General features: G+C 64.6%; 48 protein-coding genes, 1 other RNA gene and 1 pseudogene (1 of these 50 running past the window's edge). 32 read left to right on the top strand and 18 right to left on the bottom strand.

The features are described 5' to 3' along the window. Positions 1–809: the 5' portion of a COG3014 family protein gene (locus P5705_RS19850; RefSeq protein WP_277462644.1), read on the bottom strand. 583 nt of this gene lie to the left of the window's left edge; only the first 809 of its 1,392 coding nucleotides appear in the window; it begins with the start codon at positions 807–809; its stop codon lies off the left edge, out of view. Between the two features lie 278 nt (positions 810–1,087). Between P5705_RS19850 and P5705_RS19845 the strand changes: the two genes are divergently transcribed. Both P5705_RS19845 and P5705_RS19840 read left to right on the top strand, forming a co-directional pair. Then, positions 1,088–3,019, top strand: coding sequence for a cytochrome c/FTR1 family iron permease (locus tag P5705_RS19845; protein WP_277462643.1), 1,932 nt, complete (start codon positions 1,088–1,090; stop codon positions 3,017–3,019). Positions 3,020–3,157: 138 nt separating this feature from the next. Then, complete coding sequence (locus P5705_RS19840) at positions 3,158–3,610, top strand: YaiI/YqxD family protein (protein WP_277462642.1); 453 nt, start codon at positions 3,158–3,160, stop codon at positions 3,608–3,610. An 80-nt stretch (positions 3,611–3,690) separates the two neighbouring features. Here P5705_RS19840 and elbB read toward each other — a convergent pair whose 3' ends face one another. Next, positions 3,691–4,359, bottom strand: a complete 669-nt coding sequence (elbB, locus tag P5705_RS19835; protein ID WP_277462641.1) for an isoprenoid biosynthesis glyoxalase ElbB — start codon at positions 4,357–4,359, stop codon at positions 3,691–3,693. A gap of 113 nt (positions 4,360–4,472) precedes the next feature. On the opposite strand from elbB, the pseudogene P5705_RS19830 reads away from it, so the two are divergent. Then, positions 4,473–5,099 (top strand): annotated as a pseudogene (locus P5705_RS19830) (sterol desaturase family protein); the annotation flags it as partial. Between the two features lie 501 nt (positions 5,100–5,600). Here P5705_RS19830 and P5705_RS19825 read toward each other — a convergent pair. Continuing rightward, positions 5,601–6,245, bottom strand: coding sequence for a DedA family protein (locus tag P5705_RS19825; RefSeq protein ID WP_011536313.1), 645 nt, complete (start codon positions 6,243–6,245; stop codon positions 5,601–5,603). Between the two features lie 208 nt (positions 6,246–6,453). Between P5705_RS19825 and hemB the strand changes: the two genes are divergently transcribed. Further along, on the top strand, positions 6,454–7,464 hold the full coding sequence (gene hemB / locus P5705_RS19820; RefSeq protein WP_011536312.1) for a porphobilinogen synthase: 1,011 nt from the start codon (positions 6,454–6,456) through the stop codon (positions 7,462–7,464). Between the two features lie 19 nt (positions 7,465–7,483). Beyond that, a complete protein-coding gene (gene ppk1, locus P5705_RS19815) occupies positions 7,484–9,715 on the top strand; it encodes a polyphosphate kinase 1 (RefSeq protein WP_277462640.1) in 2,232 nt (743 codons plus the stop codon). 83 nt (positions 9,716–9,798) lie between these two features. On the opposite strand, the gene ppx is transcribed toward ppk1, so the two are convergent. Continuing rightward, positions 9,799–11,301: an exopolyphosphatase gene (gene ppx, locus P5705_RS19810; RefSeq protein ID WP_277462675.1), complete on the bottom strand. Its 1,503-nt coding sequence runs from the start codon at positions 11,299–11,301 to the stop codon at positions 9,799–9,801. A gap of 245 nt (positions 11,302–11,546) precedes the next feature. On the opposite strand from ppx, the gene trxA reads away from it, so the two are divergent. The 5 genes from trxA to P5705_RS19785 all read left to right on the top strand — a co-directional run bounded on the left by trxA (position 11,547) and on the right by P5705_RS19785 (position 17,086). Then, positions 11,547–11,873: a thioredoxin TrxA gene (gene trxA, locus P5705_RS19805; protein WP_011536309.1), complete on the top strand. Its 327-nt coding sequence runs from the start codon at positions 11,547–11,549 to the stop codon at positions 11,871–11,873. A gap of 310 nt (positions 11,874–12,183) precedes the next feature. Continuing rightward, positions 12,184–13,443 carry a transcription termination factor Rho gene (rho, locus tag P5705_RS19800; protein WP_011536308.1) on the top strand — a complete coding sequence of 420 codons (1,260 nt, stop codon included), beginning with the start codon at positions 12,184–12,186 and terminating at the stop codon, positions 13,441–13,443. A gap of 212 nt (positions 13,444–13,655) precedes the next feature. Next, positions 13,656–15,122, top strand: coding sequence for a 4-hydroxy-3-polyprenylbenzoate decarboxylase (ubiD, locus tag P5705_RS19795; RefSeq protein ID WP_011536307.1), 1,467 nt, complete (start codon positions 13,656–13,658; stop codon positions 15,120–15,122). Then, complete coding sequence (locus P5705_RS19790; protein WP_011536306.1) at positions 15,122–16,090, top strand: CDP-6-deoxy-delta-3,4-glucoseen reductase; 969 nt, start codon at positions 15,122–15,124, stop codon at positions 16,088–16,090. Before ubiD ends, P5705_RS19790 begins: the two co-directional genes overlap by 1 nt. 345 nt (positions 16,091–16,435) lie before the next feature. Beyond that, a complete protein-coding gene (locus P5705_RS19785) occupies positions 16,436–17,086 on the top strand; it encodes a gamma-glutamylcyclotransferase (protein ID WP_277462639.1) in 651 nt (216 codons plus the stop codon). A gap of 55 nt (positions 17,087–17,141) precedes the next feature. Here P5705_RS19785 and P5705_RS19780 read toward each other — a convergent pair whose 3' ends face one another. Beyond that, entirely contained in the window at positions 17,142–18,119 is a 978-nt protein-coding gene (locus tag P5705_RS19780; protein ID WP_277462638.1) for an NADPH:quinone oxidoreductase family protein, read from the bottom strand. Between the two features lie 157 nt (positions 18,120–18,276). On the opposite strand from P5705_RS19780, the gene P5705_RS19775 reads away from it, so the two are divergent. Beyond that, entirely contained in the window at positions 18,277–18,681 is a 405-nt protein-coding gene (locus P5705_RS19775; RefSeq protein WP_213658824.1) for a flagellar basal body-associated protein FliL, read from the top strand. Here P5705_RS19775 and P5705_RS19770 read toward each other — a convergent pair whose 3' ends face one another. The 4 genes from P5705_RS19770 to P5705_RS19755 form a co-directional block, all read right to left on the bottom strand. After that, complete coding sequence (locus P5705_RS19770; protein ID WP_277462637.1) at positions 18,682–19,791, bottom strand: ABC transporter permease; 1,110 nt, start codon at positions 19,789–19,791, stop codon at positions 18,682–18,684. A gap of 1 nt (position 19,792) precedes the next feature. Next, positions 19,793–22,516, bottom strand: a complete 2,724-nt coding sequence (gene rbbA / locus P5705_RS19765; RefSeq protein WP_277462636.1) for a ribosome-associated ATPase/putative transporter RbbA — start codon at positions 22,514–22,516, stop codon at positions 19,793–19,795. After that, the gene (locus P5705_RS19760) at positions 22,513–23,472 is read right to left on the bottom strand and encodes an HlyD family secretion protein (protein ID WP_277462635.1); all 960 of its coding nucleotides are present in this window, start codon (positions 23,470–23,472) and stop codon (positions 22,513–22,515) included. The genes rbbA and P5705_RS19760 overlap by 4 nt, the downstream gene beginning before the upstream one ends. 94 nt (positions 23,473–23,566) lie before the next feature. Further along, entirely contained in the window at positions 23,567–24,016 is a 450-nt protein-coding gene (locus P5705_RS19755; RefSeq protein WP_277462634.1) for an EVE domain-containing protein, read from the bottom strand. A 175-nt stretch (positions 24,017–24,191) separates the two neighbouring features. Between P5705_RS19755 and P5705_RS19750 the strand changes: the two genes are divergently transcribed. Beyond that, a complete protein-coding gene (locus P5705_RS19750; protein ID WP_011536298.1) occupies positions 24,192–24,347 on the top strand; it encodes a hypothetical protein in 156 nt (51 codons plus the stop codon). Positions 24,348–24,366: 19 nt separating this feature from the next. On the opposite strand, the gene P5705_RS19745 is transcribed toward P5705_RS19750, so the two are convergent. The 4 genes from P5705_RS19745 to P5705_RS19730 form a co-directional block, all read right to left on the bottom strand. Beyond that, positions 24,367–24,975 carry a 5-formyltetrahydrofolate cyclo-ligase gene (locus P5705_RS19745; protein ID WP_277462633.1) on the bottom strand — a complete coding sequence of 203 codons (609 nt, stop codon included), beginning with the start codon at positions 24,973–24,975 and terminating at the stop codon, positions 24,367–24,369. Positions 24,976–25,046: 71 nt separating this feature from the next. After that, positions 25,047–25,226, bottom strand: a non-coding RNA gene (gene ssrS, locus P5705_RS19740) — 6S RNA. A 17-nt stretch (positions 25,227–25,243) separates the two neighbouring features. After that, on the bottom strand, positions 25,244–25,561 hold the full coding sequence (locus tag P5705_RS19735; protein ID WP_277462632.1) for a cell division protein ZapA: 318 nt from the start codon (positions 25,559–25,561) through the stop codon (positions 25,244–25,246). Then, on the bottom strand, positions 25,558–25,767 hold the full coding sequence (locus P5705_RS19730) for a TIGR02449 family protein (protein WP_011536295.1): 210 nt from the start codon (positions 25,765–25,767) through the stop codon (positions 25,558–25,560). Before P5705_RS19730 ends, P5705_RS19735 begins: the two co-directional genes overlap by 4 nt. Before the next feature lie 146 nt (positions 25,768–25,913). Between P5705_RS19730 and P5705_RS19725 the strand changes: the two genes are divergently transcribed. The 10 genes from P5705_RS19725 to gcvP all read left to right on the top strand — a co-directional run bounded on the left by P5705_RS19725 (position 25,914) and on the right by gcvP (position 38,378). Continuing rightward, positions 25,914–26,468 (top strand): YecA family protein, encoded by a 555-nt coding sequence (locus P5705_RS19725; RefSeq protein ID WP_011536294.1) that lies wholly within the window; start codon positions 25,914–25,916, stop codon positions 26,466–26,468. 22 nt (positions 26,469–26,490) lie between these two features. After that, positions 26,491–27,825 carry a Xaa-Pro aminopeptidase gene (pepP, locus tag P5705_RS19720; RefSeq protein WP_277462631.1) on the top strand — a complete coding sequence of 445 codons (1,335 nt, stop codon included), beginning with the start codon at positions 26,491–26,493 and terminating at the stop codon, positions 27,823–27,825. Then, positions 27,822–29,021 carry a 2-octaprenyl-6-methoxyphenyl hydroxylase gene (gene ubiH / locus P5705_RS19715; protein ID WP_277462630.1) on the top strand — a complete coding sequence of 400 codons (1,200 nt, stop codon included), beginning with the start codon at positions 27,822–27,824 and terminating at the stop codon, positions 29,019–29,021. Before pepP ends, ubiH begins: the two co-directional genes overlap by 4 nt. Then, entirely contained in the window at positions 29,018–29,500 is a 483-nt protein-coding gene (locus P5705_RS19710; RefSeq protein WP_213658816.1) for a DUF4442 domain-containing protein, read from the top strand. The genes ubiH and P5705_RS19710 overlap by 4 nt, the downstream gene beginning before the upstream one ends. 9 nt (positions 29,501–29,509) lie before the next feature. Continuing rightward, on the top strand, positions 29,510–30,727 hold the full coding sequence (locus P5705_RS19705) for a 2-octaprenyl-3-methyl-6-methoxy-1,4-benzoquinol hydroxylase (RefSeq protein WP_277462674.1): 1,218 nt from the start codon (positions 29,510–29,512) through the stop codon (positions 30,725–30,727). A 200-nt stretch (positions 30,728–30,927) separates the two neighbouring features. After that, on the top strand, positions 30,928–31,929 hold the full coding sequence (locus P5705_RS19700; RefSeq protein WP_277462629.1) for an extracellular solute-binding protein: 1,002 nt from the start codon (positions 30,928–30,930) through the stop codon (positions 31,927–31,929). 151 nt (positions 31,930–32,080) lie between these two features. Further along, positions 32,081–33,703 carry an ABC transporter permease gene (locus tag P5705_RS19695; RefSeq protein ID WP_277462628.1) on the top strand — a complete coding sequence of 541 codons (1,623 nt, stop codon included), beginning with the start codon at positions 32,081–32,083 and terminating at the stop codon, positions 33,701–33,703. Between the two features lie 125 nt (positions 33,704–33,828). Beyond that, positions 33,829–34,911: a glycine cleavage system aminomethyltransferase GcvT gene (gcvT, locus tag P5705_RS19690; RefSeq protein ID WP_277462627.1), complete on the top strand. Its 1,083-nt coding sequence runs from the start codon at positions 33,829–33,831 to the stop codon at positions 34,909–34,911. Between the two features lie 47 nt (positions 34,912–34,958). Beyond that, the gene (gcvH, locus tag P5705_RS19685; RefSeq protein ID WP_277462626.1) at positions 34,959–35,342 is read left to right on the top strand and encodes a glycine cleavage system protein GcvH; all 384 of its coding nucleotides are present in this window, start codon (positions 34,959–34,961) and stop codon (positions 35,340–35,342) included. A gap of 162 nt (positions 35,343–35,504) precedes the next feature. Then, positions 35,505–38,378 carry an aminomethyl-transferring glycine dehydrogenase gene (gene gcvP, locus P5705_RS19680; RefSeq protein WP_277462625.1) on the top strand — a complete coding sequence of 958 codons (2,874 nt, stop codon included), beginning with the start codon at positions 35,505–35,507 and terminating at the stop codon, positions 38,376–38,378. A gap of 113 nt (positions 38,379–38,491) precedes the next feature. On the opposite strand, the gene P5705_RS19675 is transcribed toward gcvP, so the two are convergent. From P5705_RS19675 to P5705_RS19665, 3 genes are all read right to left on the bottom strand, one after another. After that, the gene (locus P5705_RS19675) at positions 38,492–38,806 is read right to left on the bottom strand and encodes a DUF2388 domain-containing protein (protein WP_011536284.1); all 315 of its coding nucleotides are present in this window, start codon (positions 38,804–38,806) and stop codon (positions 38,492–38,494) included. 92 nt (positions 38,807–38,898) lie between these two features. Further along, on the bottom strand, positions 38,899–40,575 hold the full coding sequence (locus P5705_RS19670) for a GspE/PulE family protein (protein ID WP_277462624.1): 1,677 nt from the start codon (positions 40,573–40,575) through the stop codon (positions 38,899–38,901). 98 nt (positions 40,576–40,673) lie between these two features. Then, positions 40,674–41,000: a hypothetical protein gene (locus tag P5705_RS19665; protein WP_277462623.1), complete on the bottom strand. Its 327-nt coding sequence runs from the start codon at positions 40,998–41,000 to the stop codon at positions 40,674–40,676. A gap of 126 nt (positions 41,001–41,126) precedes the next feature. On the opposite strand from P5705_RS19665, the gene P5705_RS19660 reads away from it, so the two are divergent. Then, the gene (locus P5705_RS19660; RefSeq protein WP_011536281.1) at positions 41,127–41,597 is read left to right on the top strand and encodes an Lrp/AsnC family transcriptional regulator; all 471 of its coding nucleotides are present in this window, start codon (positions 41,127–41,129) and stop codon (positions 41,595–41,597) included. Positions 41,598–41,702: 105 nt separating this feature from the next. Here the strand turns inward: P5705_RS19660 and P5705_RS19655 are convergent, their stop codons facing one another. Further along, positions 41,703–43,082, bottom strand: a complete 1,380-nt coding sequence (locus tag P5705_RS19655) for an inorganic triphosphatase (RefSeq protein WP_277462622.1) — start codon at positions 43,080–43,082, stop codon at positions 41,703–41,705. A 197-nt stretch (positions 43,083–43,279) separates the two neighbouring features. On the opposite strand from P5705_RS19655, the gene argE reads away from it, so the two are divergent. Together argE and argA are read left to right on the top strand one after the other, a co-directional pair. Then, positions 43,280–44,422, top strand: a complete 1,143-nt coding sequence (gene argE / locus P5705_RS19650; RefSeq protein WP_277462621.1) for an acetylornithine deacetylase — start codon at positions 43,280–43,282, stop codon at positions 44,420–44,422. Between the two features lie 125 nt (positions 44,423–44,547). Next, positions 44,548–45,846, top strand: a complete 1,299-nt coding sequence (argA, locus tag P5705_RS19645) for an amino-acid N-acetyltransferase (RefSeq protein WP_277462620.1) — start codon at positions 44,548–44,550, stop codon at positions 45,844–45,846. 203 nt (positions 45,847–46,049) lie between these two features. Here argA and P5705_RS19640 read toward each other — a convergent pair whose 3' ends face one another. Further along, a complete protein-coding gene (locus P5705_RS19640; RefSeq protein WP_217867911.1) occupies positions 46,050–47,426 on the bottom strand; it encodes a glutamine synthetase family protein in 1,377 nt (458 codons plus the stop codon). 667 nt (positions 47,427–48,093) lie between these two features. Here P5705_RS19640 and P5705_RS19635 point away from each other — a divergent pair. The 7 genes from P5705_RS19635 (at position 48,094) to P5705_RS19605 (ending at position 56,392) form a co-directional block, all read left to right on the top strand. After that, positions 48,094–49,452 carry a glutamine synthetase family protein gene (locus tag P5705_RS19635; RefSeq protein ID WP_277462619.1) on the top strand — a complete coding sequence of 453 codons (1,359 nt, stop codon included), beginning with the start codon at positions 48,094–48,096 and terminating at the stop codon, positions 49,450–49,452. A gap of 48 nt (positions 49,453–49,500) precedes the next feature. Then, positions 49,501–50,862: an aspartate aminotransferase family protein gene (locus P5705_RS19630; protein WP_277462618.1), complete on the top strand. Its 1,362-nt coding sequence runs from the start codon at positions 49,501–49,503 to the stop codon at positions 50,860–50,862. Positions 50,863–51,031: 169 nt separating this feature from the next. Next, entirely contained in the window at positions 51,032–52,129 is a 1,098-nt protein-coding gene (locus P5705_RS19625) for a polyamine ABC transporter substrate-binding protein (RefSeq protein ID WP_084941111.1), read from the top strand. Between the two features lie 161 nt (positions 52,130–52,290). Then, on the top strand, positions 52,291–53,385 hold the full coding sequence (locus P5705_RS19620) for a polyamine ABC transporter substrate-binding protein (protein WP_277462617.1): 1,095 nt from the start codon (positions 52,291–52,293) through the stop codon (positions 53,383–53,385). Positions 53,386–53,442: 57 nt separating this feature from the next. Then, complete coding sequence (locus P5705_RS19615; protein ID WP_240065479.1) at positions 53,443–54,585, top strand: ABC transporter ATP-binding protein; 1,143 nt, start codon at positions 53,443–53,445, stop codon at positions 54,583–54,585. A 35-nt stretch (positions 54,586–54,620) separates the two neighbouring features. Then, complete coding sequence (locus tag P5705_RS19610; protein WP_277462673.1) at positions 54,621–55,502, top strand: ABC transporter permease subunit; 882 nt, start codon at positions 54,621–54,623, stop codon at positions 55,500–55,502. Beyond that, the gene (locus tag P5705_RS19605; RefSeq protein WP_028688537.1) at positions 55,499–56,392 is read left to right on the top strand and encodes an ABC transporter permease subunit; all 894 of its coding nucleotides are present in this window, start codon (positions 55,499–55,501) and stop codon (positions 56,390–56,392) included. The genes P5705_RS19610 and P5705_RS19605 overlap by 4 nt, the downstream gene beginning before the upstream one ends. Positions 56,393–56,420 lie beyond the last annotated feature (28 nt).

The raw sequence follows: 56,420 nt of genomic DNA, 5'->3' as shown, positions 1-56,420 counted from the left end.
ACCACGATCAGCACATCGCTCTCGCCGGGCTTGGCGCTGTTCTTGTCGAGGTCGAGCAGGGCCTGCTCCAGCAGCGGGGTCTTCGGCCGCAGTTCGGCGGCCTTGCGGTAACCCGGCGCGGCCAGGCCTTTCTCGCCCAGGGCTTCATAGACGAAACCGGACAGGTAGTGGCTGAAGGCGCTCTGGTAGCTGTTCTTCAGGCCGACCACGTCAGGGGCGTCGAGGCTGGCGACCGGGTAGCCCTGCAGGTCCTTGTACTCGGTCTTGATGCCCTCTTTCTCGGCCTCTTCCTCGCGCTTGAGGTATTCCTTGTCGCGCAGCTCGGCGATGACCGCCTCGCGCTCGTGGGTCTTCTTGATTTCGGTGCGGGCACCGTCGAAGTCGTTCTGGGCCAGCAGGTTCAGGGCCATCTGCGTGGTCAGCATGACTTTTTCGTAGTCGTAGCCTTCGTAGCGGCGGACCTTGTCGTTGACCAGATAGCTGCCGAACTGGCTCAGGTACTTGTCGGTGTCGAGCTTGACCGACTCTTCCCACTGGAACACCACGCTGTCGGCCGCGCGCCAGGCGTCCTGGCTGCCCTTGAGGTCGCCCTTGGAGCGCAGCAGCTCACCTTTCTCGAAGTAATAGAGCAGGTCTTTCTGCTCGCCCTTGTTGTGGCTTTCCAGCAAGGCCAGGGCGGCATCGACGTTGCCGGCGGCCAGTTGCTGGTTGGTTTCCTGCAGTTCGCTGTCGTAGCTGCGGAATACCGAGCAGCCGGCGAGCTGCACGGCGGCGACCAGGGTCGCCAGAGTTAGAGCGCGGGATACCATCGGACTTCTTCTTTCCCTGAAACAGTTGAGCCGCTCAGGCGGGGGGCGGCAGATCCCTCTGTTCATCGCCAGAGCCTCTGGATGGAGGCGCCTTGATTGCAAATGGCTATTAATGCGGCGCGGGATTATACCCAAAGTGATAGTTAAGTGATGGCCAAATGATTCTTATTTTTTGCGTCATGTCGTCATACGGATAGCAAGCTGCCAAATTCGGATGTTGCAAGATTTTTCATGAAATCCGCCGCTGAGCCTTGAGCGATGGAGAGTGGAAGTGAACAATGTTCTCTTTCGTATTTCCGTCGAGATTGGCCATGATTTCCCGTTCCCGTCTTCTCGCCTTGCTGTTGTGGCCGCTACTGGCCCTGGGCAGTACCCTGGCACTGGCCGAGGCCCCGGCCGATGCGGCCAAGGCCCTGCATTTGCTGGACTACATCGGTGCCGACTATCCGCCGACGGTGCGTGACGGCAAGGTGGTGGACACGGGGGAATACCATGAGCAGCAGGAGTTCAGCGCGCTGCTGGCCGAGCTGGTCAGGGGGTTGCCGGCCAATGCCGAGCGCGCCGGGCTGGAGCAGGGCGTGCAGGTGCTGCGCCAGGCCATCGAGCAACGTCAGGACGGCAGCGCGGTTGCCCACCAGGCTCGCCAGTTGGGTGCGCGCCTGGCGGTGGCCTATGAAGTCAGCCAGGCCCCGGTGATCACCCCGGACGCGGCCCGTGGCGCGGCGCTGTATGCGCAGAACTGCTCGATCTGCCACGGCGACACCGGGCTGGGCGATGGTCCGGCAGGGGTCGGCCTGGAACCCGCGCCGGCCAACCTGCGCAACGCCGAGCGCCTGGACCAGCTCAGCCTGTTCGACCTCTACAACACCCTCGGCCTGGGCATCGACGGTACCGAAATGCCATCGTTCGCCGACCAGCTCGACGAGCGCCAGCGCTGGGACGTGGCCGCCTACATCGCCAGCTTCACCGCCGATCCGCAGGCGGCCAAGGGCGACAAGACCTGGAACATTGCCGACCTGGCCCGCCAGACCCCTGCCGAAATCGCCGCCAAGGAAGGCGCCGACGCCGTGCCGGCATTCCGTGCCCAGCGTGCCCAGCCGCCGCAGGTCAAGCGGGGCCCGGCGCAACTGCTCGACTACACCTCCAGCACTTTGGACAAAAGCCTGGCGGCCTACCGTGGCGGTGACCATGACCAGGCCTACGACCTGTCGGTGGCGGCGTACCTGGAAGGCTTCGAACTGGTGGAAAGCTCGCTCGACAACATCGACACCCAGGTGCGCAAGGACACTGAAAAGTCCCTGATGGCCTACCGTCAGTCGTTGCAGGACGGGCTGCCGCTGGCCCAGGCCGAGCAGCGCCTGGCCGAGGCCAAGGTCAAGCTTGCCCAGGCCGCCAAGCTGCTGGGCGGCGATGGCCTGAGCTGGTCATTGAGCTACATCTCCGGCCTGCTGATCCTGCTGCGCGAGGGCCTGGAGGCGATCCTGGTGCTGGCGGCGATCCTCGCCTTCCTGCGCAACACCGGCCAGCAGTCGGCGGTGCGCAGCGTCAACATCGGTTGGGGCCTGGCACTGCTCGCCGGTTTCGGCACCTGGGCCCTGGCAGCCTACGTGATCGACGTGGGTGGCGCGCAGCGTGAGCTGCTCGAAGGCTGCACGGCATTGTTCGCTTCGGTGATGGTGCTGTGGCTGGGGGTGTGGATGCACGACCGCCGCCACGCTGCCGCCTGGCAGAACTACATCAAGAGCAGCCTGGTCAGTGGCGGCGGGCGCTTCGGCTTCGCCTTGCTGGCGTTCTTCTCGGTGTACCGCGAGCTGTTCGAGGTGATCCTGTTCTACGAGACCTTGTGGCTGCAGGCCGGCCCGGCCGGGCACCAGGCGGTGCTGGCCGGTGGCGCCACGGCGTTGGTGGCGCTGGTGGGGCTGGCCTGGGTGATCCTGCGTGGTTCGGCCAAGCTGCCGCTGGCGTTGTTCTTCAGTATCAACGCCGGGCTGCTGTGCGCGTTGTCGGTGGTGTTCGCCGGGCATGGCGTCAAGGCGCTGCAAGAGGCCGGCGTGCTGGGCACGCGGCCGGTGGCGTTCTTCGAGTTCGACTGGCTGGGGATTCATGCCGATGCCTATTCGCTGGGGGCTCAGGCGGTGGCGTTGCTGGCGGTGATGTTCCTGTATGGGCGCAGCTGGCTGGCCGAGAAGCGCAGGGCGGCGGCCAGCTGAATCGGTGGTGGCCGATTCGCCGGCAAAGCCGGCTCCTACAGGTGCGGCGTTTATCTTGAGGATGACGCGGTCACTGTGGGGGCGGCTTGTGGCTGAACCTGCGACAATGGCCCTTCGCGAAACACAGGAACAACCCAAATGCGTGTATGGATCGATGCCGACGCCTGCCCCAAGGCAGCCAAGGACCTGATCGTCAAGTTCGCCCTCAAGCGCAAGCTAGAGGTGGTGATGGTCGCGGGCCAGCCACAGATCAAGCCGGCCTTCGCCTGCGTGCGGCTGATCGTGGTGCCCAGCGGCATGGACGCGGCCGACGATTACCTGGTGGAGAACGCCGTGCCCGGCGAGCTGGTGATCTGCAGCGACGTGCCGCTGGCCGACCGGCTGATCAAGAAGGGCGTGGCGGCGCTGGACCCGCGCGGGCGCGAGTTCGACGAGCGCAACATGGGCGAGCGCTTGGCGGTGCGCAACCTGTTCACCGAGCTGCGCGAGCAGGGGCAGGTGGGGGGTGGGCAGGCGCCCTATGGCGAGCGGGAGAAGCAGGCGTTCGCCAATGCCCTGGATCGGATCCTCAACCGGCTTTCCAAAGGCTGATTCGGTGGTGGTGCGGTTCGCCGGCAAGCCGGCTCCTGCGTGGATGGCGCTGTAGGAGCCGGCTTGCCGGCGAAGCGGCCTTACTGGTCACCCTCGTGGGTCAACTCCAGCACCCGGTCCACCAGCTTGTAGATGCCGCTGGCGGCTTCGCTGATCGACTTCGCCTCCATGTACGCCGGGGTGGTCACCAGCTTACGCTGCACATCCTCGACGATGTCATGCACATCGCATTCTTCATGGGTGCCACCCATCTTCACCACCGCCGCGCTGGTGCCGGCATCCTTGCCAATGGTGCAGACCACCCCCGGCCCATAGATCTTCGCCGCCAGCGCGGGCGAGATGCAGATCAGGCCGACCGGCTTGCAGGCATCGGCAAAGGCTTCGGCCAGGGCCAGCACATCGGGGTGCACGGTGCAGTTGGCGCCTTCGACGGCGAAGTTGGAGAGGTTCTTCGCCGCGCCAAAACCACCGGGCACGATCAAGGCATCGAAGTCCTTCGCGTCGGCCTCACGGATGTCCTTCACCTCGCCACGGGCAATGCGCGCCGACTCCACCAGCACATTGCGTGATTCGGGCATCTGTTCACCGGTGAGGTGGTCGATCACGTGCATCTGCGCGATGTTCGGGGCAAAACACTGCACTTGCGCGCCACGCTGGTCCAGGCGCAGCAGGGTGATCACGCTTTCGTGGATTTCGGCGCCGTCATACACACCACAGCCGGAAAGAATCACCGCAACTTTTTTCGTCATGCTCAATACTCCAGTGTCGAGGCGCTAAATGTCCTCTAGTTTGGCAGATGTATCCATGGGATTTGCCCCGCAGGCGGCCTAATCTTTGTGGATAACCTTGGAGGTGGCCGTTCATGGACCTGATTCTGCTGGCCGTGCCGTTCTTCTTCGTGCTGATCGCCGTGGAACTGATCGCCGACCGTGCGCGTGGCCAACGCAACTACCGCCTGGCCGACTCGATCAACAGCCTGAGCACCGGGGCGCTGTCGACCAGCACCGGGCTGCTGACCAAGGGCGTGGGGCTGGTCACCTACGCCCTGGCCCTGGAGCACCTGGCGCTGCTGCGCCTGCCCGCCGACGCCTGGTGGGTGTGGGTGGTGGCCTTCGTGCTCTACGACTTCTGCTACTACTGGCTGCACCGCCTCGGCCACGAGCGCAACATCCTCTGGGCGGCCCACTCGGTGCATCACCAGAGCGAGGAGTACAACCTCACCACCGCCTTGCGCCAGACCAGCAGCGGCTTCCTGTTCTCGTGGATCTTCTACCTGCCCCTGGCGTTGCTGGGCGTGCCGCTGGTGGTGTTCATCACCGTGGCCTCGCTGAACCTGCTTTACCAGTTCTGGGTGCACACCCGCCATGTGCCCAAGCTGGGCTGGCTGGAGTGGATCTTCATCACGCCGTCCAACCATCGCGTCCACCATGCGCAGAATCCTCTGTACTTGGATCGCAACTACGGCGGTGTGTTCATCCTCTGGGATCGCCTGTTCGGCACCTTCCAGGAAGAAGACGAGCGGGAGCCGGTGATCTTCGGCGTGACCACGCCCTTGGCCAGCTGGAACCCGCTGTGGGCCAACGTGCAGTTCTACGCGCAGTTGTGGAGTGATGCCCGGCTCACGTCCAGCTGGTGGGACCGGCTGCGTATCTGGTTCATGCCCACCGGTTGGCGCCCGGCGGACGTGGCGGCGGCCAGTCCACACCCCAAGCAGGACCTGGCGCGTTTTCGCAAGTTCGCCATCCCGCTGAGTGGCAGGCAGCAGCTGTATGTCACGCTGCAATTCGCGGTCTACGTGGCGTTGGGCAGCTACCTGATGGATAACGCCGGGCGCATGTCGCCCTCGGCCCTGGTGCTGGGCTGGACGTTGATGGCGTTCGGGCTGTTCGTGCTGGGCGCGGCCCTGGAAGACCGGCCCTGGGCAGGGCGCCTGGAGCTGGCGCGCCTGTTGTCGAATGCGCCGGCCCTGTACCTGGCCGGCACGCTGGGCTTAGTGCTGGTCACGCCCCTGGCGTGGTGGCTGCTCCTGGGCTACAGCCTGCTCAGCCTCGCTGGCCTCGCCTTCTGCCGCCGCGCGGCGCTCGGCGCGGATGTTGCGAAAACGCCGGCGCAGCCACAGCAGCAGGCCCAGCACCAGCAGGCCGCCGAGCACCCATAGCTCGTATTTCTTGATGCTGCCCAGCATGCCTTCGAGGATGGCGCCGAAGTGGTAGGCCGCCAGGCCCAGGGCCAGGGCCCAGACCGCGGCGCCAATGCCGTTGAGCAGCAGGTAGCGGCGCGGCGGGTAGCCGGACAGGCCGATGGCCACCGGCATCACCGTGCGCAGGCCATAGACGAAGCGGAAGCTCAGCACCCAGATGTCGGGGTGGCGGCGAATATGCTCCAGCGCCCGGTCGCCCATGGCCTGCCAGCGTGGCTTGCGGGCGAGGATCTTGCGCCCGTGGCGGCGGCCCATGAAGTACCACAGCTGGTCACCGGCATAGCTGCCGCAGAAGGCCACCGCGACCACCAGCTTGATATCCATGTATTCGCGGAACGCAAGAAAGCCCGCGAGCACCAGGATGGTCTCGCCCTCGAAGAACGTGCCGAGAAAAAGGGCAAAGTAGCCGAAATCGTTCAGGAATTGTTGAAGCATTTTCTGGCGTGCTGGCGAAATGAACGCGCAGCCTACCCCTTCGTGGGCGTTCGGGAAAGTGTCCAAATGTGTCTCGACGTGAACATTTCCTACAAGGACAATGACTGCGGCCACAAGTCGCAGGGTTGCCCTTGGGTGTAACACAGGCGTCATAATGGCCGCTTATAACTGTCGCGCTCGCCCGCCTGCGCGGGCTCAGGAGTCTGCCGTGAGCTTTACCCCCGCCAACCGTCTGTTTCCTGCCACCCGCCTGCGTCGCAACCGCCGGGACGAATTCTCCCGTCGCCTGGTTCGCGAAAACACCCTGACCGTCGATGACCTGATTCTTCCGGTATTCGTGCTGGACGGCGAGAACCGCCGTGAGGAAGTACCGTCCATGCCGGGCGTCGAACGCCTGTCGATCGACCTGCTGCTGGAAGCCGCACAGGGCTGGGTGGAGCTGGGCATTCCAGCGCTGGCGCTGTTCCCGGTGACGCCCACCGAGAAAAAGTCCCTCGACGGCGCCGAAGCCTGGAACCCGGACGGCATCGCCCAGCGCGCCACTCGCGCCCTGCGTGCCCGCTTCCCGGAGCTGGGGGTGATCACCGACGTGGCCCTGGACCCGTTCACCACCCACGGCCAGGACGGCATCCTCGATGAAGAGGGCTACGTCCAGAACGACATCACCGTCGACGCCCTGGTGCGCCAGGCCCTGTCCCACGCCGAAGCCGGCGCCCAGGTCGTCGCCCCGTCGGACATGATGGACGGCCGCCTCGGCGCAATCCGCGAGGCCCTGGAAGTGGCCGGCCACGTCAACGTGCGCATCATGGCCTACTCGGCCAAGTACGCCAGCGCCTACTACGGCCCGTTCCGCGACGCGGTCGGCTCGGCGCTGAACCTGGGCAAGGCCAACAAAGCCTCCTACCAGATGGACCCGGCCAACAGCGACGAGGCCCTGCACGAAGTGGCCCTGGACCTCGCCGAAGGCGCCGACATGGTCATGGTCAAGCCGGGCATGCCCTACCTGGACATCGTTCACCGGGTGAAGACCGAGTTCAAGGTGCCGACCTTCGTCTACCAGGTCAGCGGCGAGTACGCCATGCACATGGCGGCGATCCAGAACGGCTGGCTGAGCGAGGCCGTGATCCTCGAATCCCTCACTGCTTTCAAACGGGCAGGCGCTGATGGCATCCTGACCTATTTCGCCGTGCGTGCCGCTCAATTGATGAGAGGGCAGTAACGCCCTCCAGGAACGTCAGATGAATAATGAAGTGCTAACCCCTGTCGAGATCAAGGACGCCCAGGCCGTGCCCGAAGAGCTGGTACAGACCCCGCCCGACCTGCCCGCCGCCCCGGAGCCGGTAGTAGAGGCCGCCGCGCCTGTTCCGGCACCTGCGCCAGCGATCGCCGTGCCGAGCCTGGACGACAGCAGCCTGTACATTCATCGCGAGCTCTCGCAACTGCAGTTCAACATCCGCGTGCTGGAACAGGCGCTGGACGAGTCGTACCCGCTGCTCGAGCGCCTGAAGTTCCTGCTGATCTTCTCCAGCAACCTGGACGAGTTCTTCGAGATCCGCGTGGCGGGCCTGAAGAAACAGATCAACTTCGCCCGCGAACAGGCCGGCGCCGACGGCCTGCAGCCGCACCAGGCGCTGGCGCGCATCAGCGAGCTGGTGCATATCGAGGTGGATCGCCAGTACGCGATCCTCAACGACGTGCTGCTGCCGGAGCTGGAGAAGCATCAGATTCGCTTCATCCGCCGCCGCTACTGGACACCCAAGCTCAAGACCTGGGTGCGCCGCTACTTCCGCGACGAGATCGCGCCGATCATCACCCCGATCGGCCTCGATCCGACCCACCCATTCCCGTTGCTGGTGAACAAAAGCCTCAATTTCATCGTCGAGCTCGAGGGTGTCGACGCCTTCGGTCGCGACTCGGGCCTGGCGATCATCCCGGCGCCACGCCTGCTGCCGCGCGTCATCCGCGTGCCGGAAGAGGTCGGTGGCCCTGGCGACAACTACGTATTCCTGTCGTCGATGATCCACGCCCACGCCGACGACCTGTTCCAGGGCATGAAGGTCAAGGGCTGCTACCAGTTCCGCCTGACCCGCAACGCCGACCTGGCGCTGGATTCGGAAGAGGTCGACGACCTGGCCCGCGCCCTGCGTGGCGAGCTGTTCTCGCGCCGCTACGGCGATGCCGTGCGCCTCGAGGTGGCCGACACCTGCCCGAAACACCTCTCCGACTACCTGCTCAAGCAATTCAGCCTGAGCGAGAGCGAGCTGTACCAGGTCAACGGCCCGGTCAACCTGACCCGCCTGTTCAGCATCACCGGGCTCGACAGCCACCCGGAGCTGCAGTACACGCCGTTCACCCCGGCGATCCCCAAGCTGCTGCAGAATGCCGACAACATCTTCAGTGTGATCGGCAAGCAGGACGTGCTGCTGATGCACCCGTTCGAGTCGTTCACCCCGGTGATCGACCTGCTGCGCCAGGCCGCCAAGGACCCGCACGTGCTCGCGGTGCGTCAGACGCTCTACCGTTCGGGCGCCAACTCGGAGATCGTCGACGCCCTGGTGGACGCGGCGCGCAACGGCAAGGAGGTCACTGCGGTGATCGAACTGCGCGCGCGCTTCGACGAAGAGTCCAACCTGCAGATGGCCAGCCGCCTGCAGGCTGCCGGCGCGGTGGTGATCTATGGCGTGGTGGGCTTCAAGACCCACGCCAAGATGATGCTGATTTTGCGCCGCGAGCAGGGCGAGATCGTCCGTTACGCGCACCTGGGTACCGGCAACTATCACGCCGGCAACGCGCGCCTGTACACCGACTACAGCCTGCTGACCTCCGACGACGCCCTCACCGAGGACGTCGGCCGCCTGTTCAGCCAGCTGATCGGCATGGGCAAGACCCTGCGCATGAAGAAGCTGCTGCACGCCCCCTTCACCCTGAAGAAGGGCATGCTCGACATGATCGCCCGGGAGACCCAGTTCGCCCTGGACGGCAAGCCGGCGCACATCATCGCCAAGTTCAACTCGCTGACCGACGCCAAGATCATCAAGGCGCTGTACAAGGCCAGCCAGTCGGGCGTGCGCATCGACCTGGTGGTGCGTGGCATGTGCTGCCTGCGCCCAGGCATCGCCGGGGTGTCGCACAACATCCACGTGCGTTCGATCATCGGCCGCTTCCTGGAGCACACCCGGGTGTTCTACTTCCTCAACGGTGGCGAGGAGCAGATCTACCTGTCCAGCGCCGACTGGATGGAGCGCAACCTCGACAAGCGCGTCGAGACCTGCTTCCCGGTAGAGGGCAAGAAGCTGCTGCTGCGGGTGAAGAAGGAGCTGGAGGGGTATCTTACCGACAACACCCAGGCCTGGACCCTGCAGCCGGACGGGCGCTACGTGCGCAGCACGCCGACCGGCAACCAGAACCCGCGCAGTGCCCAGGCGACCTTGCTGGAGCGCCTGAGCAACCCGGTACTCAACGTTCGCTAGTGCCCATGCCTGGAGCCTGTAGGAGCNTGTAGGAGCCGGCCTTGCCGGCGAACACCGGCGCAGCCGGTGCCATGCACCGGACGTTACCTGACGCTAAGCACGAAACTGACCCGGGCCAGCCACTCCGCCTCGTTGGCGAAGTCGGCCTGGGTCAGCTGGTTCTGCTCCAGCCAACCCTCCGGGAACACCACATCGAGGCTGTCTTCGCCAGCTTGCAGCTCTACCTTGGGCATCTGCTGGGTGCCACGGATGTGGTGGAACAGGATGGCGAAACGCAGCAGCACGCACAGGCGCAGCAGCTTGATGCCTTCGTCACCCAGCTCGGCGAACTTGTCCTTGGGGATGTTACGACGATGGCCACGCACCAGCAGGGCCATCATCTGCTGGTCCTCGCGGGAGAAGCCGGACAGGTCGGAGTGCTCGATCAGGTAGGCGCCGTGCTTGTGGTAGTGGTAATGGGCGATATCAAGTCCGATTTCGTGGATTTTCGCCGCCCAGCCCAGCAGATCGCGCCAGTTTCCATCCTCCAGGTCCCACGCCTTGGCCACTTGGTCGAAGGCATGCAGCGCTTTGCGCTCCACGCGTGCGGCCTGGCCCTGGTCGACGTGGTAACGCTCCATCAACGAGTTCAGGGTGCGTTCGCGCACGTCTTCGTGGTGATGGCGGCCCAGCAGGTCGAACAGCACGCCTTCGCGCAGGGCGCCGTCGCAATGGTCCATGCGCGCCAGTTCCAGGGCATCGAAGATCGCTTCCAGGATCGCCAGGCCGGCCGGGAAGATCGCCCGGCGGTCCGGCTTGACCCCGTCGAAGTCGATCTTGTCGGTCTCGCCCAGCTTGAACAGCTTGCGCTTGATGGTCGCCAGCCCTTCGGCATTGACCTCACCATTGCCCTGGCCAATGGACTTGATTGCCGCGCCAATGGCGCGAATGGTGCCCGAGGAGCCGATGGCTTCGTCCCAGGTCAGGCGGTGCAGGGCGTTCTCGATGCTCATCAGCTCCAGGCGCGCGGCGGTGTAGGCCTGGGCGTAGCGCGCTGGGGTGACCTTGCCATCGCGGAAGTAGCGCTGGGTGAAGCTCACGCAGCCCATCTGCAGGCTTTCGCGCAGCAGCGGCTCGAAGCGCTGGCCGATGATGAACTCGGTGCTGCCGCCGCCGATGTCGGCGACCAGGCGCTTGCCTGGATTGTCGGCCAGGGTGTGGGAGACGCCGAGGTAGATCAGGCGCGCCTCTTCGCGGCCGGAGATGACCTCGACCGGGTGGCCGAGGATGGCTTCGGCGCGTTGAATGAATTCGTTGCGGTTGCGCGCTTCGCGCAGGGCGTTGGTGCCGACGATGCGCACCGAACCCGCGGGCATGCCGTTGATCAGTTGGGCGAAGCGCTTGAGGCACTCCAGGCCCCGCTGCATGGCCTCTTCGCTGAGCCTGCGCTCCTCGTCGATACCGGCGGCGAGCTGAACCTTTTCTCCGAGCCTCTCTAGAATGCGGATTTCCGTGTGATGGGCCTTGGCCACCACCATGTGGAAGCTGTTGGAGCCCAGGTCGATGGCGGCGATCAGAGACAGGTTCTTCGCGGTGGTTTGCGGCATGGTCTGGAGGTTCTCGGTCGTTAACCCGGCAATCGTGCCACGATCGTGGCCATCCGCCAACGCGCGGCGCTGCAAGGCTTGATGCATGGCAAGGTCATGGCAATGTTATGGCAGCGACATGACGGTTTCGATTCGAGGGGTCTTGCACAACTATAGTTACACTCAATCGTCCGTGGCTTCCTGTCGCGCCAGGGTGCCGCTATGATGGGCAACGTTTTTTATTGCTTACGACCTTGGAGATTTCCATGAGCGACAAAATCAAACACGTCACCGACGCCAGCTTCGAAGCCGACGTACTCAAGGCCGAAGGCGCGGTGCTGGTCGACTACTGGGCTGAATGGTGCGGCCCATGCAAGATGATCGCTCCGGTACTGGACGCCATCGCCGAAGACTACGCAGGCAAGCTGGTCGTCGCCAAGCTGAACATCGACGAAAACCAGGAAACCCCGGCCAAGCACGGCGTGCGCGGCATCCCGACCCTGATGCTGTTCAAGAACGGCAACGTCGAGGCCACCAAGGTCGGCGCCCTGTCGAAATCGCAGCTGCAGGCGTTCATCGACGCCAACCTGTGATGTGAAAAAGCCCCGCAAATGCGGGGCTTTTCTTTGCCTTCTGTGGGAAATATCGGCGCAAGCAGGCTCGCCCCACGATATCGCCCCTCCCGGTAAAAACCTGTCGATATGTGTGGCTAAAACCACTAGACGTCGAAAAAATCAAGTGTTACATTCGGCCTCGCACTGACCCTTTCAGTGCCCTCTGCACGCCGTCGCCGAAGCATCCCTAATTCGAATCAGTACGCGATCTTGTCGCCATCTAGCGGCGCGGCCTCATTAAGCCAAATGCTTACTCTCTCCCTTCTTACATGATTACGTCACTCCCCTTATGAACCTGACAGAACTCAAGCAAAAGCCGATTACCGATCTTTTGGAAATGGCCGAACAGATGGGCATCGAAAACATGGCCCGTTCGCGCAAACAGGACGTGATTTTCGCCCTGCTGAAAAAGCATGCGAAAAGCGGCGAAGAGATCTCGGGTGACGGCGTGCTGGAGATTCTCCAGGATGGTTTCGGTTTCCTGCGTTCGGCGGATGCCTCCTACCTGGCCGGCCCTGACGACATATACGTGTCGCCCAGCCAGATCCGCCGCTTCAACCTGCGCACCGGCGACACCATCGTCGGCAAGATCCGTCCACCGAAGGAAGGTGAGCGTTACTTCGCCCTGCTCAAAGTTGACACCATCAACTTCGACCGTCCGGAAAACGCCAAGAACAAGATCCTGTTCGAAAACCTGACGCCACTGTTCCCCAACAAGCGCCTGAAGATGGAAGCCGGCAATGGTTCCACCGAAGACCTCACCGGTCGCGTCATCGACCTGTGCGCCCCGATCGGCAAAGGCCAGCGTGGCCTGATCGTCGCTCCGCCGAAAGCCGGTAAGACGATCATGCTGCAGAACATCGCGGCGAACATCACCCGCAACAACCCCGAGTGCCACCTGATCGTTCTGCTGATCGACGAGCGCCCGGAAGAAGTGACCGAGATGCAGCGCACCGTGCGCGGCGAAGTGGTCGCCTCCACCTTCGACGAGCCGCCGACCCGCCACGTGCAGGTCGCCGAAATGGTCATCGAGAAGGCCAAGCGCCTGGTCGAGCACAAGAAGGACGTGGTTATCCTGCTCGACTCGATCACCCGTCTGGCCCGTGCCTACAACACCGTGATCCCGAGCTCCGGCAAGGTGCTGACCGGTGGTGTCGACGCCCACGCCCTGGAGAAGCCAAAGCGTTTCTTCGGTGCCGCGCGCAACATCGAGGAAGGTGGTTCGCTGACCATCATCGCCACCGCGCTGGTCGAGACCGGCTCGAAGATGGACGAAGTGATCTACGAAGAGTTCAAGGGTACCGGCAACATGGAGCTGCCCCTGGACCGTCGTATCGCTGAAAAGCGTGTGTTCCCGGCCATCAACATCAACAAGTCCGGTACCCGCCGCGAAGAGCTGCTGACCGCCGACGACGAACTGCAGCGCATGTGGATCCTGCGCAAGCTGCTGCACCCGATGGACGAGATCGCCGCCATCGAGTTCCTGGTCGACAAGCTCAAGCAGACCAAGACCAACGATGAGTTCTTCCTGTCGATGAAGCGCAAGTAAGCTTACAGATCAGGCTGTAACGGGGGCTGCTTCGCAGCCCATCGCGGCTGAAGGCCGCTCCTACACGGGTTCTGCATACGCCGACCCTTGTAGGAGCGGCCTTCAGCCGCGATGGGGCGCGAAGCGGCCCCGTTTCATTTTTGCCCCCAAACAAGGCGTGAACGGCGCTACACTCTGCCCCCCGACCGATACGCCCAACACGAGGCCCTTGCATGCAGTATCGCGATTTGCGCGACTTCATCCGTGGCCTGGAACAGCGCGGTGAACTCAAGCGCATCCAGGTTCCCATCTCCCCTGTCCTGGAAATGACCGAAGTCTGCGACCGCACCCTGCGCGCCAAGGGCCCGGCATTGCTGTTCGAAAAGCCCACCGGCTTCGACATCCCGGTGCTGGGCAACCTGTTCGGCACTCCCGAGCGCGTGGCCATGGGCATGGGCGCCGAATCGACCGAGGAGCTGCGTGAAATCGGCAAGCTGCTGGCGTTCCTCAAGGAGCCAGAGCCACCGAAAGGCTTGAAGGACGCCTGGTCGAAGCTACCCATCTTCAAGAAAGTCGTGTCGATGGCACCGAAAGTGGTCAAGGACGCGGTGTGCCAGGAGATCGTGGTCGAAGGCGACGATGTCGACCTGTCGCAACTGCCGATCCAGCATTGCTGGCCGGGCGACGTGGCACCGCTGATCACCTGGGGCCTGACCGTCACCCGTGGCCCGAACAAGGACCGCCAGAACCTGGGCATCTACCGCCAGCAGGTGATCGGCCGCAACAAGGTCATCATGCGTTGGCTGAGCCACCGCGGTGGCGCCCTGGACTACCGCGAATGGTGCCAGAAGCACCCCGGCCAGCCTTTCCCGGTGGCCGTGGCCCTGGGCGCGGACCCTGCGACCATCCTGGGCGCGGTCACTCCGGTACCGGACACCCTCTCCGAATACGCCTTCGCCGGCCTCCTGCGTGGCAACCGCACCGAGCTGGTCAAATGTCGAGGCAACGACCTGCAGGTGCCGGCCACCGCCGAGATCATCCTCGAAGGTGTGATCCACCCGGGCGAGATGGCCCCGGAAGGCCCATACGGCGACCACACCGGCTATTACAACGAGGTGGACAGCTTCCCGGTGTTCACCGTCGAGCGCATCACCCACCGGCAGAAGCCGATCTACCACAGCACCTACACCGGCCGTCCGCCAGATGAGCCGGCGATCCTCGGCGTGGCGCTGAACGAAGTGTTCGTGCCTATCCTGCAGAAACAGTTCCCCGAGATTGTCGACTTCTACCTGCCCCCGGAAGGCTGTTCGTACCGCATGGCGGTGGTGACCATGAAAAAGCAGTATCCAGGCCACGCCAAGCGCGTGATGCTGGGTGTGTGGTCGTTCCTGCGACAGTTCATGTACACCAAGTTCGTTATCGTCACCGACGACGATATCAATGCCCGCGACTGGAATGATGTGATCTGGGCCATCACCACGCGCATGGACCCCAAGCGTGATACGGTGATGATCGACAACACGCCCATCGACTACCTCGACTTCGCGTCGCCGGTGTCGGGGCTGGGGTCGAAGATGGGCCTGGACGCCACGCACAAGTGGCCGGGCGAAACTACGCGCGAATGGGGCCGGGTCATCGTCAAGGACGAGGCCGTCACCCGCCGTATCGATGAGCTGTGGGACCAGTTGGGAATAGATTGATGCAGGTGACCTTGCAGCCTTCCGGGGCAGTATTGGCGGTGGAACCCGGGGAAAGGATTCTGGATGCGGCGCGGCGGCTGGGTTACGACTGCCCGAGCAGTTGCCGTAATGGCAACTGCCATGTCTGTGCCGCGTTGCTGGTGGAAGGGCGCGTGCGCCAGGAGGGCGTGGTCCGTGATCACGGCGAGCTGTTCACTTGCATCGCCGAGCCTCTGGAGGATTGCGTGGTGCTCTGGGATGGTGTGCTGGCCCTGGGCGAACTACCGGTGCGCAAGCTGGCCTGCACCGTGAGCGAGTGCGTCGAAGTGGGTGGTGACGTCTGGCGCGTGCGCCTGCGTGCCCCGGCTGGCAAGCCACCGCGCTATCACGCCGGGCAGTACCTGATGATCGAGCGCGAGGGCGCCGACAAGGCCGCGTTCTCCCTGGCCTCGGCACCCCACGGTGGCCGTGACCTGGAGCTGCATGTGCTGGCGCGTGAGAGCAGCGCGGTGCAGCTGATCGCGCAATTGCAGCGCAATGGCATCGCGCGTATCGAGCTGCCGTTCGGCGACGCCCACCTGGCCGAGCTGCCGGATGGCCCGTTGGTGCTGATTGCCGCAGGCACCGGCATGGGCCAGATGCACAGCCTGGTCGAGCATTGCCGCGCCAATGGCTTCAAGTACCCTGTGCACCTCTACTGGGGTGTGCGCCGGCCCGAGGACTTCTACGAAATCGAGCACTGGGACGAGTGGCAGCGCCTGCCCAACCTGTTCCTGCACAAGGTCGTCAGCGACCTGTGCGGTTGGGAAGGGCGCTGCGGCCTGCTGCACGAAGCCGTGTGCGAGGACATCGGCGACCTGAACCAGGTCCATGTCTATGCGAGCGGCTCGCCGAACATGGTCTATGCCACCCTCGATGCGTTGGTCGAGGCCGGCATGGATGCTCACCGCATGCGCGCCGACGTGTTTGCCTACGCACCGCGCGGTTGATCGAGACACGGCACGCTGCAAGGGTGTGCCGTTTTTTATAACCAACTTTTTTCGGTTGATTATATGGCGGGAATTATTGCCGGTACGGTTGATAACTGTCGCTATACTCGAAACATTAGTTTCCGTTCGGCGGGCGACTGAATGAAACTTTGACTTCGGGCTTGAGCCGCACCTGTATTCTGCCTTACGTTAGGCACCAGGGCCTTCGCGGCTAAAGCCGCTCCTACAGGAATTGCGCAGGCCTCTGTAGGAGCGGCTTCAGCCGCGAATACGTCCGCACAGGCACTGTAAGTATCACAGTAGAACCGGCACTCTGGCAGTTCACAGGAATTATGGCGGCAGTTTATGTCGGCACTTGAAAGTTTATCCTGGCAGGTCGCATATCCCCCCTCGCTCGACTTCGGGCAACAGTTGACCCGCGAGCAATTACAACAGTCGATGAATGTCACCCTGTCACAGCACATGGGCGGCCCGGTGTGGTTGTTCGCCTATGGCTCATTGATCTGGCGGCCCGAATGCCATTCGGTGGAACGCCAGCGGGCACGGGTGCATGGTTATCACCGTGGGCTCTACCTCTGGTCCCACGAACATCGCGGCACCCCGGAATGCCCTGGGCTGGTGTTCGGCCTGGATCGTGGCGGCTCCTGCAGCGGCTTCGCCTACCGGCTGGACGACAGCAACCTGGAAGATTCGCTGATGGCCCTGTGGCAACGCGAGATGCCCTATCCGGCCTACCGGCCGCATTGGCTGAGCTGCCGCTTGAGCGATGGCAGCAAGGTACAGGCGCTGGGCTTCGTGCTGGAGCGGCACTTGCCCTGTTATGCCGGGAATCTGCCGGACACTTTGCTGAGCCAGATCCTGGCCAGCGCCAAGGGCCGCTACGGCACGACACGGGATTATGTGGAGCAGACCCTCAACGCCCTGCGCAGCCACCAGATGCCGGATCGCAACCTGGAGGCGCGGTTCAGGCGCTGCCACAACCTGCGTGAAGTCTGAGAGGTTCGCCGGCCAGCACTGCCTGCTGTAGGCGCCGGCTTGCCGGCGAACCCATCTACCTGGCCACCACCACCAGCTTGCCCACCGCCTGGCGTTGCGCGAGCCGCTCGATCGCCGCGCCCCCTTCGGCCAACGGATAGGTCTGCGACACCAACGGCTTCAACTTGCCCTCGGCGTGCCAGGCAAACAGCTGGTGGAAGTTTCTCGCATTGTCCTCCGGCTGACGCTGGGCGAACGCGCCCCAGAACACCCCGATCACTGCCGCGCCCTTGAGCAGCGCCAGGTTCACCGGCAACTGCGGGATCGTGCCGCTGGCAAAGCCCACCACCAGCAACCGCCCGTTCCACGCCAGCCCGCGCACGGCCTGGTCGAACAACTCGCCACCGACCGGGTCGTAGACCACATCCACGCCCTGGCCACCGGTCAGGCGCTTGATCTCATCCTTCAGGCTGGCCTGGCTGTAATCGATCAGCTCATCGGCCCCGGCAGCCTTGGCTACCGCGAGCTTCTCGGCGCTGCTGGCCGCGGCGATCACCCGCGCGCCAAGGGCCTTGCCGATTTCCACCGCCGCCAGCCCCACGCCACCCGAGGCGCCGAGCACCAGCAAGGTCTCGCCGGCCTTGAGCTGGCCGCGCTGGGCCAGCGCGTGCATCGACGTGCCGTAGGTCATGCCGAAGGCGGCGGCGGTGGTGAAGTCCATGCCGGCCGGGATCGGCAGCACGTTGTAGTGCGGCACCGCCACCTGCTCGGCGAACGCGCCCCAGCCGGTCAGGGCCATGACCCGGTCGCCCACCTTGAACGCACCGGCCTTCTCGCCGACCGCCGCCACTACGCCAGCCGCTTCGCCACCGGGTGAGAACGGCAGTGGCGGCTGGAACTGATACTTGCCCTCGATGATCAGGGTGTCGGGGAAGTTGACCCCGGCGGCATGCACGTCGAGCAGAATCTCGTTCTTCTTCGGCGTGGGGCTGGCGACCTCTTCCAGGACCAGGTCCCGCGCCGGGCCCAGGGCTTTGCACAACAAGGCTTTCATCAGGGCTATTCCTTTGCGTGTGGTGGCCGATAAGTGTAGGAGGGCCGTGACTGCGGTCAACGAGCATGGCCCGCCCTGATGAGCCGGCATAAGCCCGGGCTTGGGTTTGGCTGGCGCGCTGGGTAAGCTGGCGCCAACTGTATTGAGGAGCGAATTCGTGAAAGCGTGGATCTTGATGGTGCTGGCCCTGATGCTGCCAGCGGCGGCAATGGCCGAGGAAGCCAAGGAAGGGGAGCCGAAGGTGTCCTACATCACCCTGAGCCCGCCCTTTGTCGGCAACTACGCGCTCGACGGTGGCCCGAAGCTGCGGGTGTACAAGGCCGACGTGGCCCTGCGCGTCACCGGCGATACCGCCGCCGCCGCGGTCAAGCACCACGAGCCGTTGATCCGCAACCAGCTGGTGGCGCTGTTCACCCAGCAGGGCGTGGACAACATGAGCAATGTCGAAGCCAAGGAAAAACTGCGCCAGGAAGCCCTGAAGCAGGTGCAGCAGGTGATGGAGTCCGAAGAGGGCAAGCCGATTGTCGAGGACCTGCTGTTCAACAACCTGATCGTGCAGTGATCAGGCGGCGAGGCTGCGGCGAAAGCGCAGCAACGCCACGCTGAAGAACACCAGGCCAATCACGGCCAGGGCCAGCACGTCTGGCCACACCACGCTCAGCCCGGCGTCGCGGAACAGGATCGCCGCGCCCAGGCTGACGAAGTGGGTCGAGGGCGAGCCCTGCATGACCCACTGCAGCCACTGCGGCATGCTGTCCAGCGGCGTGCTGCCCCCCGAGAGCAGCAGCATCGGGATGATCACCGGGATCGCCAGCAGGCCGAACTGCGGCGTCGAACGCGCCAGGGTGGCAAGGAAGATCCCCAATGCCGTGCTGGCGAACAGGTACAGCGCGGTTACCCCCAGGAACAGCCCCAGCGAGCCCGCGAGCGGAACGCCCAGCGCGCCCTTGACCACCACCTCCAGCGAAACCCAGGTGCACAGCACCACCACCAGGGCGTTGCTGCCGATCTTCGCCAACATGATTTCCAATGCCGTCAGCGGCAGCACCAGCAAGTGATCGAGGGTGCCATGCTCGCGTTCGCGCAGCAGCGCGGTGCCGGTGAGCACGATGGCGAGGATGGTGATGTTGTTGACGATCTGGATCACCGCCAGGAACCAGCCCCCCTCCAGGTTGGGGTTGAACAGTGCCTTGGGGTTGATCAACGCGGGGCTGGTGGCGCTGCGGTCGGCGTATTCGAGCAGTTCGCGCTCGAAGATCCGGCCGATGTAACCGGCGCCCATGAACGCCTGGCTCATGGCCGTGGCATCGACGTTGACCTGCAGCTCCGGCGAGCGCCCGGCCAGCAGGTCGCTCTGGAAATTCACTGGCACATTGATGACGAAGGTGTACTGGCCGCTGTCCATGGCCTGGTCCAGGCGGTCGGCTGGCAGGGCCACGGCGGGCTGGAACTCGGGTGGTTGCAGTGACTCGGCGAGCTTGCGCGACAGCGCGCTGCGGTCTTCGTCGACCACCGCCACGCTGGCGTTGTGCACGCCGATCACCGAGCCTGCGGCAGGCATGTAGATCGCCACGCTGAAGGCGTATAGCAGGAACAGCAGCAACACGCTGTCGTGACGCAGGCTGGTCAGCTCTTTCAGGCCCAGGCGCAAGGTGTGCGAGATCCGGCTCATCTCAGGCCTCCTGCTTCTTCAGCATGGCCAGGCTCAGGCCGGTGAAGGCAGCAAAGAAGCCCAGCAGGATCAGGCACTGTGGCCACAGCTCGCGCAGGCCCAGGGCCTTGGTGAAGGTGCCGACGGCAATGTCGAGGAAGTACCCGGCCGGGAACAGCTGGCCCATGAGCGCCGCCGAACCGTCCAGCGATGAACGCGGCACGATCAGCCCGGAGAACTGGATGGTCGGCAGGCTGGTGATGATCATGGTGCCGAGGATCGCCGCGATCTGCGTGCGGGTGAAGGCCGAGATCAACAACCCCAGGCTGGTGGTCGCCAGCAGGTAGGCCAGGCCACCGCAGGCCAGGGCCAGCGGGCTGCCCTTGAGCGGCACGCCGAACAGCCAGCGGTTCATCGCCACCAGCAGCGCGAGGTTGACCAGGCTCACCGCCAGGTAGGGCGCCTGCTTGCCGAGCAGGAACTCCAGGCGGGTGAGCGGGGTGGCATAGAAGTTGGTGATCGAGCCCAATTCCTTTTCCCGCACGATCCCCAGCGCGGTGAGCATGGCCGGGATGAACGCCAGGATCAGCGCCATCACCCCGGGGCCGATGGCGTTGACGCTGACCACGTCCTGGTTGTAGCGAAAGCGCGTCTCCAGGCGCACGGGCTGTTGGCGCGACACCGGGTGCGGGCTGAGGGCGGCGAGCTGTTCGAGGTTGGCCTGGTGCACGGCCTCGACATAGTTGCGGCTGGTCTCGGCGCGGAACGGCATGCCGCCGTCGAGCCAGGCCGCCACCACTGGCTGGCGGCCGGCGTGCAGGTCGCGGCCGAAGCCTGGTGGGATCTCCAGGGCCAGCTTGATCTCCGAGCGTTGCAGGCGCTGGTGCAGCTGGCGGGCATCGCGTATGGGCGCTTGTTCGGCGAAGTAGCGTGAGCCGCGGAAGGCTTCGAGGTAGGCGCGGCTTTGCGGGCTCTGGTCCTGGTCGTAGACGGCGAAGGCCAGGTTCTCCACGTCCAGCGAAATGCCGTAGCCGAAGATCACCATCATGAACAGCGCCCCGAGCAGGGCAAAGGCCAGGCGCACCTTGTCGCGCAGCAGCTCCTTGCCCTCGCGGCTGGCCACCGCCAGCAGGCGGCGCAGGCTGAAGGCCTGGCGCAGGGGGGGTGGAGGCGTGCCGGCCTGTTCCAGCCCTGTGTCGGCCTGGGCCTGGGTTGGCGTGTCCTGGGCCTGTTCGAGGCAGCGCACGAAGGCGTCTTCCAGGGTGTCGCCGCCGAACTGCCGCTGCAGCGCCTGCGGGGTGTCGCAGGCCAGCACCCGGCCGGCGTGCATCAGCGAGATGCGGTCGCAACGCAGGGCTTCGTTCATGAAGTGGGTGGAGAGGAAGATGGTCACGCCCTGCTCGCGGGACAGCTCCACCAGCAAGCGCCAGAAGCCGTCGCGGGCGGCCGGGTCGACGCCGGAAGTTGGTTCATCGAGGATCAGCACTTCCGGGCGGTGCAGCACCGCCACGGCCAGCGACAGGCGCTGGCGCAAGCCCAGGGGCAGGGCGCCGGACGGTTGGTCGGCAATCGCGCCGAGGTCGAAACGTTCGATCAACTCGGCGATGCGCGGGGCGCTGTCGGCCTTGGCCAGGTCGAACAGGCGTGCGTGCAGCTCGAGGTTCTGTCGGGTACTCAGCTCGCCATACAGGGAAAAGCTCTGGGACATGAACCCCACCCGTTTGCGCGTGGCCAGGTCGCCGGCGTCCACCGGGCGCCCGAGCAGGCTGGCGCGGCCCTCGGTGGCCGGCATCAGGCCGGTGAGCACTTTCATGGTGGTGGTCTTGCCGCAGCCGTTGGAGCCGAGGAAGCCGAAGATCTCGCCACGGCCGATGGCGAAGCTGACCTTGTTCACGGCGGTGAAGTCGCCGAAGCGCAGGGTCAGGTCGTGGGCTTCGATGGCGGTCGGGCTGTCCTCGGCCTTGCGGGGCGGAATGTGCAGGGGAGTGGGCTGTTCACGGCCGGCACCCTGGAAGTGGGTGAAGGCGTCATCCAGCTTGCCACTCGCGGTTACGGCGGCCAGCTCCTGGCTGGTTCCGGCTGCCAGCAGGCGCCCGCCGTCGAGCATCAGGCAGTGCTCGAACTGCTCGGCCTCTTCCATGTAAGCGGTGGCCACCAGCAGGGTCAATTGTGGACGCTGGGCGCGGACCTGCTCCACCAGCTCCCAGAAGCGCCGCCGCGACAGCGGGTCGACGCCGGTGGTCGGCTCATCGAGGATCAGCAGGTCCGGTTCGTGGATCAACGCGCAACACAAACCGAGCTTCTGCTTCATGCCACCGGACAGCTTGCCCGCCGGGCGTTCGGCAAAGCGTTCCAGGTCGGTGGCGCGCAGCAGGCTGGCCATGCGCAGGCGGCATTCGGCGCGGCCCAGGCCGAACAGGGTGGCGAAGAACTGGATGTTCTCGCGGATCGACAGCTCCGGGTACAGGTTGTTACCCAGGCCCTGGGGCATGAACGCGACCCTGGGGTACAGCGCGGTGCGGTGGCGGCGCTGGCGAATCGGGCCGCCAAGCACCTGCAGCTCACCCTGTTGCAGGCGCTTGACCCCGGCGATCAGCCCGAGCAGTGTCGACTTGCCTGCGCCATCCGGGCCGATCAGGCCGCAGCGGGTGCCGGCCGGCAGGCTGAAGGCCACGTCCCGTAAGGCCTGGAGTTCACCGTAGCGGTGGCTGATGCGCTCAGCCAGCAGCGCTGGGGCGGCGCTCATTGCAGGTTGGCCGGCCAGCCCACGTCGGCGGTGCGCACGTAGCCGGCGCCGGGCATGCCGGGCTTGGCCTGGGGCACGGCGCTGGGTTCACTCAGGCGCAGCTTCACCCGGAACACCAGTTTCTGCCGCTCGTCACGGGTCTCCACCTGTTTCGGGGTGAACTGCGCCTTCGCCGCGACGAACGCCACTTTGGCCGGCAAGGCCTTCTCCGGCAGGGCGTCGAGGACGATCCGCGCCTGGTCGCCGACTGTCAGCCGCCCGGTGGTGGCGGCAGGCAGGTAGAGGTTCATGTACTGGTCGCTGGGGTCGATCAGCATCAATACCCGGCCGCCGGCGCCGAGCACTTCGCCGGGCTCGGCCAGGCGCAGCTGGATGATGCCGTCGATGGGCGCGCGCAGGCTGCTGTCGTCGATCTCGCTGGTGAGCTGGGCGACCTGGGCCTCGGCGGCGCCGATGGCGGCCTTGATTGCCGCCAGTTGCGCCCGGGCGGCGACCACGGCGGCGTTGGCGGTGTCGTAGCGGGCTTGCTGCTGGTCGAGCAATTGCTGGCTGGCGAATTTGCGCTGGTAGATCTCGCGCACCCGCTTGAGCTCCTGGCTGGCCAATAGCAACTCGCTTTGACGCAATTGCACGCTGGCCTGGGCGGCGGCGTAGTTTTCGTTGGCGCGCAGCACTTCGGCCTCGGCCTGGGCGCGTTGGGCTTCCATCGTGCGGGTGTCGATGCGCGCCAGCAGTTGGCCACGGCTGACCTTGTCGCCTTCATCGACCAGTACCTCGGCCAGGCGGCCGGGAACCTTGCTGGCGATCTGTACTTCGGTGGACTCGAGGCGGCCATTGCCCATGCTCAAGCCTTCGGGCAGGCGGTCGTGGAGGGATTTCCAGTAACCCAGCCCACCCGCCGCCAGCAGCAGGGCGATCAGGGCGCCAGCGAAGATTCTGGGGGCGATTCGGTTCATCGGTCTGCATCCTGCGGCTTGCACGCCTCAATCCTGGCGCGACGCACTTCCTGGTGCGTTGATATTGGTCAAACCCCTGACGATAGACGGGTATTCAGCTCAGCGCGAGAATCGCCGCCCACTGCTCCGGAGTCACTGGCATCACTGACAGGCGGGTGCCTTTCTGCACCAGAGGCAGTGCCCCCAGGGCCACCTGCTGCTTGAGCAGGCCCAGGCCGAGCACCCGGCGGAACGTCTGCACATGGGCCACGTCCACCGCGCTCCACGGGTTTTTCTCGGTGCTGGCCTTTGTGTCGAAGTAGTGGCTTTCAGGGTCCAGCGCCGTGGGGTCCGGATAAGCGGCGGCGGTGATCCGGGCGATACCGGCGACGCCCGGTTGCGGGCAGCTGGAGTGGTAGAACAGGAACTCGTCGCCTACGCTCATGGCCCGCAGGAAATTGCGTGCCTGGTAGTTGCGCACGCCGTCCCAGCGGGCCTCGCCCAGGCGTGCCAATGCCTCGATCGACAGCTCGTCGGGCTCGGATTTCATCAGCCAATAGGCCATGGATGCAGCTCCTGAAAGGGTTTGAAATAAATCGTTGCATGAAACCGACAGTCGGTTGGCGTCAACGTTTGCGTGTCGACTCACGTTGTCGGAAAATGCGCCGATTTTAAAGCTAGACGCTCCGGCAGCCATCAAGAAAGCCGCCGAGCATGGACCATCTTCTTGGGGGCAATCGATGAAACAACGTAAACCGGACCTGCTCTGGATCCTGGCCTTCATCTTCGGTCTGGGTGTGGTCACCACCGGTTACGCCCAGGGGTTGTGGGAGCGCAAGCTGGACGCCGCCTATCAACAGGCCCCGGTCGATCCCGCGCAACAGCAGCACCGCTGATCCCCCTTTTCGCGCCCGTTCATTTCGGCGCCAGGTACCTGCCACGGTCCGAGACCGTTCCGCGCAAGGGTACATCCCAGCTCGCCTGGGCCAGCCGCTCCACCTTCTGGCATTCGTGCGCCAGCCCCAGCAGCAGTGGTTTCTTCCAGGCCTTGCGGCGTGCCTGATAGGCCAGGCTGCGGTCGTAGAAACCGCCCCCCATGCCCAGGCGACCGCCCACTTCATCGAACCCGACCAGCGGCAGCAGGACAAGATCCAGCGCCCAGACCGGTCGTTGACGCTTGCGTTCGATCACCGGCTCCGCGATGCGGAAGCGGTTGGGGCGCAGTTTCTCGCCCGGCTCGAAGCGCTGGAACACCATGCGTGTGCGAGGCCAGGCGTGCAGTACGGGCAGGTACACCTGTTTACCGCGCTTATGGGCTTCGCGCAGCAGCAGGCGTGGGTCGATTTCGCCGTCGTTGGGCAGGTACAGGGCGATATGCCGGGCGCGGCGGAACAATGGGTCCTGCGCCAACTGGCGGTACAGGCCGATTGCAGCCTGGCGTTGCTGGGCGGGTGTCAGTGCACGACGGGCGTTGCGCAGCAGGCGGCGCAGCTGGGGGCGGGTGAGCGGCGCGATGTCGGTCATGGCACGGGCGGTCCCCAATGAGGCTGGCGGCCAAAACGAAATGCCCGCCAGGAAGGCGGGCAATAGAATTCAGGCTCCCCGACAAGACCGCTATCGGTGTAGCCCTTGAACCCGAAAGTTCAAGGTGGAGATTGCAGGGGGCGTTAAGGCTTTCCGTCGGGCGGACATGCACACCGGCCCCAGCGTGCAACCCCCGTGGTTGTGCGTATCGGCTCAGGGACATAACCGACTGGCGCATCCCCCAGGGAGTGGCGCCAGTATACCAATCTCAATCGTTTTTGCTAACCGGATCGTCGGCCAGTGCCTGATCGACCCGTTCCAGCAGGTCGCGCACCTGCTCGCGGGTGGTGCCGCCGCTGGCGACTTCCGGGCGTTCCTGGCGGTGCAGCAGCTCGTGGGTGATGTTCAGCGCGGCCATCACGGCGATGCGGTCGGCGCCGATCACCTTGCCGCTGCTGCGGATCTCGCGCATCTTGCCGTCCAGATAGCGCGCGGCACCGACCAGGTTGTTGCGCTCCTCGGGCGGGCAGATGATCGAGTATTCCTTGTCGAGGATCTGAACGGTGACGCTATTGCTTGAACTCATGAGTCTTGCTCCAGGGCCTTGAGGCGCAAGATCATCGACTCGATCTTGCGTTTGGCGATCTCGTTCTTTTCGATGAGGTGGGCGCGCTCCTCGCGCCAGGATCGTTCCTGAGCTAGTAGGAGTGCATTTTGCCGTTTTAGTTGCTCGACGCGCTCGATCAGCAGCTCGAACCGGCTCATCAGCGCTTGCAGGTCGTTCTCTTGCATGGGTTGCACTCGATTCCTTGACTCACCTGGCGATCATGCCTGCCCCAGGGGCGAGACGGCCAGTGCCGATGGTCTTGGCGCGCCTGCCGGTGCTAGGATACAAGGTCTCCATTCTAGTCATTGCGCCGTCTGGCGCCTAGCTGCCCATGCCCAATACCCAATCGCCCTACATTGCCTTCGCCATGTTGCTCTCGAGCAATGGCCACCCTGTCACTCCCGCCGAGCTGCATGGCCTGCTGATCGGCCGCAGCTGCGCCGGCGCCGGCTTTGACGCCGACGCCTGGCTGGCCGATGCGGCCCAGTTGCTCGAAACCGAGCCCGGCGACACCGTTCGCAACGCCCTGGTCGGCCTGCAAGAGATGGTCAAGGCCGAACTGACCGGCGAGGACGTCGCCATCGTCCTGCTGCTGCCGTCCGACGATGCCGCGCTGGCCGACCGCGCCGCCGCGCTGGGCCAGTGGTGCCAGGGTTTCATTACCGGTTTCGGCTTGAACGCCGGCGGCAAGGACTTGTCCACCGACGCGAAGGAAGTGCTCCAGGACCTGGTGGCCATCTCGCAGGTCCAGGAAGCGCTGGAAGAGTCCGAAGACGGCGAAAACGACTACATGGAAGTCATGGAATACCTGCGTGTAGCGCCGCTGCTGCTCTACACGGAGCTGGCGAAGCCGGAAGCGCCCGCCACCAAGCCATCGCTGCACTGATCTGAACCGGGGTCGTTTGCCCATGAGCCACATACCCAAGGCGGAGTACGCCCGTCGGCGCAAGGCGCTGATGGCGCAGATGGTCCCCAACAGCATCGCCATCCTGCCGGCCGCCGCGGTCGCCATCCGCAACCGCGACGTCGAGCACGTCTATCGCCAGGACAGCGATTTCCAGTACCTCAGCGGCTTCCCCGAGCCCGAGGCGGTGATCGCGCTGATCCCCGGCCGCGAGCACGGTGAATACGTGCTGTTCTGCCGTGAGCGCAACCCTGAGCGCGAGCAATGGGATGGCCTGCGCGCCGGCCAGGAAGGCGCGATGCGCGACTTCGGCGCCGACGACGCCTTCCCCATCACCGATATCGACGAAATCCTGCCCGGCCTGATCGAGGGCCGCGAGCGGGTATACAGCGCCATGGGCAGCAATGCCGAGTTCGACCGGCGGCTGATGGACTGGATCAACGTGATCCGTTCGAAGGCCCGCCTCGGTGCCCAGCCGCCGAACGAGTTCGTTGCCCTGGATCATCTGCTGCACGACATGCGCCTGTATAAATCGGCGGCGGAAGTGAAGGTGATGCGCGAGGCCGCGGCAATCTCCGCCCGCGCCCACGTCCGCGCCATGCAGGCGTGCCGTGCGGGGTTGCACGAGTACAGCCTGGAAGCCGAGCTCGACTACGAATTCCGCAAGGGCGGGGCGAAGATGCCGGCGTACGGCTCGATCGTCGCGGCCGGGCGCAACAGCTGCATCCTGCATTACCAGCAGAACGATGCGCCGCTCAAGGACGGTGACCTGGTACTGATCGACGCCGGTTGCGAGATTGACTGCTACGCCAGCGACATCACCCGCACCTTCCCGGTCAGTGGGCGCTTCTCGCCGGAGCAGAAGGCCATCTACGAGCTGGTGCTCAAGGCCCAGGAAGCCGCGTTCGCGGTGATCGCCCCGGGCAAGCACTGGAACCACGCCCACGAGGCGACCGTGCGGGTGATCACCGAAGGCCTGGTGGAGCTGGGCCTGCTCAAGGGCGAGGTACAGGCGCTGATCGACAGCGAAGCCCATCGCGCCTTCTACATGCACCGCGCCGGGCACTGGCTGGGCATGGACGTGCACGACGTGGGCGAATACAAGGTCGGCGGCCAGTGGCGGGTGCTCGAGCCGGGCATGGCGCTGACCGTCGAACCCGGCATCTACATTGCCGCCGACAACCAGAACGTCGCGAAGAAATGGCGCGGCATCGGCGTAAGGATCGAGGACGACGTGGTAGTCACCAGGCAAGGTTGTGAAATCCTCACTTCAGGCGTCCCCAAGACCGTCGCCGACATCGAGGCATTGATGCTCGGTGCCCGCGAGGATGCCGCATGAACCGGGTCAATCTGGCGATCATCGGTGGCGGGCTGGTTGGCGCCAGCCTGGCGTTGACCCTGCAGGCCGCGGCCAAGGCGCGCGGCTGGAAAATCCTGCTGATCGAACCTTTCGCCCCGGGCGACAGCTTCCAGCCCAGCTACGACGCGCGATCCTCGGCGCTCTCCTATGGCACTCGGCAAATCTACGAGCAGTTGGGGCTGTGGCAGGCCATCAGCCGTCGTGCCGAGCCGATCCTGCAGATTCAGGTTTCCGACCGTGGGCGCTTTGGTGCCACGCGCCTGGACGCCAGCGAGGAGGGCGTCCAGGCGCTCGGCTATGTGGTGGAGAACGCCTGGCTTGGCCAGTGCCTGTGGCAGTCCATCGACCGCGAGGTGATCAGTTGGCGTTGCCCGGCGGAAGTGAAGGCCATGCAGGCCATTGCCGGTGGTTATCGCCTGCAACTGGACGACGACACCTCGCTTGAATGCGACCTGGCCGTACTGGCCGATGGTGGTCGCTCGGGCCTGCGCGAGCAGTTGGGCATCCATGTGCGCCGCACGCCCTATGACCAGAGCGCGCTGATTGCCAACATCACCCCGGGCGAGGCACACGGCGGGCAAGCCTTCGAACGCTTCACCGAGCAGGGCCCGATGGCGTTGCTGCCGCTTTCCGAGAACCGCTGCGCGCTGGTCTGGACCCGCCAGGGGATGGACGCCAGGCGCCTGGCCGAACTCGACGAGCGCAGTTTCCTGCGCGAGCTGCAGGAGGCCTTCGGCTATCGCCTGGGCGCGTTGCGCCAGGTGGGCGCCCGCCATCTGTATCCGCTGGCGCTGGTCGAGGCCGAGGAGCAGGTGCGCCCGCACCTGGTGGTGCTGGGCAACGCCGCCCACAGCCTGCACCCGATTGCCGGCCAGGGATTCAACCTGTCGCTGCGCGATGTGCAGTCGCTGGCCGAGGCGTTGCTGGCCGGCCCGCAGCTACCCGGCGACCTGGCCACGCTGCAGGTCTACCAGAAGCGCCAACGCCTCGACCAGGCGATGACCATCGGCTTCTCCGACCAGGTCACCCGCCTGTTCGGCAGCAACCAGCCCTTGATGGCGGCTGGGCGCAATATCGGCTTGCTCGGCCTTGACCTGCTGCCCCCGGCGAAAAGCTGGTTCGCCCGCCAGGCCATGGGCCTGGGTACGCGCCCCGACCCGCGAGGCCGGGCATGAGCGATTCCCGCAAGCTCGCACGCCGGGCCCGCATGCTGCGTTGGCTGCTGAACCTCTACCCGCCTTACCTCGGTGCTGGTATCCACATCCAGGAAATCAGCCCGGACATGCGCCGCGTCAAGGTGCGCATGAAGCTGACGCGGTGGAATCGCAACTACGTCGGCACCCAGTTCGGCGGCAGCCTGTATTCGATGGTCGACCCGTTCTACATGCTGCTGCTGATCGAGCAGCTGGGGCGCGAGTACATCGTCTGGGACAAGGCCGCCAGCATTGATTTCATCTCGCCGGGCAAGGGCCCGGTGTATGCCGAACTGCACGTCGATGACGCGCTGCTGGACGACATCCGCCAGCAGACCGCCAGCGGCAAGAAATACCTGCCCCGGTTGCAGGTGGAGATCCGCGATGGCGCCGGCGAGCTGGTGGCGCGGGTCGACAAAACCCTATATGTGCGGCTCAAGCCGCAAGCGAGGCAGGCGTAAGGCATGGAAATGCGCGCGGATCTGTTGATTGTCGGTGCCGGTATGGTCGGCAGCGCCCTGGCCCTGGCCTTGCGCCACAGCGGCCTGGAAGTCCTCCTGCTCGACGGCGGCCCGCTGTCGGTCAAACCCTTCGATAGCGACGCGGCGTTCGAGCCGCGGGTCAGTGCTTTGTCGGCGGCCAGCCAGCGCATCCTCGAGCGTGTGGGGGCCTGGGAGGGCATCGCCCGGCGGCGCGTATCGCCGTATTCGCACATGCGTGTCTGGGATGGCAGTGGCACTGGCGAGATTCACTTCTCGGCGGCCAGTGTGCATGCCCAGGTGCTGGGCCATATCGTCGAGAACCGCGTGGTCCAGGACGGCCTGCTGGAGCGCCTGCACGACAGCGATGTCGGCCTGCTGCCCAACGCCCGCCTGGAGCAATTGCGCCGTTCCGGCGACGAATGGCTGCTGACCCTGGCCGATGGCCGCCAGCTGCGTTCGTCGTTGGTGATCGCCGCCGACGGCGCCAACTCGGCGGTGCGGCGCCTGGCGGGGAGCGAGACCCGAGAGTGGGATTACCTGCACCACGCCATCGTCACCAGCGTGCGTTGCAGCGAAGCACACCGGGCCACGGCCTGGCAGCGCTTCACCGACGAGGGGCCGCTGGCCTTCCTGCCGCTTGATCGCGACGGCCGGCAGGACTGGTGCTCGATCGTCTGGTCGACCACGCCGGAGCAGGCCGAGCAGGCCATGGCGATGGATGACGAGGCGTTCTGCAAGGCGCTGGAGCGGGCCTTCGAGGGCCGCCTGGGCGAGGTGCTGCAGGCGGACCCACGGGTCTGCGTGCCACTGCGCCAGCGCCACGCCAAACGTTACGTGGAGGAAGGGCTGGCGCTGATCGGCGATGCGGCCCACACCATTCACCCGCTGGCGGGGCAGGGGGTGAACCTGGGCTTCCTCGATGCCGCGGTGCTGGCCGAAGAGTTGGTGCGGGCCTGCGAACGTGGCGAGCGCTTGGCCGATGTGAAGGTGCTGAGCCGCTTCGAGCGGCGGCGGATGCCGCACAACCTGGCGCTGATGGCGGCGATGGAAGGTTTCGAGCGGTTGTTCCAGGCCAATCCGTTGCCGCTGCGCTGGTTGCGCAACAGCGGGTTGAAGCTGGTGGAGCAGATGCCCGAGGCCAAGGCGTTGTTCGTGCGCCAGGCGTTGGGGTTGTCCGGGGATCTGCCGGAGTTGGCCAAGGCTTGAGATGGCCGGGGCCGCGTTGCGGCCCTTTCGCGGCACAAGGCCGCTCCTACAGGTTCTGCGCAATCTCTGTAGGAGCGGCCTTGTGCCGCGAAAGGACTGCGTAGCAGTCCCCAGCAACATCTGGTAACTGCTCGACAGATGAGCCACAAAATGGGAACCACTACCATTTGCACCTCTCAACTCAGCGAGGAGTGCTCCGAATGTTATCCCGCAAGCCCCTACTGGCCGCCCTGGCCCTCACGTTGTTCGGCGGTACCGCCCAGGCGGCGGATGAAGTGGTGGTGTACTCCTCGCGCATCGACGAACTGATCAAGCCGGTATTCGACGCCTACACCGCCAAGACCGGGGTGAAGATCAAGTTCATCACCGACAAGGAAGCCCCGCTGATGCAGCGCATCAAGGCCGAGGGCGAGAACGGCGTGGCCGACCTGCTGCTCACCGTCGATGCCGGCAACCTCTGGCAGGCCGAGCAGATGGGCATCCTGCAACCGATCAAGTCGGCCATCATCGACCAGAACATTCCTTCGCAGTACCGCGCCTCGTCCCATGACTGGACCGGCCTCAGCCTGCGCGCGCGGACCATCGTCTACTCCACCGAACGGGTCAAGCCGTCCGAGCTGAGCACCTACGAGGCCCTGGCCGACAAGAACTGGGAAGGCCGCCTGTGCCTGCGCACGGCGAAGAAGGTCTACAACCAGTCGCTGACCGCCACCCTGATCGAGAACCACGGCGAGGCCGCGACCGAGAAGCTGGTCAAGGGCTGGGTCAACAACCTCTCCACCGACGTGTTCTCCGACGACACCGCCTTGCTCCAGGCCATCGCCGCCGGCCAGTGCGACGTGGGCATCGTCAATACCTACTACTACGGCCGCCTGCACAAGGAGAAGCCGAACCTGCCGGTGAAGTTGTTCTGGCCGAATCAGGGCGACCGTGGCGTGCATGTCAACCTGTCGGGCATCGGCCTGACCAAGCATGCGCCGCATCCAGAGGCGGCGAAGAAGCTGGTCGAGTGGATGACCGGCGAAGAGGCGCAGAAGCTGTTTGCCGACATCAACCAGGAATTCCCGGCCAACCCGAAGGTCAAGCCTTCCGAGGAAGTGGCGGCGTGGGGTAGCTTCAAGGCCGACAGCATTCCGGTCGAGGTTGCCGGCAAGCGCCAGGCCGAAGCCATTCGCTTGATGGACCGGGCTGGCTGGAACTGAGTTTCACGGCTTATCCTTTCGGGGCCTTCAAGGGCCCCATCGCGGCTGAAGCCGCTCCTACAGGTTGCAGGGATTGCATGGTCCCTTGTAGGAGCGGCTTCAGCCGCGAACGACCGCGCAGCGGTCGCCACCTGCAACCGAGACTCCTGCATTGCTTCATACCCCCCAACGCCGCTGGTACCTCCCGGTCTTCCTCACCGCTGCCCTGGTCCTGCTGCCGCTGAGCGTCCTGCTGATCTCATGGCAGTCGGTCGACACGCAGATCTGGTCGCACCTGCTCGACACCCAGATGGGCCGCCTGCTGGGCAACACCCTCACACTGGTGCTGGGGGTTGGTGTCGGCGTCACGGTGCTGGGGGTGAGCCTGGCCTGGCTCACCAGCCTTTGTGAATTCCCGGGCCGGCGTTGGCTCGACTGGGCGTTGATGCTGCCGTTCGCCATCCCGGCTTACGTACTGGCATTCGTCTTCGTCGGCCTGCTGGATTTCGCCGGCCCCGTGCAGACGGCGTTGCGCGAAGTGTTCGGGCCCATACGCCTGCCACGGGTACGCTCCACCGGCGGGGTGATCACGGTGCTGGTGCTGGTGTTCTACCCCTATGTCTACCTGCTGGCACGCACCGCGTTCCTGGCCCAGGGCAAGGGCCTGATGGAAGCGGCGCGGGTGCTTGGGTTGTCCCCCCTGCAAGCGTTCTGGCGTGTAGCCCTGCCCATGGCGCGCCCGGCCATCGGCGCGGGTATCGCCCTGGCGCTGATGGAAACCCTGGCCGATTTCGGCGCGGTGTCGGTGTTCAACTTCGACACCTTCACCACGGCCATCTACAAGACCTGGTACGGTTTCTTCAGCCTGTCCAGCGCGGCGCAACTGGCCAGCCTGCTGTTGCTGGCGGTCATCCTGGTGTTGTACGGCGAGCGCCGCGCCCGGGGGGCCAGCCGCAGTGGCAATGAACGGCCACGGGGGCAGGCGCTTTACCACCTGCGCGGTATCAAGGCGTTTGCCGCCTGCGCCTGGTGCCTGCTGGTGTTCGCCTGCGCCTTCGTCATCCCGCTGCTGCAACTGCTGGCGTGGTTCTGGCAGCGAGGTCGGCACGACCTGGACGAGCGCTATGTCGGGCTGGTCATGCACACCCTGTATCTGGGTGGCATGGCCGCGTTGATCACGGTCAGCGTGGCCATGCTGCTGGCCTTCGCCCGCCGCCAGGCGCCCACCACGGGGATTCGTGCCGGGGTCGGGCTGGCCAACCTGGGCTACGCGTTGCCCGGCTCGGTGCTGGCCGTGTCGATCATGCTGGCGTTCAGCTACCTGGACAACCAGTTGGTGATACCGCTGTCGCAATGGCTGGGCGGTGCGGGCAAGCCGCTGTTGCTGGGCAGCTTGTCGGCGCTGCTGTTGGCCTATCTGGTGCGCTTCATCGCGGTCGCCTACGGGCCGCTGGAAAGCAGCCTGGAGCGCATCCGGCCCTCCTTGCCGGAGGCTTCGCGCAGCCTCGGCGTTGGCGGGCCAGGATTGTTTTTCAAGGTGTATCTGCCGTTGCTGGTGCCCGGAGCCCTGAGCGCCGCATTGCTGGTGTTCGTCGATGTGCTGAAGGAAATGCCGGCCACCTTGCTGATGCGCCCGTTCGGCTGGGACACCCTGGCCGTGCGCGTGTTCGAGATGACCAGCGAGGGTGAATGGGCGCGGGCTTCGTTGCCGGCGCTGACCCTGGTGCTGGTCGGTTTGCTGCCGGTGATCGGCCTGATCCGTCGCTCGGCCCATCGTCCGGGGCATCGGCGATAAGGGTGCCAGGGCGCTTCCTTGCGGCTACAATGCGCGGCATTCGCAGCGGCGGTTCCTACAAGAACAGGTGATCAATAAACAATTGCCGCCCGCCGCCGCCTCGCCACGCCCGGAAGGAGAAACCCATGGGACAGCGTACGCCTCTGTATGACCTGCACCTGGCGCTTGGCGCCAAGACGGTCGACTTCGGCGGTTGGGACATGCCCCTGCACTACGGCTCGCAGGTCGAGGAGCACCATCAGGTGCGCAGTGACTGCGGGGTCTTCGATGTCTCGCACATGACCGTCATCGATATCGAAGGCTGTGCCGCCACGCCCTGGCTGCAGCACCTGCTCGCCAATGACGTGACGCGCCTGGAAAGCCCTGGCAAGGCGCTATACAGCCCGTTGCTCAATCATGGAGGCGGGGTCATCGACGACCTGATTGCCTACCGCACCGAAGATGGCTACCGCCTGGTGGCCAACGCCGCCACTCGCGACAAGGTGCTGACCTGGCTGCAGGCGCAGAGCGCTGGCTTCAAGGTCAGTTTCACCCCCCGTCCGGAGCTGGCGATCCTCGCGATTCAAGGCCCTCAAGCCCGTGAAAAGGTCGCCGCCCTGGTCAGCGCGCCGCGTGCCGCGCTGATCCGCGCACTACGTCCGTTCGAGGGCTTCGCCGAAGGTGACTGGTTCATCGCCCGCACGGGGTACACCGGTGAGGACGGCCTCGAAATCATCCTCCCCGGCGAACAGGCCCCGGCCTTCTTCAACGACCTGGTCGGCGCGGGCATCGCCCCCAGTGGCCTGGGTGCCCGCGACACGCTGCGCCTGGAAGCCGGCATGAACCTGTACGGCCAGGATATCGACGAAACCCACACCCCCCTTACCTCCAATCTTGGCTGGAGCGTCGCCTGGGAGCCGGCTGGCCGCGAGTTCGTTGGCCGCGGCGGCCTGCTGGCGGAAATCGAGCAGGGCGTGAAGGAAAAACTGGTCGGCCTGGTGCTCGAGGAGCGCGGCGTGTTGCGCGCCCATCAGGTGGTTCGCGTATCCGGTATTGGCGAAGGGGAGATCACCAGTGGTAGTTTCTCGCCTACGCTGAGCAAATCCATTGCCCTGGCGCGCGTGCCCATGGCTACCGGTGATCGTGCCGAGGTGGAAATCCGCGGCAAGTGGTACCCGGTGCGGGTGGTCAAGCCGACCTTCGTGCGCCACGGCAAGATACTGATCTGAACATTTAACGGCGGGCCGTCCGCTGACCCAATCGAGGAAGACAAGACATGAGCAATATCCCCGCCGACCTGCGTTTTGCCGAAAGTCATGAGTGGGCGCGCCTGGAAGCCGATGGCACTGTGACCGTGGGCATCAGCGACCATGCCCAGCAAGCCCTGGGTGACGTGGTGTTCGTCGAGCTGGCCGAAGTCGGCAAGGTGTTCGCGGCTGGCGACGCCGCAGGCGTGGTCGAGTCGGTCAAGGCCGCTTCGGACATCTATGCGCCGGTGGGTGGTGAAGTGATCGCGGTCAACGAAGAGCTGGCCGATAGCCCGGAGCTGCTGAACGAAGAACCCTACGATGCGTGGATCTTCAAGCTGAAGCCGAGCGACAAGGCCGAGTTGGACAAGCTGCTGGATGCGGCTGGGTACAAGGCGGCGATCGGCGAGTGATCGTGGTTCGCCAGCAAGGCTGGCTCCTACAGAGGATGCACGCGTTCATGTAGGAGCCAGCCTTGCTGGCGAACAGGCTTCACAAGTTTTCCCGCAACATCCCCGATCCCTTCCTAGACTTGTAAGTCTCCAAGAGAACTGGTCCAGGAAGAGATCGTCGCCATGTCCCAGTCGCCATCCCTGAGTCAACTGCAAGAGCCCAACCCTTTCCTGCGTCGCCACCTGGGCCCCGACGGCCCGGAGCAGCAGGCCATGCTCGAGGCACTGGGTGTGGCCAGCCGCGATGAGCTGATCGAACAGACGGTGCCGCCCGGCATTCGCCTCAACCGTCCTCTCGACCTGCCGCCAGCCCTCGACGAACAGGCCGCACTCGACAAGCTCGCCAGCTACGCCGCGCAGAACCAGCTGTGGACCAGCCTGATCGGCATGGGCTACCACGCCACCGTCACCCCCACGGTCATCCTGCGCAATGTGCTGGAGAACCCGGGCTGGTACACCGCCTACACGCCGTATCAACCGGAGATCGCCCAAGGGCGCCTGGAGGCGTTGCTGAATTTCCAGCAAATGGTCATCGACTTGACCGGCCTGGCCCTGGCCAATGCCTCGTTGCTCGACGAGGCCACCGCCGCCGCCGAAGCCATGGCCCTGGCCAAGCGTGTGGCGCGCAGCAAGAGCAACGCCTTCTTCGCCGACGAGCATTGCCATCCACAGACGCTGTCGGTACTCAAGACCCGCGCCGAGGGCTTCGGCTTCGAACTGATCATCGATTCTGTGGATAACCTGGCCAAGCACAAGGTATTCGGGGCCTTGCTGCAGTACCCGGACAGCCATGGCGAAGTGCGTGACCTGCGCCCCCTCATCGACCAGTTGCACGGCCAGCAGGCGTTGGCTTGCGTGGCCGCGGACATCCTCAGCCTGGTGGTGCTCACGCCACCGGGCGAGCTGGGGGCGGACGTGGTGCTCGGTTCGACCCAGCGCTTCGGCGTGCCCATGGGCTACGGCGGGCCCCATGCGGCCTATTTCGCCTGCCGCGACGACTTCAAGCGGGCCATGCCCGGGCGCATCATCGGTGTGTCCCGCGATGCCCGTGGCAACACCGCGCTGCGCATGGCCCTGCAGACCCGCGAGCAACATATCCGCCGCGAGAAGGCCAACTCCAACATCTGCACGGCGCAGGTGCTATTGGCCAACATTGCCGGCTTCTACGCCGTCTACCACGGCCCCGAAGGCCTGCAGCGCATCGCCCAGCGCGTGCACCGGCTGACCTTCATCCTCGCCGCCGGGCTCGAGGCCAAGGGCATCAAACGCCTCAACCAGCACTTCTTCGACACCCTCACGCTGGACGTCGGTGGCACCCAGGCAGCGATCATCAGCAGCGCCGAGGATGCGCGCATCAACCTGCGCATCCTCGGGCGCGGGCACCTGGGGGTCAGCCTGGACGAAACCTGTGACGAAGCGACGGTGTACAAGCTGTTCGACATTTTCCTGGGGGTCGACCACGGGCTGGATATCGCCGAGCTGGACCAGAAGGCGCTGCCCGAAGGCATCCCCGGGGCGCTGGTACGGCGCACGCCTATCCTGCAGCACCCGGTATTCAACCTGCACCACAGCGAAACCGAGATGCTGCGTTATCTCAAGCAACTGGAGAACAAGGACCTGGCGCTGAACCAGTCGATGATCCCTCTGGGCTCCTGCACCATGAAGCTCAATGCCACCAGCGAGATGATCCCCATCACCTGGCCGGCATTCTCCCAACCACACCCGTTCGCCCCGCTCACCCAGATGCAGGGCTACAAGGCGATGATCGACGAGCTGGAAAGCTGGCTGTGCGCGATCACCGGGTTCGACGCCATCTGCATGCAGCCCAACTCCGGCGCCCAGGGCGAGTATGCCGGGCTGATGGCCATTACCCGTTATCACCGCAGCCGCCATCAGCCCAGGCGCACCCTGTGCCTGATCCCGTCGTCGGCCCATGGCACCAACCCGGCATCGGCGCAGATGGCGGGGATGGACGTGGTGATCGTCGAGTGCGACGAGCAGGGCAACATCGATTTCGAAGACCTCAAGGCCAAGGCGCACGCGGCCGGTGATCGGCTGTCCTGCCTGATGGTCACCTATCCGTCGACCCACGGCGTCTACGAAGAGGGCATCCGCGAGATCTGCGAGGTGGTGCATCAGCACGGCGGCCAGGTGTACATGGATGGCGCCAACCTCAACGCCCAGGTTGGCCTGACGCGGCCTGCCGACATCGGTGCCGACGTGTCGCACATGAACCTGCACAAGACCTTCTGCATCCCCCACGGCGGTGGTGGCCCGGGCATGGGGCCGATCGGCATCCGTGCCCACCTCAAGCCGTTCGTCGCCAGCCACCCGGTGGTGCCGGTGCCTGGCCTTGACCCGAACATGACGGCGGTCAGCGCCGCGCCCTGGGGCAGTGCCAGTATCCTGCCGATCAGCTGGATGTACATCGCCATGATGGGGCCGCAACTGGCCGACGCCAGCGAAGTGGCGATCCTCTCGGCCAACTACCTGGCCAGCCAGCTGCGCGATGCCTTCCCGGTGCTCTACCGTGGGCGCAACGAGCGTGTGGCCCACGAGTGCATCCTTGACCTGCGCCCGCTCAAGGCGCTGACCGGCATCAGCGAGGAGGATGTGGCCAAGCGCCTGATGGACTATGGCTTCCATGCGCCGACCATGTCGTTCCCGGTGCCGGGCACGCTGATGGTCGAGCCCACCGAGAGCGAGTCGAAGGCGGAGCTGGATCGGTTCGTCGAGGCGATGCTGGCGATTCGCGCGGAAATCGGTCAAGTACAGGAAGGCAGCTGGCCGGCCGAGGACAACCCGCTCAAGCATGCCCCGCACACCCTGGCCGATGTGCTGGCGCCGTGGGACCGGCCCTACAGCATTGAGCAAGGCGTCGCCCCAAGCGCTCACGCGCGCCAGCACAAGTACTGGCCGGCGGTGAACCGGGTCGACAACGTGTATGGGGACAGGAATCTGTTCTGTGCGTGTGTGCCGGTGGAGGCGTATCGCTAATCAGGTGGGCTGTTCGTTGTAGGAGCGGCTTCAGCCGCGATGCGGATATCGCGGTGCATGGCACCCGCTTTGCGGGTGGTCGCGGCTGAAGCCGCTCCTACAGGGCGAAGGGGTTACTCGGCGACGGCGTTCTTGGCCAGGATCGCGTTGGCCAGTTCCATGTCGCTGGCCTGGACGCCCGGGTTGTCCGCGCGCACCTGGCGCATCGCGGCTTCCAGGTATGGCCCACGGATCGCGCCCTCGCTGGCGACGAAGCTGCCGGCGTCGTCCTGGGCGGCGACGATCAGCTTGTGATCCTTGAAGGTCAGGTAGGTCGAGGCGGTGGTGGCGCCGGAGGAAATGACGTTACGCCAGAACGTATCGGCCATGGCGGAGCCAATGGGCAGCGAGAACAGGACGGTGGCTGCGATGGCTGTTTTGAAACGCATGTTGAATCACCTCGGGGGATGAGGGCGGTTGAGATGCCGGTTTGATCCACTGACCCTGCGCCAAGTTCCCGGCTACACAGGAGATTTCTTGGTTATCCACAGACGCGCAGTACCTCTTCCTGGCTGGTCAGGCCGCGCTCGATCTTGTCCTGTGCACAGCGCCGCAGGTCGCGCATGCCGTCGGCAACGGCTTGCTGGTGCAGCGCGGCAATGTCGGTGGACGGGGTGATCCATTCGCGCAGGCGCGGGCTGACAGACAGCAACTCGAACAGCCCGGTGCGCCCGTGGTAACCCGTGCCACGGCATTGCTGGCAGGCCTTTGCGTCGTGGTTGCCGTGGCAGGCGGGGCACAGGGTGCGCACCAGGCGCTGGGCCAGGACGCCGCTCAAGGTGGCCTTGATCAGGTAGTCGGCGACCCCTAGTTCCTGCAGGCGGGTGATCGCCCCGCAGGCATCGTTGGTGTGCAGGGTCGAGAGCACCAGGTGGCCGGTCAGCGCCGCCTGCACGGCTACCTGGGCGGTCTCCGTATCGCGGATCTCGCCGATCATGATGATGTCCGGGTCCTGGCGCAGCAGGGCGCGCACGCCATTGGCGAAACCCAGGTCGAGCGCGGGCTGGACTTGAAGCTGGTTGATCGTCGGCTCCAGGCGCTCGATGGGGTCTTCGATGCTGCACAGGTTCACTTGCGGGGTGGCCAGGCGCCTGAGGCTGGCGTAGAGGGTGCTGGTCTTACCCGAACCGGTGGGGCCGGTTACCAGGAGGATGCCCCGGCGTTGGCGCAGCAGCGCTTGCCATTGCTCCAGCATCGGGCCGTCGAGGCCCAGGCTTTCGAGGTTTTCGTGCAACTGTTGTGGATCGAACAGGCGCAGCACCAGCTTTTCGCCGAACGGCGTCGGTAGGGTCGAAAGGCGCAGCTCGGCCTCGGCGCCGCCTGGCAAGCGGCTCTTCAGGCGGCCATCCTGCGGGCGGCGCTTTTCCGCGACGTTCATCCGCCCCAAATGCTTGAGACGGCTGACCATGGCCAAGGTGACGCTGGCCGGGAAGCTGCAGACCTGATGCAGCAGGCCGTCGATGCGCAGACGCAGGTGGCCCTGCTCGCGGCGGGGCTCCAGGTGGATATCGCTGGCCCGTTGCTCGATGGCGTACTGCAGCATCCAGTCGACGATATGCACGATGTGGGCATCATCGGCACTGGCCTGGGGCTGGTTGGCGCCCACTTCGAGCAGTTGCTCCAGCTCACCCAGGCCCGGCGAGGGCTGGTCGCCGGCACCGCGCACGGAGTGGGCCAGGCCAAAGAACGTCGGGCTCAGTTGGCGGATCTGCCTGGGGCTGGCCAGCACGCGGCACACCGTCTTGCCCAAGCTGAGCGCCAGCTCGGCCTCCCATTCACGCAGGTAGGGCTGGGCGGTGGCCACCGTGATGGTGCCAGCGTCCACCGCGATGGGCAGTATGCCGTGGCGCTGGGCGAACCCGGCGGACATCAGGCCGGCCACCCGGGCCAGGTCGACCTGCAGGGGGTCGATGTGCAGGAACGGCAGGCCAACCTGGTCCGCCAGCCAGTGGCACAGCATGTTCAGGTCAAGCGGCTGGCCGGGGTGCAGCGGATCGGCCAGGCCGAGCGCGGCGATCCGCTCCAGAGGATGGTCGGTGGGGTTTGCCTTGGCCCGTTCGAGCACCTCCAGCGCGTCGCCGGCAGTGAGCCGGTGTTCGGCCAGCAGGGCGTCGAGCAGGCGGTTGAGGTCGAGGTCTTGGGTAGCGTGGGTGAGCATGGTGGCGTCCCTGCCGGGCGAACGGTGGCCTGGGCAAGGCTAGCCGGGGGCGATCACGGCTGCGCCGGCAAAGGGTTTCGGGATCTTGCGCACGTCACTCAGCGCGTGACGACTTCGGCCAGTGGAGGTTGGTTTTCCAGGCTGACATCACTGACGCAAACCAGGTTGCGCAACTTTTGCGCGATCACTTCGGCACGGTGCCAGCTCAGGCCACCGATGCCAATCTGCATGTCCAGCAGGTCGTCGCGCTGGCTGACCTGCACGCTGTGCGGGGTGAGGAACTGCAGGGCGAACAGGTTGAGCACGCGGCACAGGCTGTCCGGCTCGGCTTCAGCCTGCAGGCGATAGCGCACGGTGCTGTGGGCGGCGTTGGCGGCCCAGGCGTCGGCGCGAGGGGAGGTCAGGGGGCGTTCGAGTGCGTTCATGCCGGGTCTCCGCGAAAGTGGGGAAATTCTTGCACGGGGGGCGGGGCATTTTTTCGCTATGATTTATTCAATTTGCCGCTTGGTCGAATAGTTCAATTTCATATTTAGCTGAATAAGGAATCAATTATGCAAAGCGAACTGGACGCCTATGATCGGCGCATTCTCGAATTGCTGCAGGAGGATGCTTCGCTATCCAGCGCGCAGATCGCCGAGCGCGTCGGGTTGTCGCAATCGCCTTGCTGGCGGCGTATCCAGCGCTTGAAGGAAGAGGGTGTGATCCGTGGCCAGGTGACCTTGCTGGATCGCAAGAAGGTGGGCTTGAACACGCAGATCTTCGCCGAGGTGAAGCTCAATGCCCATGGGCGCTCGAATTTCGCCGAGTTCACCGAAGCGATCCGTGGGTTTCCCGAGGTGCTGGAGTGCTACGTGCTGATGGGGGCGGTGGACTTTCTGTTGCGGATCGTCACGTCGGACATCGAGGCGTACGAACGCTTCTTCTTCGAGAAACTGTCGAACGTGCCCGGGATCCAGGAAGTGAACTCGATCGTGGCACTGTCGGAGATCAAGAGCACCACCAGCTTGCCGCTGGGGCGCTGAGCAGCGGTTCGCCGGCAAGCCGGCTCCTACACCGTCTGGATTGTCCCCACGAATCCATGGGGGCAATCCACCGTCTGTAGGAGCCGGCTTGCCGGCGAAGGTGCCTCAAGCCTTGAGCAAGTATTTCCAGGCGCGGTTCTGCTCGATGGCGCGGGCCTGCTCGATGCGGGCCTCCAGCAGTTCGTCCTTGTGCTCGTCCAGCAACGGCTGTTCGGCCAGTTCGTGCAGCTTGTTCAGCTCACCGTAGAGGCGGTCCAGCTGCGGCAGGTCCAGCACCTGGCGCGCATGGTGCAGCCAGGCCTGCACGCACTCGATGCGCGGCAGCTGTTCGGCCAGGTCTTCCGGGCGCTGCACGTACAGCGGCAGCTTCAGCGCCCGGGCTTCCTCGCCCAGTTGGTGTTGCAGCCAGCTGGCCAGTTGGGCCTTGCCCTGGCGTTCGCCACGGCCCTTGCGCTCGGCGGTCCAGGCGCGGGTGTTCAGCCAGTTGGCAGTCTCCAGGGAGAACTGGCCCCAGCGCACATCTTCAAGCTCTTCGGCGAATTGCTCGGGCGCGGCGCGGCGAATGTCTTCGTCGTCGTTGCCGGCCTGAACCAGCGGGCGCCAGTCTTCCAGCAGCGCGTCGAGGCTACTGCGCAGGGCGCGGGTGGTCGGGCGTGGCGCGGCTTGGCCGAGGCTGCCGGCGAGCGCGCGCAGTTCGGCCAGGCAGCGCACCCAGTCCTGCAGCAGGCGCCAGTGGCCGTTGTGGCGGAACTGCTCGGCCAGGCGCTGGCTGCTGCCCAGCAGTTGCCAGGCCAGGGCGGTGAAGGCGTCATCCAGTGGCGTTTCGGCGTCCAGTTCGGTGTGCGGCAGATCCAGCTCGTAGCTGTCCGGGTCGAGCAGGCGATAGCCGCGCTCGGCCTTGCTGATGTCGCAGGGCATCAGCGGCAGCGCGGCGGCCAGCTCGGCGGCCAGTTCCAGCAGCACTTCCGGCGCGCCTTCGCGCAGCTCCAGCTCCAGCTCGCAGATTTCTTCCTTGCGCTTGCCGGCGATCACGAAGCCTCGGTCCAGCGCGGCTTCGATCACCACCTTGGCCTTGCCACGGCCCCAGGCGATTTCAGCGTACTCGCGGGTGAAGTCGGTGGTGAACAGCGGCTTGATGGTCTTCTTGTCGAGATCGGCCAGTTGCTCGGGCCAGCAGGTGGCGTCGAGCTTCTTCAGGTCGAGCTTGACCTTGTCCAGGTGCCATTCGTACTCGTTGCGCTCGGACAGGCCGGCCACGCTCTGGCCCCGGCACTTGAGGGTCTGGATGATGACCTCGCCGTCGCGGCGCAGGCGCAGGGCGACGCGGGCGGCGGAGAGCTCGCGCTCCGGAGTGTCGAAGTACTGGTTGAGCAGCTCGCGGGTCTGCCAGCCGGACTTGTTGCGCTTCTTCAGCAGCGGGTGCTCGCGCAAGGCGTCAAGGGTCTCGCGGCTGGCGCGGAGTTTGAGTTCGGTTTCTTTGTGCATCGCGGGCTCGGGAAGGAGGGGCGTCGTTGGCGAGCAGTCTACAGGAGTCGGCTGTGCCCTGCCGGATTTGGGGCCGCTTTGCGGCCCATCGCGGGTAAACCCGCTCTTGCAGGGATTGCATGGCCCCCGGCAATCGCTTGCTCTGCGCGGGGATGGCGTTGTTATGATGAGCGTCGATGCCGTCGAGGAGTCCGCGCATGCCGTTGCCGTCGCTGAAAGACCAGTTCGCCGCCCTGATCGCCGCCCCTTCGGTCAGTTGCACCCAGCCCGCGCTGGACCAGACCAACCGCCCGGTCATCGACCTGCTGGCCGGTTGGCTGGGCGACCTTGGCTTCACCTGCGAGATCCAGCAGGTCAGCCCCGGCAAGTTCAACCTGCTGGCCAGCCGCGGCACCGGCCCGGGCGGCCTGGTGCTGGCCGGGCACAGCGACACCGTGCCCTACGACCCTCAGCTGTGGAGCAGCGACCCGCTCAAGCTGACCGAGGTCGATGGCCGCTGGGTCGGGCTGGGCAGTTGCGACATGAAAGGCTTCTTCGCCCTGGTCATCGACGCCGTGATCCCGCTGCTCGAACACGACTTCAAGCAACCGCTGCTGATCCTCGCCACCTGTGACGAGGAAAGCTCCATGTCCGGCGCGCGGGCCCTGGCCGAAGCCGGTCAGCCGCTCGGGCGGGCGGCGGTGATCGGCGAGCCGACTGGGCTCAAGCCGATCCGCATGCACAAGGGCATCCTCATGGACCGCATCGATATCCTCGGGCGCAGTGGCCATTCGTCGGATCCGAGCCTGGGTCGCAGCGCCATGGAAGCGATGCATGCGGTGATGGGCGAGTTGATGGAGCTGCGTCGCGGCTGGCAGGAGAAATACCGCAACCCGCAGTTCAGCGTGCCTACCCCCACCCTGAATTTCGGTTGCATCCACGGTGGCGACAACCCCAATCGCATCTGCGGCCAGTGCGCCCTGGAGTTCGACCTGCGCCCGCTGCCGGGCATGGATGTCGAGCCGCTGCGCGCCGCCATTCGCGCCAAGTTGGAACCGCTGGCGGAGCGTCACGAGGTGCGTATCGACTACGCGCCGCTGTTCCCTGAAGTGCCGCCGTTCGAGCAGGACGCCGACAGCGAACTGGTGCGGCTGGCCGAGCGCCTGACCGGCCATCGCGCCGAAGCAGTGGCCTTTGGCACCGAAGCGCCTTATCTTCAGCAGCTTGGCTGCCAGACTATCGTGCTCGGCCCAGGCGACATCGCCTGCGCCCACCAGCCTGGCGAGTACCTTGAAATGTCACGCATCGAGCCTACCGTGCGTCTATTGCGTGACCTGATCCGGCACTATTGCCTGAGCTAAACGTCCATTGAGCTGATTCGTTCCTGCCTAGAGGAGACCGCGCGTGACCGCAAGCCTGTTCCGACGATGACTTTCGAACGTTGTGCGCCTTTTCGTTCTCCGTTCACTTATCCACAGGCCTTGTCATGCCCGACTACGTCAACTGGCTGCGCCATGCTTCTCCCTACATCAACGCCCACCGCGACTGCACCTTTGTGGTCATGCTCCCGGGTGATGGTGTCGAACATCCAAACTTCGGCAATATCGTCCACGACCTGGTGCTGCTGCACAGCCTTGGCGTGCGCCTGGTGCTGGTGCACGGCTCGCGCCCGCAGATCGAAAGCCGCCTGGCGGCTCGCGGCCTGACCCCGCATTACCACCGCGGCATGCGCATCACCGATGCGGCAACCCTGGACTGCGTGATCGATGCGGTCGGCGCCCTGCGCCTGGCCATCGAGGCACGCCTGTCGATGGACATGGCGGCCTCGCCGATGCAGGGCTCGCGCTTGCGCGTGGCCTCCGGCAACCTGGTTACCGCGCGGCCGATCGGCGTGCTGGAAGGGGTCGATTACCACCACACCGGCGAAGTGCGCCGGGTCGACCGCAAAGGTATCAACCGCCTGCTCGACGAGCGTTCCATCGTACTGCTGTCGCCGTTGGGCTACTCGCCCACCGGTGAGATCTTCAATCTCGCCTGCGAGGACGTTGCCACCCGCGCCGCCATCGAGCTGGGTGCCGACAAGCTGCTGCTGTTCGGTGCCGAGCGCGGGCTGCTGGACGAACAGGGCCAACTGGTGCGCGAACTGCGTCCGCAGCAGGTGGCGCCGCATTTGCTGCGCCTGGGCAGCGATTACCAGGGCGAGTTGCTCGATGCCGCCGCCGAGGCCTGCAAGGGCGGCGTGGCGCGCAGCCATATCGTCAGCTATGCCGAGGATGGCGCGTTGCTGACCGAGCTGTTCACCCGTGGCGGTGGCGGCACGCTGGTGTCCCAGGAACAGTTCGAAGTGGTGCGCGAGGCAACCATCGACGACGTCGGTGGCTTGCTGGACCTGATCAGCCCGTTGGAAGAGCAGGGCATCCTGGTGCGCCGTTCGCGCGAGGTGCTGGAGCGGGAAATCGAGCAGTTCAGCGTGGTCGAGCGCGAAGGCATGATCATCGCCTGTGCGGCGTTGTATCCGATTGCCGATTCAGAGACGGGGGAGCTGGCGTGCCTGGCGGTGAACCCGGAGTACCGGCATGGCGGGCGTGGCGACGAGCTGCTCGAGCGCATCGAGACGCGGGCGCGGGCGTTGGGGCTGAACACCTTGTTCGTGCTGACGACCCGTACCGCGCACTGGTTCCGTGAGCGTGGCTTCTCGCCAAGCGAGGTGGAGCGACTGCCGGCAGCGCGAGCGTCGCTGTACAACTACCAGCGCAATTCGAAAATCTTCGAGAAGCCTCTGTAAACACGCTCGCAGGTTTGCGCCGTCCCTGTAGGAGCGGCCTTGTGCCGCGAAAGGGCCGCGCAGCGGCCCCGGCAATTTCTGGTTGACGCACAAATCCTGGGAGCGCTTCGCACCCCTTTCGCGGCACAAGGCCGCTCCTACACCGGAATTGAGTGTGTCTGGAGGCTAAAGAAAAACGCCGCCCCTGGGGGCGGCGTTTTCGTTCACACGGTATGCAGGTACCAGTTGTACTCGAGGTCGGAGATCGAGTGCTCGAACTCCTCCAGCTCGCTTTCCTTGCACGCGACGAAGATGTCGATGTACTTCGGATCGATGTACTTGTTGAGGATCTCGCTGTCGTCCAGCTCGCGCAGGGCATCGCGCAAGTTGTTCGGCAGGCTCTGCTCCAACTGCTCGTACGAGTTGCCTTCGATGGGTTCACCTGGCTCGACCTTGTTGGTCAGGCCATGGTGCACACCGGCCAGCACGGCCGCCATCATCAGGTACGGGTTGGCGTCGGCGCCGGCCACGCGGTGCTCGATGCGCACGGCGTCCGGCGAACCGGTCGGGACGCGCAGGGCGACGGTGCGGTTGTCCAGGCCCCAGCTCGGTGCGTTTGGTACATAGAACTGCGCGCCGAAACGGCGGTACGAGTTGACGTTCGGGCAGAGGAACGCCATCGAAGCGGGCAGGGTCTCGAGCACACCGCCGACAGCGTGACGTAGCGCGGCGTTCTGCTCGGGATCCTCGCTGGTGAAGATGTTGTTGCCATCTTTGTCCAGCACGGAGATGTGTACATGCAGGCCGTTGCCTGCCTGGCCCGGGTAGGGCTTGGCCATGAAGGTGGTGTCCATTTCATGGTCGTAGGCGATGTTCTTGATCAGGCGCTTGAGCAGTACCGCGTAGTCACAGGCCTTGAGCGGGTCGGCGACGTGGTGCAGGTTGACTTCGAACTGCGCCGGGGCGCTTTCCTTGACGATGGCGTCGGCGGGGATGCCTTGCTCCTTCGCACCTTCGAGGATGTCCTGCAGGCAGTCGGCGTATTCGTCGAGGTCGTCGATCAGGTAGACCTGGGTCGACTGTGGGCGCTTGCCCGAAATCGGCGAGCGCGGCGGCTGCGGACGGCCGTTCACGTTTTCCTGGTCGATCAGGTAGAACTCCAGCTCGAACGCGGCGCAGATGGTCAGGCCCATCTCGGTGAACTTGCTCACCACCTGGCGCAGTACTTCGCGCGGGTCGGCGAAGAACGGCTCGCCTTCGATTTCGTGCATGGTCATCAGCAGCTGCGCGGTCGGGCGCTTCTGCCAGGGTTCATTGGAGAGGGTGCCGGGGATGGGGTAGCAGATGCGGTCGGCATCGCCGATGTCCAGGCCAAGGCCAGTGCTTTCGACGGTCGAACCGTTGATATCCAGGGCGAAGAGGGAGGCGGGCAGGTTGATGCCTTTCTCGTAAACCTTGTGGAGGCTGGTGCGCTCGATGCGCTTGCCACGCACCACACCATTCATATCTGCAATCAGAAGGTCAACGTAGAGAACCTCAGGATGTTCCTTAAGGAACGCGTTCGCTTCGTTAAGCTGAACGGCACGCGGGGGTACCGACATGATGCAACACCTTTTTTGTTAAAAATATCAATCAAGGGGGGCTTGCAACCCCAGTCAATCGGAAAGACCAGGTTAAGTCAAGCCAACCCCATGATGCCCTTAAATGGCACATCTACGGCAGATTTGCTGCATGTCAGGGCGTGCCATTATCCGCTATTTTCGTCCTGAAGGGTTATCCCGAGCGGGGCGTGTTTTATTTTTTACGGAGAGGTTGTGAAAAAAAATGAACGAGGATAAGCTCGGTCACAACCCAGAACACAATAATACGAGGGTCACATGGTCCGCCTGTCGAGACCTGTCAGCGCCGCATGCACGGTGCGTTCAGGCACATCTCCCGGTTACCGTCCGATCATTGCGCGGCTGCATCAATGGGCTGTCGCACTGGCCGCAATAATTGACGGTTCGCACAAAAAAACCATACCTCGTAACGTTTTACCGCACGTCTTCCTTTCTATCTGCCCTTCGCTTCCATCGCGGACACGCTCTTATGCAGTGTATCCACTGCTGCCCTGCGCGGGGGGTTTTGCTTTAGCCATGCACAGCATCCAGAATCAAGGCGCGGGCCTGTCCAGGCCCCTCGGCGCCGTGCGCGCCGACTTTGACCGACGCCAGGCGTCAGTGGCGGCCGGCATCCATCGTCCGGGCCACATTACCTCCTGAGGTATTTATGAGTAACAACCTCGACCAGCTCACCGATTGGTTGAAAGAGCACAAGATCACCGAAGTGGAATGCCTGATCAGTGACCTGACCGGCATCACCCGCGGCAAGATCTCGCCAACCAACAAGTTCATCGCCGAGAAGGGCATGCGCCTGCCCGAAAGCGTGCTGCTGCAGACCGTGACCGGCGACTACGTCGACGACGACATCTATTACGACCTGCTCGACCCGGCCGACATCGACATGATCTGCCGCCCCGACGAGAAGGCAGTGTTCCTGGTGCCATGGGCCATCGAACCGACCGCCCAGGTGATCCACGACACCTACGACAAGAAGGGCAATCCGGTCGAGCTGTCGCCGCGCAATGTGCTCAAGCGCGTCCTCAAGCTTTACTCCGACAAGGGCTGGCAGCCGATCGTCGCGCCGGAGATGGAGTTCTACCTGACCAAGCGCAGCGAAGACCCGGACTTCCCGTTGCAGCCGCCCGTGGGCCGCTCCGGCCGCCCGGAAACCGGCCGCCAGTCGTTCTCCATCGAAGCCGCCAACGAATTCGACCCGCTGTTCGAGGACGTCTACGACTGGTGCGAACTGCAGCAACTGGACCTCGACACGCTGATCCACGAAGACGGCACGGCGCAGATGGAGATCAACTTCCGTCACGGCGACGCGCTGCACCTGGCCGACCAGATCCTGGTGTTCAAGCGCACCATGCGCGAGGCGGCGCTCAAGCACAACGTGGCCGCCACCTTCATGGCCAAGCCCATGACCGGCGAGCCGGGCAGCGCCATGCACCTGCACCAGAGCGTGGTCGACATGGCCACCGGCAAGAACATCTTCTCCAACGCCGACGGCAGCATGAGCGAGCTGTTCCTGAATCACATCGGCGGCTTGCAGAAATTCATTCCCGAGGCGTTGCCGCTGTTCGCGCCCAACGTCAATTCGTTCCGCCGCTTCCTGCCCGACACCTCGGCGCCGGTGAACGTCGAGTGGGGCGAGGAGAACCGCACCGTCGGCCTGCGCGTGCCGGATGCCGGCCCGCAAAACCGCCGGGTCGAGAACCGCCTGCCGGGCGCCGACGCCAACCCCTACCTGGCCATCGCCGCCAGCCTGCTGTGCGGCTACATCGGCATGGTCGAAGGCATCGAGGCCAGCGCGCCAGTGCAGGGCCGAGGCTACGAACGCCGCAACCTGCGCCTGCCGCTGACCATCGAGGATGCCCTCGAGCGCATGGAGAACAGCCAGGCGCTGGTGCAGTACCTGGGCAAGAAATTCATCACTGGCTACGTCGCCACCAAGCGCGCCGAGCATGAGAACTTCAAGCGTGTCATCAGCTCCTGGGAGCGTGAGTTCCTGCTGTTTGCTGTGTGATCAACCCTGAGGCCGCCTGGGGGCGGCCACCGGACCATGGAGAAGCACATGAGCGTCAACAACCCGCAAACCCGTGAATGGCAGGCCCTGAGCGGCGAGCACCACCTTGCACCCTTCAGCGACTACAAGCAGCTGAAGGAGAAGGGGCCGCGCATCATCACCAAGGCGCAGGGTGTGCATTTGTGGGACAGCGAGGGGCACAAGATCCTCGACGGCATGGCCGGCCTGTGGTGCGTGGCGGTGGGCTACGGCCGTGAAGAGCTGGTGCAGGCGGCAGAAAAGCAGATGCGCGAACTGCCGTACTACAACCTGTTCTTCCAGACCGCCCACCCGCCGGCGCTGGAGCTGGCCAAGGCGATCACCGACGTGGCGCCCGCGGGCATGACCCATGTGTTCTTCACCGGCTCCGGCTCCGAAGGCAACGACACCGTGCTGCGCATGGTCCGCCACTACTGGGCGCTCAAGGGCAAGCCGCACAAGCAGACCATCATCGGCCGCATCAACGGTTACCACGGCTCCACCGTGGCCGGTGCCAGCCTCGGCGGCATGAGCGGCATGCACGAGCAGGGCGGCCTGCCGATCCCGGGCATCGTGCATATCCCGCAGCCGTACTGGTTCGGTGAAGGTGGCGACATGACCCCGGACGCATTCGGCGTGTGGGCCGCCGAACAACTGGAGAAGAAGATTCTCGAAGTCGGCGAGGACAACGTCGCCGCCTTCATCGCCGAGCCGATCCAGGGCGCGGGCGGGGTGATCATCCCGCCGGACACCTACTGGCCGAAGGTCAAGGAGATCCTCGCCAAGTACGACATCCTGTTCGTCGCCGACGAAGTGATCTGCGGCTTCGGCCGCACCGGCGAGTGGTTCGGCTCCGACTACTACGACCTTGCGCCCGACCTGATGACCATCGCCAAGGGCCTGACCTCCGGTTACATCCCCATGGGCGGTGTGATCGTGCGTGACAGCGTGGCCCAGGTACTCAGCGAAGGCGGCGATTTCAACCACGGCTTCACCTACTCCGGGCACCCGGTGGCGGCGGCGGTGGGCCTGGAAAACCTGCGCATCCTGCGTGACGAGAAGATCGTCGAGCGCGCCCGCACGGAAACGGCACCGTATTTGCAGAAACGTCTGCGTGAGCTGCAGGACCACCCGCTGGTGGGCGAGGTGCGCGGCCTGGGCCTGCTGGGGGCGATCGAGCTGGTCAAGGACAAGGCGACCCGCAGCCGTTACGAAGGCAAGGGCGTGGGCATGATCTGCCGCACCCACTGCTTCGAGAACGGCCTGGTGATGCGCGCGGTGGGCGACACCATGATCATCGCGCCGCCGTTGGTGATCAGCCGCGACGAGATCGACGAACTGGTGGAAAAGGCGCGCAAGTGCCTGGATTTGACGTACGAAGCGATCAAGTGACGGTCTGCTAGGCTGGCGAGGTGACATTAAGTCGTTACAGGGCCCTGCTTCGGTTGAAACGGCGCCTTGTAACTTGCCAGACTAACGGCTGTTTCAGTCGCCCAGCGCGCGTCCCGTGGTACCTGGCTGCTGAACAGATGGCTTGATAATAAATTCTGGAGCATTACGCATGAAGAAATTGGGCAAGACGCTGCTGGCCGCCGCCCTGATGGGTGCCATGGCGACCGCTGTTCAGGCTGATGACAAGGTGCTGCACGTCTACAACTGGTCGGACTACATCGCCCCGGACACCGTGGCCAACTTCGAGAAGCAGACCGGCATCAAGGTGGTCTACGACGTCTTCGACAGCAACGAGACCCTCGAAGCCAAGCTGCTGGCGGGCAAGTCGGGCTACGACATCGTCGTGCCGTCCAACAACTTCCTGGCCAAGCAGATCAAGGCCGGCGTCTATCAGGAGCTGGACCGCTCCAAGCTGCCCAACTGGAAGAACCTCGACCCGGCGCTGCTCAAGGCCGTCGGTGATGCCAGCGACCCGGGCAACAAGTTCGCCTTCCCGTACATGTGGGGCTCGATCGGCATCGGCTACAACCCGGAGAAGGTCAAGGCCGCGCTGGGCGTGGACAAGATCGATTCGTGGGACGCCGTGTTCAAGCCTGAGAACATCGCCAAGCTCAAGAGCTGCGGCGTGAGCTTCCTCGATGCCCCGACCGAAATGATCCCGGCCGCGCTGCACTACCTGGGCCTGCCGAGCGACAGCACCAAGAAGGAAGACCTGAAGGCCGCCGAAGACCTGTTCCTGAAGATCCGCCCTTCGATCACCTACTTCCACTCCTCCAAGTACATCTCGGACCTGGCCAACGGCAACATCTGCGTGGCCGTGGGTTACTCGGGTGACCTGGAGCAGTCCAAGGCCCGTGCCCACGAGGCCGGCGACAAGGTCAAGCTGAGCTACACCATTCCGAAGGAAGGCGCCGGTACCTTCTACGACATGGTCGCCATTCCGAAGGACGCCGAGAACGTCGAGGCCGCCTACAAGTTCATGGACTTCCTGCTGCAGCCGGAAGTGATGGCCGGCATCACCAATGCCGTGCGCTTCCCGAACGGCAACAAGGCCGCCACCCCGCTGGTGGACAAAGAGATCACCAGCGATCCGGCGATCTACCCGTCCGATGACGTGAAGGCCAAGCTGTACGCCATCAAGGCACCGGAGAAGACCGCCCAGCGCGAGATCACCCGCAGCTGGACCAAGATCAAGTCGGGCAAGTAAGCCTGATGCAAGGCCCTCTGGGCCGGGGTTTCCCGGCCCAGAGGCAGGTTAAGGCAAATAAGTTTGCGGCATCCACGCCGTGAAGGTAAGTTGCGCGCCGGTTTTGCGTGTGCGGCCGAGTTTTTCCGCCACTTGAGGCACTGATTGTGAGGACCACCCACTTGTCCATTTCTGTATTTCGCAAGGCCTTGATGGCTGGAGCGGGTCTGACGCTGGCTTGCAGCGTCCAAGCGGCGCCCACGGTGCACATCTACAACTGGTCCGACTATGTCGGCCCCAATACCCTTGCCGAGTTCCAGAAGGACACCGGCATCACCCCGAAATATGACGTCTTCGACAGCAACGAGACGCTGGAAGGCAAGTTGCTGGCCGGGCGTACCGGCTACGACGTGGTCGTGCCGTCCAACCATTTCCTCGGCAAGCAGATCAAGGCGGGCGCGTTCCAGAAGCTCGACCGTGACCTGCTGCCCAACTACGCGAACCTCGACCCGGCGCTGATGAAGCGCCTGGAGAAGAACGACCCGGGCAACCAGTACGCCGTCCCCTACCTGTGGGGCACCAATGGTATTGGCTACAACGTCGACAAGGTCAAGGCGGCGCTGGGCACCGACAAGATCGACTCCTGGGCGGTGCTGTTCGAACCCGAGAACATGAAGAAGCTCGCCAAGTGCGGCGTGGCCTTCCTCGACTCGGCCGACGAGATGCTCCCTGCGGTGCTCAACTACATGGGGCTGGACCCCAACAGCAGCAACCCGAAGGATTACCAGAAGGCGGAAGAGAAACTGCTGGCCGTGCGCCCGTACGTGACCTACTTCCACTCCTCGAAATACATCACCGATCTCGCCAACGGCGATATCTGCGTGGCCGCCGGCTTCTCCGGCGACGTGTTCCAGGCCAAGGCCCGCGCTGAGGAAGCGAAGAAGGGCGTGAAACTGGCCTACGCCATCCCGAAGGAAGGCGGCAACCTCTGGTTCGATGTGCTGGCGATTCCCAAGGATGCCAGCAACGTCAAGGAGGCCCATGCCTTCATCAACTATTTGCTGAAACCTGAGGTGATCGCCCAGGTCAGTGATTACGTCGGTTACGCCAACCCGAACCCCAAGGCTGGCGACCTGATGGACCAGGCCGTGAGGACTGACGCCGCGGTTTACCCACCGCAGGAAGTGCTGGACAAGATGTTCGTCAATTCTGAGTTGCCACCCAAGGTGCAACGTTTGATGACCCGCAGCTGGACCAAGGTCAAGTCGGGCAAGTAACAATCCAGGCCCGCCAGCGCAGCGGCGGGCACATAAATCTTGTTGGGAGTTTCACTCATGGCAGTTGCCTCCGGTGCCTATAAGAAAGCCCTCGAGGGTGGCCAGCAACCCAAGCAGGTGCTGGTCAAAATCGACCGGGTCACGAAAAAGTTCGACGAAACGGTAGCCGTGGACGATGTGTCCCTGGAAATCCGCAAGGGCGAGATCTTCGCCCTGCTGGGCGGCTCCGGTTCCGGCAAGTCCACCTTGCTGCGCATGCTGGCCGGCTTCGAGCGCCCGACCGAAGGGCGGATCTTCCTCGATGGCGTCGACATCACCGACATGCCGCCCTACGAGCGGCCGATCAACATGATGTTCCAGTCCTACGCGCTGTTCCCGCACATGACCGTGGCGCAGAACATCGCCTTCGGCCTGCAGCAGGACAAGATGCCCAAGGCCGAGATCGACGCCCGCGTGGCCGAGATGCTCAAGCTGGTGCACATGACCCAGTACGCCAAGCGCAAGCCGCACCAGCTGTCCGGTGGCCAGCGTCAGCGCGTGGCCCTGGCCCGTTCGCTGGCCAAGCGCCCCAAGCTGCTGCTGCTCGACGAACCCATGGGCGCGCTGGACAAGAAGCTGCGTTCGCAGATGCAACTGGAGCTGGTGGAGATCATCGAGCGCGTGGGCGTGACCTGCGTGATGGTGACCCACGACCAGGAAGAGGCCATGACCATGGCCCAGCGCATCGCCATCATGCACCTGGGCTGGATCGCCCAGATCGGCAGCCCGATCGACGTCTACGAGACCCCGACCAGCCGCCTGGTCTGCGAGTTCATCGGTAACGTCAACCTGTTCGACGGTGAAGTGGTCGACGACGCCGAAGGCCACGCGATCATTGCCAGCCCGGAACTGGAGCGCAAGATCTACGTCGGCCACGGTGTCACCACCTCGGTCGAGGACAAGCACATCACCTACGCCCTGCGCCCGGAGAAGCTGCTGGTCACCACCGAGCAGCCAACCTGCGAGCACAACTGGTCGCGCGGCAAGGTCCACGACATCGCCTACCTCGGTGGCCACTCGGTGTTCTACGTCGAACTGCCTGGCGGCAAGATCGTCCAGTCGTTCGTCGCCAACGCCGAGCGCCAGGGCACTCGCCCCACCTGGGATGACGAAGTCTACGTATGGTGGGAAGACGACAGCGGCGTGGTACTGCGCTCATGAAACCACGAAAGCTCAAACGAGCCCTCCAGCGCTTGATCCCCGAAGGGCGGCACATGGTGATCGGCGTGCCGTTCATCTGGCTGTTCCTGTTCTTCATGCTGCCGTTCTTCATCGTGTTGAAGATCAGCTTTGCCGAAGCCGACGTGGCGATCCCGCCGTACACCGAGATCTACACGTATCTGGAAGGCAAGGTGCAGCTGGTGCTGAACCTGGCCAACTACGGCCTGCTCACCGAGGATGAGCTGTACATTGCGGCTTACCTCGGGTCGTTGAAGGTCGCCCTGTTCAGCACCTTGCTGTGCCTGCTGATCGGCTACCCGATGGCCTACGCCATCTCCAAGGCCAGGAAGGAGTCGCAGACCGTCCTGCTGCTGCTGATCATGATGCCGACCTGGACCGCGATCCTGATCCGCGTCTACGCCTGGATGGGCATCCTCAGCAACAACGGGCTGCTCAACAGCTTCCTGCTGTGGCTGGGGCTGATCGACCAGCCGTTGCAGATCCTCAACACCAACCTGGCGGTGTATATCGGCGTGGTCTACTCGTACCTGCCGTTCATGATCCTGCCGTTGTACGCCAACCTGGTGAAGCACGACGAGAGCCTGCTCGAGGCCGCATCCGACCTGGGCTCAAGCACCTTCAATAGCTTCTGGAAGATCACCGTGCCGCTGTCGAAGAACGGCATCATCGCCGGCTGCATGCTGGTGTTCATCCCGGTGGTGGGCGAGTTCGTCATCCCTGAACTGCTCGGCGGCCCGGAAACCCTGATGATCGGTAAAGTGCTGTGGCAGGAATTCTTCAACAACCGTGACTGGCCGGTGGCATCCGCGCTGGCGGTGGTGATGCTGGCGATCCTGATCGTGCCGATCCTGCTGTTCAACCGTAGCCAGGCCAAAGAGATGGAGGGCCGCGCATGAAACGCTTCAGTTTCTCCAAGCTGATGCTGGTGCTCGGCTTGCTGTTCATCTACCTGCCGATGCTGATCCTGGTGATCTACTCGTTCAACGCCTCGAAGCTGGTGACGGTGTGGGGCGGCTGGTCGGTGAAGTGGTACGTCGGCCTGCTCGACAACACCCAGCTGATGGGCTCGGTGATGCGCTCGCTGGAGATCGCCTGCTACACGGCGGTCGCCGCGGTGGCGCTGGGCACCCTGGCGGCCTTCGTGCTGACCCGGGTCACCCGCTTCAAGGGCCGCACCCTGTTCGGTGGCCTGGTCACCGCGCCGCTGGTGATGCCCGAGGTGATCACCGGTCTGTCGCTGCTGCTGCTGTTCGTGGCCATGGCGCAGATGATCGGCTGGCCCCAGGAGCGTGGCATCGTCACCATCTGGATCGCCCACACCACGTTCTGCGCCGCCTATGTGGCGGTGGTGGTGTCGGCGCGCCTGCGCGAGCTGGACCTGTCCATCGAAGAAGCGGCCATGGACCTGGGCGCCAAGCCGTGGAAGGTGTTCTTCCTGATCACCATCCCGATGATCGCGCCGTCGCTGGCGGCGGGCGGCATGATGTCGTTCGCCCTGTCGCTGGATGACCTGGTGCTGGCCAGCTTCGTGTCCGGCCCGGGCTCGACCACGCTGCCGATGGAAGTGTTCTCGGCCGTGCGCCTGGGCGTGAAGCCGGAGATCAACGCCGTGGCCAGCCTGATCCTGCTGTCGGTGTCGCTGGTGACCTTCCTGGTCTGGTACTTCAGCCGTCAAGCTGAAGAACGCCGCCGCCGGGCGATCCAGCAGGCCATCGAGGAAGGCGCCGCGGCGAACGTCTCGCAGCCGCAGGTTCGTCGCCCGGCCCAGGCTACCGCGCAAGCCTGAGCCAGGTGATCACCGTAGGAGCCGGCCT

Source organism: Pseudomonas entomophila, from assembly GCF_029478665.1.
Classification (GTDB): Bacteria; Pseudomonadota; Gammaproteobacteria; order Pseudomonadales; family Pseudomonadaceae; genus Aquipseudomonas; species Aquipseudomonas entomophila_F.
This window is presented reverse-complemented; position numbering and strand designations above follow the sequence as displayed.

What these genes read in the sequence shown, in the direction of transcription:
- P5705_RS19845 (WP_277462643.1), top strand. Translation starts at nt 1,088, where the DNA reads ATGTTCTCTTTCGTATTTCCGTCGAGATTGGCCATGATTTCCCGTTCC.
- P5705_RS19840 (WP_277462642.1), top strand. Translation starts at nt 3,158, where the DNA reads ATGCGTGTATGGATCGATGCCGACGCCTGCCCCAAGGCAGCCAAGGAC.
- elbB (WP_277462641.1), bottom strand. Translation starts at nt 4,359, where the DNA reads ATGACGAAAAAAGTTGCGGTGATTCTTTCCGGCTGTGGTGTGTATGAC.
- P5705_RS19825 (WP_011536313.1), bottom strand. Translation starts at nt 6,245, where the DNA reads ATGCTTCAACAATTCCTGAACGATTTCGGCTACTTTGCCCTTTTTCTC.
- ppk1 (WP_277462640.1), top strand. Translation starts at nt 7,484, where the DNA reads ATGAATAATGAAGTGCTAACCCCTGTCGAGATCAAGGACGCCCAGGCC.
- ppx (WP_277462675.1), bottom strand. Translation starts at nt 11,301, where the DNA reads ATGCCGCAAACCACCGCGAAGAACCTGTCTCTGATCGCCGCCATCGAC.
- trxA (WP_011536309.1), top strand. Translation starts at nt 11,547, where the DNA reads ATGAGCGACAAAATCAAACACGTCACCGACGCCAGCTTCGAAGCCGAC.
- rho (WP_011536308.1), top strand. Translation starts at nt 12,184, where the DNA reads ATGAACCTGACAGAACTCAAGCAAAAGCCGATTACCGATCTTTTGGAA.
- ubiD (WP_011536307.1), top strand. Translation starts at nt 13,656, where the DNA reads ATGCAGTATCGCGATTTGCGCGACTTCATCCGTGGCCTGGAACAGCGC.
- P5705_RS19790 (WP_011536306.1), top strand. Translation starts at nt 15,122, where the DNA reads ATGCAGGTGACCTTGCAGCCTTCCGGGGCAGTATTGGCGGTGGAACCC.
- P5705_RS19785 (WP_277462639.1), top strand. Translation starts at nt 16,436, where the DNA reads ATGTCGGCACTTGAAAGTTTATCCTGGCAGGTCGCATATCCCCCCTCG.
- P5705_RS19780 (WP_277462638.1), bottom strand. Translation starts at nt 18,119, where the DNA reads ATGAAAGCCTTGTTGTGCAAAGCCCTGGGCCCGGCGCGGGACCTGGTC.
- P5705_RS19770 (WP_277462637.1), bottom strand. Translation starts at nt 19,791, where the DNA reads ATGAGCCGGATCTCGCACACCTTGCGCCTGGGCCTGAAAGAGCTGACC.
- rbbA (WP_277462636.1), bottom strand. Translation starts at nt 22,516, where the DNA reads ATGAGCGCCGCCCCAGCGCTGCTGGCTGAGCGCATCAGCCACCGCTAC.
- P5705_RS19760 (WP_277462635.1), bottom strand. Translation starts at nt 23,472, where the DNA reads ATGAACCGAATCGCCCCCAGAATCTTCGCTGGCGCCCTGATCGCCCTG.
- P5705_RS19755 (WP_277462634.1), bottom strand. Translation starts at nt 24,016, where the DNA reads ATGGCCTATTGGCTGATGAAATCCGAGCCCGACGAGCTGTCGATCGAG.
- P5705_RS19750 (WP_011536298.1), top strand. Translation starts at nt 24,192, where the DNA reads ATGAAACAACGTAAACCGGACCTGCTCTGGATCCTGGCCTTCATCTTC.
- P5705_RS19745 (WP_277462633.1), bottom strand. Translation starts at nt 24,975, where the DNA reads ATGACCGACATCGCGCCGCTCACCCGCCCCCAGCTGCGCCGCCTGCTG.
- P5705_RS19735 (WP_277462632.1), bottom strand. Translation starts at nt 25,561, where the DNA reads ATGAGTTCAAGCAATAGCGTCACCGTTCAGATCCTCGACAAGGAATAC.
- P5705_RS19730 (WP_011536295.1), bottom strand. Translation starts at nt 25,767, where the DNA reads ATGCAAGAGAACGACCTGCAAGCGCTGATGAGCCGGTTCGAGCTGCTG.
- P5705_RS19725 (WP_011536294.1), top strand. Translation starts at nt 25,914, where the DNA reads ATGCCCAATACCCAATCGCCCTACATTGCCTTCGCCATGTTGCTCTCG.
- pepP (WP_277462631.1), top strand. Translation starts at nt 26,491, where the DNA reads ATGAGCCACATACCCAAGGCGGAGTACGCCCGTCGGCGCAAGGCGCTG.
- ubiH (WP_277462630.1), top strand. Translation starts at nt 27,822, where the DNA reads ATGAACCGGGTCAATCTGGCGATCATCGGTGGCGGGCTGGTTGGCGCC.
- P5705_RS19710 (WP_213658816.1), top strand. Translation starts at nt 29,018, where the DNA reads ATGAGCGATTCCCGCAAGCTCGCACGCCGGGCCCGCATGCTGCGTTGG.
- P5705_RS19705 (WP_277462674.1), top strand. Translation starts at nt 29,510, where the DNA reads ATGCGCGCGGATCTGTTGATTGTCGGTGCCGGTATGGTCGGCAGCGCC.
- P5705_RS19700 (WP_277462629.1), top strand. Translation starts at nt 30,928, where the DNA reads ATGTTATCCCGCAAGCCCCTACTGGCCGCCCTGGCCCTCACGTTGTTC.
- gcvT (WP_277462627.1), top strand. Translation starts at nt 33,829, where the DNA reads ATGGGACAGCGTACGCCTCTGTATGACCTGCACCTGGCGCTTGGCGCC.
- gcvH (WP_277462626.1), top strand. Translation starts at nt 34,959, where the DNA reads ATGAGCAATATCCCCGCCGACCTGCGTTTTGCCGAAAGTCATGAGTGG.
- gcvP (WP_277462625.1), top strand. Translation starts at nt 35,505, where the DNA reads ATGTCCCAGTCGCCATCCCTGAGTCAACTGCAAGAGCCCAACCCTTTC.
- P5705_RS19675 (WP_011536284.1), bottom strand. Translation starts at nt 38,806, where the DNA reads ATGCGTTTCAAAACAGCCATCGCAGCCACCGTCCTGTTCTCGCTGCCC.
- P5705_RS19670 (WP_277462624.1), bottom strand. Translation starts at nt 40,575, where the DNA reads ATGCTCACCCACGCTACCCAAGACCTCGACCTCAACCGCCTGCTCGAC.
- P5705_RS19665 (WP_277462623.1), bottom strand. Translation starts at nt 41,000, where the DNA reads ATGAACGCACTCGAACGCCCCCTGACCTCCCCTCGCGCCGACGCCTGG.
- P5705_RS19660 (WP_011536281.1), top strand. Translation starts at nt 41,127, where the DNA reads ATGCAAAGCGAACTGGACGCCTATGATCGGCGCATTCTCGAATTGCTG.
- P5705_RS19655 (WP_277462622.1), bottom strand. Translation starts at nt 43,082, where the DNA reads ATGCACAAAGAAACCGAACTCAAACTCCGCGCCAGCCGCGAGACCCTT.
- argE (WP_277462621.1), top strand. Translation starts at nt 43,280, where the DNA reads ATGCCGTTGCCGTCGCTGAAAGACCAGTTCGCCGCCCTGATCGCCGCC.
- argA (WP_277462620.1), top strand. Translation starts at nt 44,548, where the DNA reads ATGCCCGACTACGTCAACTGGCTGCGCCATGCTTCTCCCTACATCAAC.
- P5705_RS19640 (WP_217867911.1), bottom strand. Translation starts at nt 47,426, where the DNA reads ATGTCGGTACCCCCGCGTGCCGTTCAGCTTAACGAAGCGAACGCGTTC.
- P5705_RS19635 (WP_277462619.1), top strand. Translation starts at nt 48,094, where the DNA reads ATGAGTAACAACCTCGACCAGCTCACCGATTGGTTGAAAGAGCACAAG.
- P5705_RS19630 (WP_277462618.1), top strand. Translation starts at nt 49,501, where the DNA reads ATGAGCGTCAACAACCCGCAAACCCGTGAATGGCAGGCCCTGAGCGGC.
- P5705_RS19625 (WP_084941111.1), top strand. Translation starts at nt 51,032, where the DNA reads ATGAAGAAATTGGGCAAGACGCTGCTGGCCGCCGCCCTGATGGGTGCC.
- P5705_RS19615 (WP_240065479.1), top strand. Translation starts at nt 53,443, where the DNA reads ATGGCAGTTGCCTCCGGTGCCTATAAGAAAGCCCTCGAGGGTGGCCAG.
- P5705_RS19605 (WP_028688537.1), top strand. Translation starts at nt 55,499, where the DNA reads ATGAAACGCTTCAGTTTCTCCAAGCTGATGCTGGTGCTCGGCTTGCTG.